The 57671-nt window shown below is 41.5% G+C and carries 50 protein-coding genes and 1 other annotated feature (1 of these 51 running past the window's edge); of the genes, 9 read left to right on the top strand and 41 right to left on the bottom strand.

Features of this window, described 5'->3' with window-relative positions; all coding sequences use genetic code 11:
- From DW650_RS11165 to DW650_RS11145, 5 genes are all read right to left on the bottom strand, one after another.
- Positions 1–418: the 5' portion of a sensor histidine kinase gene (locus DW650_RS11165; RefSeq protein WP_118209938.1), read on the bottom strand. It extends 626 nt beyond the left edge of the window; the window shows 418 of its 1044 coding nt (coding positions 1–418); its start codon is at positions 416–418; its stop codon lies off the left edge, out of view.
- The gene (locus DW650_RS11160; RefSeq protein ID WP_118209976.1) at positions 415–1086 is read right to left on the bottom strand and encodes a response regulator transcription factor; all 672 of its coding nucleotides are present in this window, start codon (positions 1084–1086) and stop codon (positions 415–417) included. Before DW650_RS11160 ends, DW650_RS11165 begins: the two co-directional genes overlap by 4 nt.
- Before the next feature lie 5 nt (positions 1087–1091).
- Positions 1092–2141: a 3-deoxy-7-phosphoheptulonate synthase gene (locus DW650_RS11155; protein ID WP_117921690.1), complete on the bottom strand. Its 1050-nt coding sequence runs from the start codon at positions 2139–2141 to the stop codon at positions 1092–1094.
- Positions 2142–2473: 332 nt separating this feature from the next.
- Positions 2474–3886 carry a cell wall hydrolase gene (locus tag DW650_RS11150; protein ID WP_118209937.1) on the bottom strand — a complete coding sequence of 471 codons (1413 nt, stop codon included), beginning with the start codon at positions 3884–3886 and terminating at the stop codon, positions 2474–2476.
- Positions 3887–4041: 155 nt separating this feature from the next.
- Positions 4042–4362, bottom strand: a complete 321-nt coding sequence (locus DW650_RS11145; RefSeq protein ID WP_117921686.1) for a hypothetical protein — start codon at positions 4360–4362, stop codon at positions 4042–4044.
- Positions 4363–4622: 260 nt separating this feature from the next.
- On the opposite strand from DW650_RS11145, the gene DW650_RS11140 reads away from it, so the two are divergent.
- Positions 4623–5693: an undecaprenyldiphospho-muramoylpentapeptide beta-N-acetylglucosaminyltransferase gene (locus tag DW650_RS11140; RefSeq protein WP_199654267.1), complete on the top strand. Its 1071-nt coding sequence runs from the start codon at positions 4623–4625 to the stop codon at positions 5691–5693.
- Positions 5694–5790: 97 nt separating this feature from the next.
- On the opposite strand, the gene DW650_RS11135 is transcribed toward DW650_RS11140, so the two are convergent.
- The 15 genes from DW650_RS11135 to DW650_RS11065 all read right to left on the bottom strand — a co-directional run bounded on the left by DW650_RS11135 (position 5791) and on the right by DW650_RS11065 (position 18037).
- The gene (locus DW650_RS11135; protein WP_117921721.1) at positions 5791–6207 is read right to left on the bottom strand and encodes an HIT family protein; all 417 of its coding nucleotides are present in this window, start codon (positions 6205–6207) and stop codon (positions 5791–5793) included.
- 85 nt (positions 6208–6292) lie between these two features.
- Positions 6293–7288, bottom strand: a complete 996-nt coding sequence (locus DW650_RS11130) for an SCP2 sterol-binding domain-containing protein (protein ID WP_117921683.1) — start codon at positions 7286–7288, stop codon at positions 6293–6295.
- Positions 7289–7352: 64 nt separating this feature from the next.
- Entirely contained in the window at positions 7353–8399 is a 1047-nt protein-coding gene (locus DW650_RS11125; RefSeq protein WP_118209935.1) for a rhomboid family intramembrane serine protease, read from the bottom strand.
- A gap of 126 nt (positions 8400–8525) precedes the next feature.
- Positions 8526–9629, bottom strand: a complete 1104-nt coding sequence (locus tag DW650_RS11120; protein WP_243102938.1) for a DUF6382 domain-containing protein — start codon at positions 9627–9629, stop codon at positions 8526–8528.
- Positions 9626–9829, bottom strand: coding sequence for a hypothetical protein (locus DW650_RS11115; RefSeq protein ID WP_117921677.1), 204 nt, complete (start codon positions 9827–9829; stop codon positions 9626–9628). Before DW650_RS11115 ends, DW650_RS11120 begins: the two co-directional genes overlap by 4 nt.
- A complete protein-coding gene (locus tag DW650_RS11110) occupies positions 9826–10245 on the bottom strand; it encodes a prepilin peptidase (protein ID WP_117921675.1) in 420 nt (139 codons plus the stop codon). The genes DW650_RS11115 and DW650_RS11110 overlap by 4 nt, the downstream gene beginning before the upstream one ends.
- 22 nt (positions 10246–10267) lie before the next feature.
- Positions 10268–11137 (bottom strand): TadE/TadG family type IV pilus assembly protein, encoded by an 870-nt coding sequence (locus tag DW650_RS11105; protein ID WP_243102937.1) that lies wholly within the window; start codon positions 11135–11137, stop codon positions 10268–10270.
- A gap of 15 nt (positions 11138–11152) precedes the next feature.
- On the bottom strand, positions 11153–12649 hold the full coding sequence (locus DW650_RS11100; protein WP_118209932.1) for a DUF5702 domain-containing protein: 1497 nt from the start codon (positions 12647–12649) through the stop codon (positions 11153–11155).
- Positions 12646–12816, bottom strand: a complete 171-nt coding sequence (locus DW650_RS11095) for a Flp1 family type IVb pilin (RefSeq protein ID WP_118209931.1) — start codon at positions 12814–12816, stop codon at positions 12646–12648. Before DW650_RS11095 ends, DW650_RS11100 begins: the two co-directional genes overlap by 4 nt.
- Before the next feature lie 104 nt (positions 12817–12920).
- Positions 12921–14195 carry a type II secretion system F family protein gene (locus tag DW650_RS11090; RefSeq protein WP_118209930.1) on the bottom strand — a complete coding sequence of 425 codons (1275 nt, stop codon included), beginning with the start codon at positions 14193–14195 and terminating at the stop codon, positions 12921–12923.
- A 10-nt stretch (positions 14196–14205) separates the two neighbouring features.
- Positions 14206–14943 carry a type II secretion system F family protein gene (locus DW650_RS11085; RefSeq protein ID WP_118209929.1) on the bottom strand — a complete coding sequence of 246 codons (738 nt, stop codon included), beginning with the start codon at positions 14941–14943 and terminating at the stop codon, positions 14206–14208.
- The gene (locus DW650_RS11080) at positions 14944–16194 is read right to left on the bottom strand and encodes a CpaF family protein (protein WP_118209928.1); all 1251 of its coding nucleotides are present in this window, start codon (positions 16192–16194) and stop codon (positions 14944–14946) included.
- Positions 16175–17224: a hypothetical protein gene (locus DW650_RS11075; protein ID WP_117921662.1), complete on the bottom strand. Its 1050-nt coding sequence runs from the start codon at positions 17222–17224 to the stop codon at positions 16175–16177. Before DW650_RS11075 ends, DW650_RS11080 begins: the two co-directional genes overlap by 20 nt.
- Positions 17217–17657, bottom strand: a complete 441-nt coding sequence (locus DW650_RS11070; RefSeq protein WP_117921660.1) for a prepilin peptidase — start codon at positions 17655–17657, stop codon at positions 17217–17219. The genes DW650_RS11075 and DW650_RS11070 overlap by 8 nt, the downstream gene beginning before the upstream one ends.
- Positions 17658–17764: 107 nt before the next feature.
- The gene (locus DW650_RS11065; protein WP_117921658.1) at positions 17765–18037 is read right to left on the bottom strand and encodes a pro-sigmaK processing inhibitor BofA family protein; all 273 of its coding nucleotides are present in this window, start codon (positions 18035–18037) and stop codon (positions 17765–17767) included.
- An 85-nt stretch (positions 18038–18122) separates the two neighbouring features.
- Between DW650_RS11065 and DW650_RS20635 the strand changes: the two genes are divergently transcribed.
- Positions 18123–18470, top strand: coding sequence for a DUF2508 family protein (locus DW650_RS20635; protein ID WP_334294391.1), 348 nt, complete (start codon positions 18123–18125; stop codon positions 18468–18470).
- Here DW650_RS20635 and DW650_RS11055 read toward each other — a convergent pair.
- On the bottom strand, positions 18434–18910 hold the full coding sequence (locus tag DW650_RS11055) for a flagellar export chaperone FliS (protein ID WP_241070840.1): 477 nt from the start codon (positions 18908–18910) through the stop codon (positions 18434–18436). The two genes, DW650_RS20635 and DW650_RS11055, sit on opposite strands and share 37 nt — an antisense overlap.
- A gap of 15 nt (positions 18911–18925) precedes the next feature.
- On the bottom strand, positions 18926–20371 hold the full coding sequence (locus DW650_RS11050; RefSeq protein ID WP_118209975.1) for a flagellin N-terminal helical domain-containing protein: 1446 nt from the start codon (positions 20369–20371) through the stop codon (positions 18926–18928).
- Between the two features lie 252 nt (positions 20372–20623).
- Here DW650_RS11050 and DW650_RS11045 point away from each other — a divergent pair, with 252 nt between their 5' ends.
- Positions 20624–20833 (top strand): DUF1858 domain-containing protein, encoded by a 210-nt coding sequence (locus DW650_RS11045; RefSeq protein WP_118209927.1) that lies wholly within the window; start codon positions 20624–20626, stop codon positions 20831–20833.
- A 113-nt stretch (positions 20834–20946) separates the two neighbouring features.
- Here DW650_RS11045 and DW650_RS11040 read toward each other — a convergent pair whose 3' ends face one another.
- Positions 20947–21825: an adaptor protein MecA gene (locus DW650_RS11040; RefSeq protein WP_117921656.1), complete on the bottom strand. Its 879-nt coding sequence runs from the start codon at positions 21823–21825 to the stop codon at positions 20947–20949.
- Positions 21826–21973: 148 nt separating this feature from the next.
- On the opposite strand from DW650_RS11040, the gene DW650_RS11035 reads away from it, so the two are divergent.
- From DW650_RS11035 to DW650_RS11015, 5 genes are all read left to right on the top strand, one after another.
- Positions 21974–23413: a serine/threonine protein kinase gene (locus DW650_RS11035; protein WP_118209926.1), complete on the top strand. Its 1440-nt coding sequence runs from the start codon at positions 21974–21976 to the stop codon at positions 23411–23413.
- A gap of 190 nt (positions 23414–23603) precedes the next feature.
- Complete coding sequence (locus DW650_RS11030) at positions 23604–24008, top strand: hypothetical protein (protein WP_118209925.1); 405 nt, start codon at positions 23604–23606, stop codon at positions 24006–24008.
- 137 nt (positions 24009–24145) lie between these two features.
- The gene (locus tag DW650_RS11025; RefSeq protein WP_117921716.1) at positions 24146–24346 is read left to right on the top strand and encodes a hypothetical protein; all 201 of its coding nucleotides are present in this window, start codon (positions 24146–24148) and stop codon (positions 24344–24346) included.
- A gap of 306 nt (positions 24347–24652) precedes the next feature.
- Positions 24653–26392 carry a glycosyl hydrolase family 18 protein gene (locus DW650_RS11020; RefSeq protein ID WP_118209924.1) on the top strand — a complete coding sequence of 580 codons (1740 nt, stop codon included), beginning with the start codon at positions 24653–24655 and terminating at the stop codon, positions 26390–26392.
- A 113-nt stretch (positions 26393–26505) separates the two neighbouring features.
- Complete coding sequence (locus tag DW650_RS11015; protein WP_118209923.1) at positions 26506–27276, top strand: N-acetylmuramoyl-L-alanine amidase; 771 nt, start codon at positions 26506–26508, stop codon at positions 27274–27276.
- A gap of 33 nt (positions 27277–27309) precedes the next feature.
- Here the strand turns inward: DW650_RS11015 and DW650_RS11010 are convergent, their stop codons facing one another.
- From DW650_RS11010 to DW650_RS10980, 7 genes are all read right to left on the bottom strand, one after another.
- On the bottom strand, positions 27310–30471 hold the full coding sequence (locus tag DW650_RS11010) for a DUF6240 domain-containing protein (RefSeq protein ID WP_118209922.1): 3162 nt from the start codon (positions 30469–30471) through the stop codon (positions 27310–27312).
- Positions 30472–30717: 246 nt separating this feature from the next.
- The gene (gene glgB, locus DW650_RS11005; RefSeq protein WP_117921645.1) at positions 30718–32616 is read right to left on the bottom strand and encodes a 1,4-alpha-glucan branching protein GlgB; all 1899 of its coding nucleotides are present in this window, start codon (positions 32614–32616) and stop codon (positions 30718–30720) included.
- A gap of 47 nt (positions 32617–32663) precedes the next feature.
- Entirely contained in the window at positions 32664–35285 is a 2622-nt protein-coding gene (locus DW650_RS11000) for an ATP-binding protein (protein ID WP_118209921.1), read from the bottom strand.
- Between the two features lie 152 nt (positions 35286–35437).
- Entirely contained in the window at positions 35438–36823 is a 1386-nt protein-coding gene (locus DW650_RS10995) for an AI-2E family transporter (RefSeq protein ID WP_118209920.1), read from the bottom strand.
- Positions 36824–36944: 121 nt separating this feature from the next.
- Positions 36945–39248 (bottom strand): hydratase, encoded by a 2304-nt coding sequence (locus DW650_RS10990; RefSeq protein WP_117921639.1) that lies wholly within the window; start codon positions 39246–39248, stop codon positions 36945–36947.
- A 132-nt stretch (positions 39249–39380) separates the two neighbouring features.
- Complete coding sequence (locus tag DW650_RS10985) at positions 39381–41411, bottom strand: sensor histidine kinase (protein ID WP_117921638.1); 2031 nt, start codon at positions 41409–41411, stop codon at positions 39381–39383.
- Positions 41412–41474: 63 nt separating this feature from the next.
- On the bottom strand, positions 41475–42167 hold the full coding sequence (locus DW650_RS10980) for a response regulator transcription factor (RefSeq protein WP_117921636.1): 693 nt from the start codon (positions 42165–42167) through the stop codon (positions 41475–41477).
- A gap of 423 nt (positions 42168–42590) precedes the next feature.
- Between DW650_RS10980 and DW650_RS10975 the strand changes: the two genes are divergently transcribed.
- The gene (locus DW650_RS10975) at positions 42591–43658 is read left to right on the top strand and encodes an LCP family protein (protein ID WP_118209919.1); all 1068 of its coding nucleotides are present in this window, start codon (positions 42591–42593) and stop codon (positions 43656–43658) included.
- 19 nt (positions 43659–43677) lie between these two features.
- Here the strand turns inward: DW650_RS10975 and DW650_RS10970 are convergent, their stop codons facing one another.
- From DW650_RS10970 to DW650_RS10920, 11 genes are all read right to left on the bottom strand, one after another.
- Positions 43678–43995: a hypothetical protein gene (locus tag DW650_RS10970; protein ID WP_117921633.1), complete on the bottom strand. Its 318-nt coding sequence runs from the start codon at positions 43993–43995 to the stop codon at positions 43678–43680.
- A 12-nt stretch (positions 43996–44007) separates the two neighbouring features.
- A complete protein-coding gene (locus DW650_RS10965; RefSeq protein ID WP_243006875.1) occupies positions 44008–44799 on the bottom strand; it encodes a hypothetical protein in 792 nt (263 codons plus the stop codon).
- Positions 44800–44812: 13 nt separating this feature from the next.
- The gene (locus tag DW650_RS10960; protein ID WP_118209918.1) at positions 44813–46786 is read right to left on the bottom strand and encodes a bifunctional metallophosphatase/5'-nucleotidase; all 1974 of its coding nucleotides are present in this window, start codon (positions 46784–46786) and stop codon (positions 44813–44815) included.
- Positions 46787–46923: 137 nt separating this feature from the next.
- Complete coding sequence (locus DW650_RS10955) at positions 46924–48324, bottom strand: methyl-accepting chemotaxis protein (protein WP_243006874.1); 1401 nt, start codon at positions 48322–48324, stop codon at positions 46924–46926.
- Positions 48325–48511: 187 nt separating this feature from the next.
- A complete protein-coding gene (gene thrS, locus DW650_RS10950; RefSeq protein ID WP_117921627.1) occupies positions 48512–50287 on the bottom strand; it encodes a threonine--tRNA ligase in 1776 nt (591 codons plus the stop codon).
- A gap of 54 nt (positions 50288–50341) precedes the next feature.
- Positions 50342–50550, bottom strand: a binding site (T-box leader).
- A 49-nt stretch (positions 50551–50599) separates the two neighbouring features.
- Entirely contained in the window at positions 50600–52087 is a 1488-nt protein-coding gene (locus DW650_RS10945) for a bifunctional metallophosphatase/5'-nucleotidase (RefSeq protein ID WP_118209917.1), read from the bottom strand.
- A gap of 88 nt (positions 52088–52175) precedes the next feature.
- Positions 52176–52985: a phosphonate ABC transporter, permease protein PhnE gene (phnE, locus tag DW650_RS10940; RefSeq protein WP_117921623.1), complete on the bottom strand. Its 810-nt coding sequence runs from the start codon at positions 52983–52985 to the stop codon at positions 52176–52178.
- A gap of 14 nt (positions 52986–52999) precedes the next feature.
- Positions 53000–53821, bottom strand: coding sequence for a phosphonate ABC transporter, permease protein PhnE (gene phnE, locus DW650_RS10935; RefSeq protein ID WP_118209916.1), 822 nt, complete (start codon positions 53819–53821; stop codon positions 53000–53002).
- On the bottom strand, positions 53821–54582 hold the full coding sequence (gene phnC, locus DW650_RS10930; protein ID WP_006855404.1) for a phosphonate ABC transporter ATP-binding protein: 762 nt from the start codon (positions 54580–54582) through the stop codon (positions 53821–53823). The genes phnE (DW650_RS10935) and phnC overlap by 1 nt, the downstream gene beginning before the upstream one ends.
- A 187-nt stretch (positions 54583–54769) precedes the next feature.
- Positions 54770–55882, bottom strand: coding sequence for a phosphate/phosphite/phosphonate ABC transporter substrate-binding protein (locus DW650_RS10925; RefSeq protein ID WP_118209915.1), 1113 nt, complete (start codon positions 55880–55882; stop codon positions 54770–54772).
- Positions 55883–55973: 91 nt separating this feature from the next.
- Positions 55974–56948, bottom strand: coding sequence for a substrate-binding domain-containing protein (locus tag DW650_RS10920; RefSeq protein ID WP_173885353.1), 975 nt, complete (start codon positions 56946–56948; stop codon positions 55974–55976).
- Between the last annotated feature and the right edge of the window lie 723 nt (positions 56949–57671).

Raw genomic sequence — 57671 nt, 5'->3', positions numbered from 1 at the left:
GCAGAAGACGCAGCGCAGCGATCGGCGTCTTGACCTGATGCACCCACATGGCATAATATTCCTGCATATCTTTCTGTCTGGCAGCCGCCTGACTCTGCAGTCCTGTATATTCATCTGCCAGTATCCGAAGCAGCTTCTGATACTCATTTTCCAGCAGATCTGCAGTTTCCGGCATTCCATCTGTGGAAAGCATGATGCTATGTTCCAATTCTTTTATTTTCTGATAATGCCTGTAATACCTTGCTGCATCAAAGACCAGAAGGATCAGCAATAAAAATAACGAGATAAATATCCCATAGAGGATCTCTGCAAATGCTATTTCATTGAGCATCATCGTTGCGATCATGATCACTTCACACACAATGACAATGCACAGCCAGCCAATACTTCTTTTTATATAAGCAATAATACCTCTCATCCGATCTGATACCCGATTCCTTTTCTCGTTACAATAAAATCATAAAGTCCAACAGATTCTAACTTTTTCCGTAACCGGTTGACATTAACAGAAAGTGTATTTTCATCCACAAAACTGTCACTCTCCCACAATTTTACCATCAGAGTATCTCTTGAAACGACTTTCTGCTTATTTTCCATAAGCACCTGTAAAATCTTAAATTCATTTTTGGTCAATTCTATTTTTTTCTGTTCATAAAACAATGCTGCCTCTGTCAGATTCAGCATAGCTCCCTTATGCTCTAAAACAGCACTCTGCCCGGTAAAATCATAAGTTCTCCGAAGCATCGCCTGCACCTTTGCCGTCAACACTTCAAGGTCAAATGGTTTTGCAATAAAATCATCTCCACCCATACTGACCGCCATCACAATATTCATATTATCCGATGCGGACGATACAAAAATAACAGGTACTTTTGAAACTTTACGGATCTCACTGCACCAGTGATAGCCATTAAAAAAGGGAAGTTTGATATCCATCAGAACAAGCTGTGGATCAAATGCCGCAAATGTGCCGGTCACATTTGAAAAATCTTCGGCACAGCATACTTCATAATTCCAGCTTTCCAGATGGGTCTTTACACTTCGTGCTATACTTTCATCATCTTCTACGATCAAAATCCGATACATATTTTTTACCACAGTTCTGCCAGTTCATAAATGAGTTTTTCTGTTTTCTCCCAGCCAAGGCAAGGATCTGTAATTGACTTTCCATAGCAGTGCCCGCCGACTTTCTGATTTCCATCCTCTATATAACTCTCAATCATAAGTCCCTTGACAAGTTTATGAATATCAGCAGACATCTTACAACTGTGCAGTACATCCTTACTGATTCTGATCTGCTCCTCAAATTTCTTGCCGGAATTAGAATGGTTGGCATCAACAATCACTGCCGGATTGGCAAGCGGATTGCTGGATGAGTTTGCATCCTCATAATGCTCTAACAGGTTCTGCAGATCTTCATAATGATAATTCGGGATATTTCTTCCAAATTTATCTACATAACCTCTTAAAATAGCATGTGTATATGGATTACCCTGCGTTTTTACCTCCCAGCCACGGTATAAGAATGTATGGCTGTTCTGTGCCGCAATGATGGAATTCATCATAACAGCAATATCACCGCCTGTCGGATTCTTCATACCTACCGGTATCCCCACACCACTTGCTGTCAGTCTGTGCTGCTGGTTTTCCACAGAACGTGCACCTACTGCTACATAAGAAAGCAGATCTGATAAATATCTGTGATTTTCCGGATATAACATCTCATCCGCACAGGTAAATCCTGTCTCCTCCACTGCACGTTTATGCATCTGGCGGATGGCTATGATTCCTTTTAACATATCAGTCTCTTTCTCCGGATCCGGCTGATGCAGCATACCTTTATAACCGATTCCAATTGTTCTTGGTTTATTGGTATAAATACGCGGAATCATAAAAATCTTATCAGCAACTTTGTCCTGCACTTTACGAAGTCTTGATATATAATCAATTACCGCATCCTCATTGTCTGCGGAGCACGGTCCGATCACCAGAATCAATTTATCTTCTTTTCCCTCAAATATTGCGCGGATCTCATCATCACGCTCTGCTTTCGTAGCAACGACCTGTGCACTTACCGGATACTCTTCCTTCAGCTCTGCCGGTGTCGGAAGTTTCCGTAAGAACTCCATTTCCATTTCCATATTATCCTCCGTTTCTGCGCCTTCTCTATCTTCTTTTATGTCACTGTTATCCTCACAGGACTTCTTTGTTATCTGCGCACTGCTTTTTTCACATTAGTTTTGCCCGTAAAACTTGCAATCTGTTTTTCATGCCGCTTTTTCTTTTTCGCTTTAAAGCATTGCAGTATGAAGTTCCTTTAAATAATACTGTGTTCTCTCTGATCTGTCAATCCCTTTTAGGGATTTTCATGAGCTGCCCGGAGGGCTTTTTAATTCATAGGACGTAATTTCCTATGAATTAAAAAGGGCAGGTATCTCATTAAAATACCTGCCTGAAAATAAATATCTATATCTTAGTAAAATACATGATTTCCGATCACAACACCAGCGCGTCCGGAACTTGCTCTTGAAAAACAGGTTGCACCGCCTGTATTATCGGAACCACCTAATGCCTGCTGTGCTGCCTGTACGCAGCTGCTCTTTGGTCCGTTTGCTGCAATGCTTGCAACCATTCCCTGCCCTGCTGGTGGGAACTGTCCGCTCTGGTAAATAACACCGGAAATACTTGATGGATATGCACCTGAACGAAGTCTGTTCATAACAACTGCTCCAACTGCAAGCTGTCCCTCGTAAAGTTCGTTACCTGCTTCACACTGGATCAGTGCTGCAAGAAGTGTTACATCATCATAAGATGCTGAAACTGAAGCATTCTGCACAGTAGTTGTCTCTTTCGTCTGTGCTGCTTTTGCTGCTGCCTCTTCCTCAGCTTTCTTTGCTAATGCCGCCTTTTCTTCTTCTATCGTAACTGCCTCACCAAGTGCAAGTTCTGTGGTAACATAATCCGCACTGACATATGCAGTCTGTCCTTTATATTTAACAGCAACCCATCCATCCTCTGTCTCAGCGTCTGTATCAACTGTCAATGTTGTTCCCTCTGAAACAGCAGTGATAACAGATGCATCCTCCGATGCAGCATTTCTGACACGAAGTCCATTCGTATTAACCTGTGCCTCTGTCTCAACGTTTTCCTGTGCATAGTCAAGTGCATCCTCGCCGGATACACAATAATCGTTGTTTACATATCCATCAACATCGCCGGATACGACATGGGTCCATGTATCTCCATTCTCAACGACATCTGCCACATCACCTTTATATAATTTACCGATAATCTCTGCATCCGCATCCCCAGATGCTCTGACATATAAAAATTCATCAACATCTGCCATCAGACGATTCTGCCACTCGGCATTTTCGGTATTCTGAATATTTTCTGTATCTTCTATATTTTCCGTCTCTTTTGTATTTTCTATATCTTTTGTATTTTCTACATCCACTGTATTCTCAGTGTCTGTTTCACTATCCACATCTGCATTCTGCACATCTTCTACGGCATCAGCTTCCTGCGTCGTTTCATCTTCCTTAGAATCAGCCTGCGCAGATTTCTCTACGGATACTGTTTCTTCCTGTACTGCTGATGCTTCTTCTGTATCTTCTGCTACCTGCGCTTCCTCATCTGCCGAAGCAACAAGTATCGTCTGGGAGTTCTCAACTCCTGCTGCTGCCATCTCTACTGCATCTGTACTTACCTGATTTAACTGTGCAACAACACCTGCTGTCCCATCTGTAGCTAAGTCCGTCCTTGTGTCTGCTACAACCGCTACTGCTTCTGCTGAAACTGTACTGGCTGCATCTGCAATCGCGCACATCACTACCATAGAACCGGCAAGCATGATTCCGCTGATTGCTCTTTTTCTTAAATTCATAGAAAACCTCCATCAGTGTTTACCATCTTATGTAAATAGTATTACACCTTTGTTTCGTTTTATTCATCTTTGTTACAATTATTACGGATTTATTACAATGGGGATTATAGCAAAGCAATACTAAAATGTCAAGTGTTTGACATTTTCTTCCTTTTTTAAGAAAAAACCTCCTCTATAACATCACGGATTACTGTCACGGACTCAGCATCCTGATCACTTTCCTGTTTTTCCTTTTCTAATGTATTTTGTGCCCTGCTTTCTATTTGCTTTTCTGCCTGTTTCTCTGTTTGTTTCACACATCTATCATTTTCTATCTGCTGCAGTTTTTTTTCGATTTCTTCGTTCATCAAAAAGCTTTTCCGCTCCACTTTTTTTATCCTGTGTAATACATAAATCAGCAGGATCAGCATCAGTATACCGCTTCCTATATAAAGCCATTCTGCATATTCTGCTATAAAGATTCCTATCTGTTCCATGTATACCACCTCTCTTTTCCGGACTTATCGATAGATCATACTGTCCTTTTTCTTATTAATTATAGAAAGAACAAGTCCGTTTGAAAAGGTCTTCTGACTGTTTTTTGACCGCAACTTTTGACATTTTCAGTCATTTACCCGCCTGCTTTTTATGCCCCTTTTGTCTGCTGTTTTCTATTTTATAAGTCTTTTCTTGACTTTTACGCATAAGGGTATTATAAATAGGGAAGTGCAAAATGTTACAGGAAAGGGATTATTCTATGAAAAAAATCGTAATGACCGGGGGCGGTACCGCAGGGCATGTCACACCAAACATCGCATTAATGCCAGCCTTGCGAAATGAAGGTTTTGAAATTTCTTATATAGGTTCATATGAAGGGATTGAAAAACGGCTGATTGAGGAACAGGGTGTTCCTTACTATGGCATTTCTTCTGGAAAATTAAGACGCTATTTTGATCCTAAGAATTTTTCAGATCCATTTAAAGTATTAAAAGGGTATACACAGTCGATCCGGCTTTTAAAGAGGATAAAACCAGATGTAGTTTTTTCCAAAGGCGGATTTGTCTCTGTTCCGGTAGTTTTAGCAGCAAAACACTGTAAAGTTCCTGCAATTATACATGAGTCAGATCTGACTCCGGGACTTGCAAATAAACTTGCCATTCCAAGCGCAACAAAAGTTTGCTGTAATTTTCCTGAAACACTTTCTTATCTTCCGAAAGAAAAAGCTGTACTGACCGGTTCCCCAATCCGTCAGGAGCTTTTAACAGGCGATGCTGAGCATGCTTTTTCACTCTGTCATTTTAAAGATCACAGTAAACAGACAATACTCATCGTTGGCGGAAGCTCAGGCTCCCGTGTAATAAATACAGCGATCCGTGGTCTGCTTCCTGAACTTCTGAAAAATTACAATGTTATTCATCTCTGTGGAAAAGACAATCTGGATGAGACATTAACCGAAACGACCGGATATGCACAGTTTGAATACGCAAACAAAGAGCTTTCCGATATGTTTGCTCTTGCCGATCTTGTTATTTCCCGTGCAGGTGCAAATGCAATCTGCGAACTTCTGGCACTGCGCAAACCAAATATTTTAATTCCTCTTTCTGCCGCTGCCAGCCGTGGAGATCAGATTCTGAATGCAAATTCATTTCGTTCCCAGGGATTTAGTTATGTGTTAGAGGAAAAAGATCTGTCAAATACGACACTTCTTGAAGCAATTGAACATGTTTTCCAGAAAAAGGAAGAATATATTAAGGCAATGGAAAACAGCAACAGCCGTAATTCCATTGATACGATCATCGGATTGATCTTAGACGCATCTAAAAAATAATTTCTGATATAAGAGGAACGGATATGTACTTTATAATATCTGTTCCTCTTTCATTTTGTGATTATAAGCTAGAAAGCTGCTTTTCCGGCAACATTCCCTACATCTTCAGAGAATCTCTGATCTCTGCCATTTCTTCTGGTGTAAACTCCTCATGATCCCAGATCAGAATATCATTATTTTTTGCATTTTTATAACGTGGGATCAGATGCATATGAAAATGAAATACCGTCTGTCCCGCAATTTCATGATTATTTTGTACAATATTAAATCCATCACACTTTAAAACGTCCGTCATATGTTTTGCAAGTTTCTTCGCAAGCTGCATTGCATGTCCTGCTGTCTTTTCATCGATCTCATAAATATCTGCATAATGTTCCTTTGGCAGGATCAATGCATGTCCTTTTGATGCCGGACTCGCATCCAGAATCACTTTGAATTCATCATCCTCATAAATCGTATTGGATGGAATTTCTCCTCCAATAATTTTACAGAAAATACAATTTTCGTCTCTCATATTATCCTCCATTTTCTGTGCATTTGCACTCCTTTTTATTTGCGCAATCGACATATTTACTACAACATCCTGCAGATTTTCTATATCAATGTGTAAACTTAAACATGGTATCTAACATACGCAGAATCTTAAAATTTCCTTTTGCCGTCATTTCTCCTGTCATGAATGCCCTCTGAAATGTCATCCTTCCATCTACGATACCATCCATAACTTCCGGTTTTAATTTCGCATAGACATCAATATTTTCTTCCTGTCCATAGTGAATTGTAAGTTCACCTTCATTTACTTCTAAAAACAATGGCTTTTTTCTGCCTTCTATGATAAACAGGTATCGTGCCTTAAATTCAGGCTGCGGAGCAAACTGTTCACGGAATGTCTCAATATAAGCCTCTTCATCTTCTTTTTCTGACTTTCCAAGCATCCCCTTAAACATTGTTGCAAGTTCTTCGATATCTTCCTTCTGCTTTTTCACATACGTATCATCTGACACATACTTTGACAACTGCTCGCTCTCCTGTGGTGTAAGTTCTAACTGCGGAGTTCTTAATATTGTCTGCTTTACCGCCTGATTGCTGGTCGGAAGACATTTTACTTTCTGTGAAATCGTCCGGTAAAGATTCTCCGCCTTCTTCTCTATTAAAACGGTATAATCTTTATTCATCTCAAAACTAACCAGATCCTCAACGTAACCACAAAGTCCCGGACATGGCTGACCACCTAAGATCTCCCAGGCACTCTCTAATGTCAGTTCACCTTCCCGTTCTCCATATGTCGTAGACATAACAATTGGCTGCATATAGGTTGTTTTTATCTTTTCCTTATCGCCATACAGCCAGCAGGCATCCAAAAACTGCTGCATATAGCCACCTATTCCAAGCCACTCAACAGTTGTTGCAAGAATGATACCATCGGCATCTTTCATCGTCTGCGGAAGCGTGGCAATCTCGTTTTTATGCTCATAGATATTAATACGCTCCACCGTCACGCGAAGTTCCTGCAATACTTCTTCCATTTTATTCAACACATATAATGTAGGATCATCTAACAATCCCCGTCCACCATAATAAATGTTTACTTTCATATTCTACCTCTTCCTGCATGTTCACCAAATACTGTTTTCAGTATATAAACTTTTATTCTTATAATCAACAATTTTCCACTTTTTTGTGGTATAAAATCATTGCCGCAAGAAATCCGGTAAGGATTCCACCTACATGACACCAGTTATCAATTCCAATTGTGGAAAAACCATAATACAAACTTAACGCTGCCATAAGCATCATCCCTTTTACTGTTAAACCTTCAAATCTGCCCCGGTGTCTTATCACTACCCAGATCAGACCGCCAATCATTCCAAACACTGCACCTGATGCGCCTGCAGATACAGCATAATCTCCACTATACAGCATCATAAAATAGGACAATATTCCTCCACCTATTCCTGACAGCATATATATTACAAGCATCTTTAAATGGCCGACTGCCCTCTCAAGTCTCGATCCAACACAGCAGAATATTACCATATTATTTACCAGGTGCGGCAATCCGAAATGGATAAACATCGCCGTAATGATCCGCCACCACTGATGATTGACCTGTAGGAATTCCGGATACATCCCACCATGTGATGCAATATAAAACGGATCCTGCGTATCTCCCAAAATTTCCAATATCAAATATACGATCACATTTATGGCGGCAATCGCTATTGTCGTATAAGAAAGTTTCTTCCATTCAAAACCGGTATTTATATTTCGGGTAACTTTAGAATCAACCCTGCAATTCTCCAATGCACTTTTGAGTCCCCAGAAATCTCCCGGCTGATTTTCATAAATTATCAGTCTCCCCTGCTTCGTCTCATACCCCCATACATTCTTTTGTACACTGCATAACTGATGCATCATATCCGTATTTCTTCCAGCCAGCAGTGTAAGCAGTTCCACATGATAAACCGGATAACCTTCCGGGAAATCTGCAAGCCTGCCCTGCGGATGATAAAAAAGATCCATAACTCGTTCCTGCATTACCTGATGCTGTTCTATGGTCAAAGTTTTTGTATCGTCTAATGATATCATCATCACAACATGAAATCCCTGCTGATAATATTTATAAAATACTCCGACATTCTCCGGCTGCACCGTACAAAATCGATAACCTTGTGCAAGTATCACCTGTTCTATCTCTCTGTTCATATATTTGCCCTCTGATTTGATTATAACGTGTTTGTTGTGCAGGATTTCTGCACATAATATGAACTCGTCAAAGTTCATTATAACGTAGCAAAATAAGATTGCAAATATGTATGCCTCTTTATTTTCTTAAATAAATCTAAACTTCTCATCCGCAAACATAACTGTTTCCTGCGTCTGAAGACTCATTTTTACCCTGCAATTCAACAACTCCCCACCTACCATGGTTCCATTGGAAGAATTCAGATCTTCTATAAAGTAAACCTCCCCTTTCCTGGTAATCCTCGCATGATGTCTGCTTACGGTTCCACTTGGTATCACACCGTCACAATCCGGTTCACTTCCTATAATATATGGAGTATGATCTATTGAAAGCTCACTGCACGCACCATTTCCCTCATATTTTAATATTCCATATTCCTTTTGGGGAAGATTAGAAAGTAAAACGGTTGGATTCTGCTGATGTACGGCAATCTCTGGTTCCGGTTCAAACACAAAAGGTTCCAATTTTTTTTCCTGTTTTTTCACCCCGCGTAATAAATCTCGCATTTTTTCAACCATATTCTGTTTTTTTCCGCTCCATAAATGCCTAAACCCTGTTTTTTTATTTTCTAAAGGTAATGTTCCTTCTTCCTGTTCCTCTTCCTGCCACATTGTATCCGGAATCTTTTCCAGTACATCCTCTAAATATTCGGACTTCCTTAATATCCTTTTTATTTCTGCAATACAGTACCCTTCCATTCTGGTATATTCAAATAGCTCATACGCCATTTGAACCCCATCTGCACTTTTATGATCTAATTTTGCCAGAAGATACTCTAACAGCTCATGAAACGATTTTCCTATATCTTTTTCATTCCCAAAGTAACAGCAAAAGCTGATATTTCCGGTCTGATTATCGAAAAAAATACATTCCGGTCGCAGTAACAATATATCAGGGGATATTAACAACCCATCGAGTATCTCCGACATTGTAACAACAGATTCACATATTTTCATAAAAATATCATGACCAATATCTGATAATTCTGCCAACATGTCTACCGCCTGTTTTCCAGTTATGTCATACCATAGCTGTAACTGCCCATTTTTACTATTACATTCTGGTAATATCAGACCTTTGGGTGTATTTCTCCAGAGCATTTCTTTTTCCCATTGTTCTCCTTCCAATGCCGGCATTAAAACCATATGGCTGGAATGAATATTTCTATAGTAGCTAATCTGAATACTCAAAATAATCCTTTCACCCTTTCTATCTCATAAAATAACTTTAGTGCATTTAAAGTTTCCTCCTTTATCACATCTTCCGCAAGTGTTCTTGTCTCACCATACAGTTGCAATCCCAGTTTCATGACGATCAAAAATAACAGCATCGCCATTGACATAATGATTGCAGCCTCAATAGTAATAGATGCTTCTTCCCATTCTTTCATCCCATTACCATCACGAACAGATAACCCACCAGCAAAAAAGGTGCAAAAGGAATCCTGTACGTTCGTCCTTTCTTTTTGAATACCGATAAAAATAATGACGTTATTCCTATTAAAAATAAGCCGGCAAAAAATACCTCCATATTTTTTTCAAATCCAAGGAATATACCACTAACGACCAGGATCATTCCATCTGCAAATCCAACACCCCCACCTAACAGAAAACCCCAAAATAAGATCATAACTCCAATTCCCATGCCAAACAAAATCTCTACTATATCTAACTTCATGCTATACAAATGAAGTAAAAGCCCTATAATGCCTCCTGTCAGTAAAAAATATGTATTTATTTTTCTTTTTTTATAATCCTGGTATGCAGATATTGAAAAAATACCCAGCATTAATGTATTTTGTAGCATTTTCCCCTACCTCTCCTGTTTTCTAATTTATGCATCTACTGCATTGTTTCCTGTTTCCCACTTCCGATAAACGTATCATATAAATCGTGCGCTTAATTCCACTGCAATTTAGATCATAATGAAATCTGTTTCCCCAATCGGTAATAAACACGGTGTCCTGTTTTTGTTTTTCCGCACATATTTCACATTCGCGGTACTTTTCTCCATATTTATTCCGTTTTTTCTCTAATTCTGTACAACTAACAGAAGATACTGACAATGCTAAATATGTACACTCTCTTGATGTATGATAAACACTCCCTCTTTCTGCCACATACACCCATACTTCCTGATCAGCACTGTTTCCCGTCCACCCGGTCCATTTACGGCATACTGCATGCTGGCTGATTTTAAGTTGTGATTTTCCAGACATCCACACTGGTATTTTTATACGATAAGATGCTACCAGATTTATCTGATCTCCTGTAAATTTTGACTTCGCCAGACTAATACCTGCCGCTTTATTAACTACATAGTGGTTAATATTATCATTTTCTTTTATATTTTTCTTAAAAAGAACATTCGCGGCAGCAATGCCAATCTTTGCCGCATCTTCTTCATTTTCCAGAACAGCCAGTACTGCCATCCTGCGCCCGGTATCATCTAATGCCTTCTGGACTTCCATCTGTACCTGCATAACCCGGAAAAGCATTAAAATCATCATAAAAAACAATGTCATAACCGGCAGTATCACAGCCGCCTCTAACGTAAATGAGCCTTCCAGCCAGGAACATGGCGGTGTCTCCTGACAGCGGCAGGCCTCCGCCTGATGAGAAAGAATATTATCATTTTCCGGGAGAGATCTTTTTTTGTATATTGTATTTTTTATATTCTCTTTCTCAGTAAGAAACACCGCCACATCCCCTCCTTATTCATTGCTATATGACATTTTCTGGTGCTTAACAAAAGTATATCTGCCTAATTTCTGCCCTCCATGCAAATTGCTTTTTGCAAACAAAGGCTCCGCTTCAAATCGCATCTCACAGGTCATGTTCCCTATCATATGATCCATTCTGGCGTTTTTACTATTCTCCTCCTTTTGTATGGCAAATTCCATGATATCCATCATACGGTATGCTATTTTCTTTTCTTTCACTGCAAATAACAATTGCTTTACATAGCCCTGATAATTCAGTCCATCTTTACATTCTTTGGCTTTTCCCCCATCAGTCACGAGTTCTCCAATCTTTTTTATATCAACATTCCATTCTGATGAACTTTTCATCAGTGCAATTTTCCCGCCAGAGAGAAGTGTGCGCAGATCAAGTATACTTTCTACATATGCCCACGCAGCCACGACACCGATCTGTACAATCTTAACGATCACCGGATTACCGGAAAAACCGGCAAGTGATGTTGCAATAATTAACGTCTGATTTAATTTTTCTCTGTCTGCTATAATGTGAGCAACGTTTGCGGCTTCCCTCATAAGCATCAGACGTTCCACTGACGACTCTAAGTTTTGTCTGTCTGTTTCTTTCCCACACAGAATATACTCCATTTCATATGTCAGATCTCCCTTCCCCGGCTCTGTATAACTTGAAAAATACTTTTCAATATACTCCAACACCATAACACGGTCAAAAACATTAAGTTTTTCTGTCTTTTTTGCGTGATACGTTCCGGTTTCACACTGCCTTTTCGAAACTGTATCTTTTAGTTCAACCGCATTTGATGACACTGATGACATATCCGGTATCGTCATGCCAAGAACAGCATTCTGCTTTAATTGCAAAACGACCTGAATAGGACTTTCTGCTTTCTCTTTTTCTGCATCCTGTACCTGGTCTTCATTCGCTTTATCCTGTGCAATGTTATCTTCTTCCTTCTCCTTTTTTGCATTTACGATTGCCTGATCCGCATCTTCCACACTGTAATCTGTTTTTCCATTCTCCTGTGCCTGTTGTCCATCCTGATACTGCTGATACATTTTCTTCGCAATGTCTTCAGGCAGATGTTCCTTCATGTATGCTGCCGCCTGACACAGCATCCCTGTTCCTTCATTATCTGTTGCCAACATATATTCCATCAACGCAGCCTCACATAACTTTGTCCGAAACATGCTGTTTTCTCCGGATTTTGACAAATTTCCAGCAACATATTCCATTACACGTGAACTCACTTTATGTTCCTCAAACTGCTCTGATCCATATGCACCATCCAGATACAGCAGATGATATTTATTCCACAACACAGGCTGATATTCTGCTGCAACACAATCCATCCCTGTTTCTGCCGCGAGGGTGTCCATCATCTTTAATCCTGATACCCTCGCCCCCTCTAATAGTGCAAGCAGAAACGATAAGATCAGCAGCAGACTTAAAGCAGAAAATATTGTCAGACTTCCTTCTGCCTCTGTTTTCATAATATCTTATTACTTTCCGTTGTGATCCTAGTAAGAATTTTGTTATTTAAAGTCGTAATCTTATTCTTGAACACAACTACAAGTCCGATCAGTATAACCAGTATCAACACGATCTCGATAATAGCTACTCCCTCTTCTTCCCTGAAAAAATCTTTAAGTCCCTTCATAAAAACCTCCATTTCTGCGCTGTACTTTGCGCGATCCAAGTTTATGTGCAAACACGAATCTATTTGCAGGAATCATAATTCCATAGAATGATAATTCTATAGAGTCATAATTCTATAGAATGCATAGCTGGAAATGCCAGTATCAACATAACTGCACCAAGCATCAGAATCATTGGAAACAACATTTTTGTCCCCGCTTCCTCTCCCAGCTTGCGTGCCATACTTTTTCGTTCTTCAAATGCCTCTTCTGCTTCCTGCTCTAAAAGGTTTGTCAATCCTCTGCTCCCTTTTCTTAAATTCTGTGCCAGAAGATTACCAAATTTGCGATAGCGGTATCCTCCACACCTCTCTCCAAAACGCTCATATGCACGTTCCTCCCCCATTCCATTTTTTATTTCATATACCGTTTTTTGCATTTCCTCATAGATTTCTTTTTTATAAATTGCTTTTTTATGCCGCTCATTAAAATAATTCGTTGTTAGTCTGTTCCATGCAGAAGAAACAGTCATTCCTGCCCCCAACAGAAGCGCCAGATTGCTTACCATATCCGCATACTGTAATTCCAGTACTGCTTTCCGTTTCTTTTCTTTTTCTCTTTCACGCGACTGATCTACAAATGGAAGAAGAATTACAATCACGATTCCAAGAAAAAGGATTTTTTCCGGCAAATACTCTTTTTTCGTGCTCCAGACCAGTTTTTTTCCATCAATCTGATTTGGGAGTTTCAGTATATTTTCTGTGCTCTCTGTCTGTCTTTGCAGATAGTGTCCAATTTCCAGAAGCATTTTCTGTTCTTCATTAAGAGCCTTTGGCATTACCCGGAAATACCGTTCACTAAAGCACTCCGAAGATTCACACTTTAACGTCACTTCAGCTTTTACCAAAATTCCCTCATCTGGTATATTTTCTGCAACCACCACGCCCTCATCATCAACTACATCATACGGTTCAAATATCCATTCTGCACTTACCTTTCCTTCCTGATAACTTCTTTGAATTTGTACTTTTTCCTGCACTTTGGCACTGTTTTTTGCAAATTCTTCATCAATCTCCTGCTGCGCAGCCTCTAACAGTCTCTGCTCATCCTGCTTTGAAAGTATCTGTTCCGGAACCACTACATGATAGGAATACTCTTCTAACACATCTTCTACATCCAGGGTCATTTCTTCCTCATAATCACCTTCTCCATATGCCGGACGCACAAATTCTGGTTTTACATCACTATTTTCATCCATCACCTCTGAAAGATGCACAAAAATCGCCAGGACAGATACCAAAATCATCACCCCTGCTGCACGGCTTGTCTTAGGCGATGCTCTTTTTCCCCCTATAATTGCCACAAAAACTGCTGTACACAAGACTCCAATATACAAAACCATTCTTTTCTCCTTATACTTTAATATCTGAAATTCGTCTGTTTATTGCCGTTGCCCCTGCAAAAATCAATAATGCTGCACTCATGACAAATACCCCTGACAGATTTCCATATAAAGGATCGATAAATTCTTTCGATGCAAGGTTCAGATATGTAAGAATGAGAAATGGCATTACGCTCATAATCTTTCCTTCCAGTTTTTTCCCGGCAATAACTGTGTCCACTTCCCTCTCCACTTCTATTTTAGCTGAGATCCGCATTGCAGTCGTCCTTATAATTCCTGCAAAATCTCCTCCACTTCTTTTCGCAAAACCAAAAATCTCTGCAAAACTTTCAATTTCTTCCACCCCGCTCCGCGTTGCCAGATCATGTAAAATTTCTTCCACATTCCGGTTCAATTTAATTTCTGTATTCATCCGGATCAATTCCTGTGTGATCATTGCCTCTTTTCCATACAGCCCCATAACTTCCCGCTCTGCTTCTTTCCATGCATTCTCAATGGAATATCCTGCAAGCAGTGCTGCTGCAACAGACTGAATTGCATCCCGAAATTCTATCATTAATTTTTTTGCGCGTTCATCTTTTTTCTTTTTTTTGTAATATGAAACGATCAGATAATTTACAGGTATGACTAACACCATGCCATACCATGAACGGTAAAACAGCCATGAAATTGCTGCTGTTAATATTATTCCCGCTACAACACACCCCAGTCGTTCCCACAGATTGCACTGGTATTTACGATAATCCATTTATTCCCCCGTATCTGTAAGCGTAATTCCTGCCCTTTTACATTTTTCCTGGTTAAATAGTGTTCCCATCTGCTGTAATTTTCCACAAGCCATTTCCACATCCGGTGATTTTTCCACATAACGATACAGGTCTTTCAACACAATCTCCCCATCCTGCATGCCGATCACTTCTGTAATTGCCAGCACTTTACGGCTTTTATCTCTCATTCTTCCAAGATGGACCAGAATATCTAACCCTGATGCAATCTGGCTTCGTATCGCAGCAAGTGGCAGCTCCATTCCCATCAGCACCATTGTTTCGAGCCGGCTCAACATATCCCTGCATGAATTTGCGTGCCCTGTTGATAAACTTCCATCATGCCCGGTATTCATTGCCTGCAGCATATCAAGTGCCTCTTCTCCCCGGCATTCACCAACCACAATTCTCTCGGGACGCATTCGAAGAGCCGTCCTTATCAGATCCCGTATAGTAATGGGCTTAACCCCGTCAAACATCTGATTTCTTGTCTCAAGTCTTACCAGATTGGGTTTATCAACAAGCCGGAGTTCTGCAGAATCTTCAATTGTGATGATTCTTTCTTCCCGCGGAATATACTGTGACAGTGCATTTAAAAATGTCGTTTTCCCAGAACCTGTCCCTCCTGATATAAATATGTTATATCCTGCTGCCACAAGCACCTTTAAAAATGCTGCCGCTTCCTCTGTAATCGACCCTATCCGTATCAGATCCTCCATCAGAATAGGCGTTTTGGGAAATTTCCGGATAGATACAGCGGCGCCATCTATGGAAATTGGTGAAAGAACAATATTTACACGTGATCCGTCCGCTAATCTTGTATCCACGATCGGAGATGCCTCATTTACCATACGATTACTGTTTCCCGCCATCTGTTGTATCACATCACTCAATTTCTGTTCAGATGAAAAATGTGTCTGTGCCTGAAACAATTTTCCTTTTTTTTCATAAAAAATATGTGATGCTCCATTGATCATAATCTCCGTTACATCTGCGTCCTCTAATAATTCCTGGATTGCATCATACTTTCTCAAAGAATTAAATAGTAAATGTTCTAATTGCTCCCTTTCTTTCAATGTCAGCAGGTTATTTTGGGAATATTCCTCCACTTCTGTTTCAATAAACCGGTAAATCTCTTCATCATTTTGCTCTCTGGACAAGTCCAGCGCAGCCATGATATCTGACCTCAGTTTTTCAAATATCTCTTCACTCCACCTATATTTCTCCATAAACATCCCCTGCCAGATATTCTCTTATATAGTCACCAAATTCACTCCATATAAGCTGTTCCAACATATTTCCACCACCACGGATTCCCTTCGCAGTAAAAGGAAGATTTACAAATTGCAATCTTTTGAACAGTTCTCCTTTCTTTGCCAGTTCCAGGTAATGAACAAATTCTTCTTTCTGACACTCATAGAAATACCCTTCTTTTACCGGACAATAAATGCTGCTGCAATGTTCCAGAAAAACTGCAATGGAATAAACCCCGGTTCCAAGATCAAACACAACCGTATCAAACTCCGTGTTCTCTTCCAAATATTCCAACAACTGCAGGTAATCGTTCATCTGAAACTCCCCAAGCTGTTCCGGATTACGAAATGGTGCAACATATGAAAAATCTCCCATTTCATATACATTCCGCAAAAACTGTCCAGATTCTATTATCCCTTTTCTCAGTCGAAGAACCAAATCCCCCATATCGTATTCTGCCTGACTGTCAAACAGCTTTAAAAATCCGGTACTCTGCATCAGATTGATATACAATACTCTCCTTTGTTTTGCGAGTATAGAAGACAGTACCATAGAAAACGGCATCTGCATTTCATGACGGATAGGAGAATATACTCCTATGATCTCCAATTTGCCAAACCTGTCTGTAAATATCTCCTTTCCTGTTTTTTTTCCTCCTGTCACTGCCATTATTTCATGAAGAATCATCTCCATCGGCTGATATTTAAAAATAACAGTCCGCTTTTTTCCCGGCTGCAGATAAGTATTATCCTCTGCCAACTGTTTCGGCATATTTTCTGACAGAATCAGTATCGCCATTTCCAAAAGCTCTGCCTGTTCTCCCAGTTCCAAAAAGCCACTTCCAAGTATGACCAGATCATATTTTTCACTCTTTATCTTCTGTAAAAACAGTTCCGGCTCCCGAAATAAATGAACCGTAAATTCTTTTGCCTTATGTTCCATCAGATATGCAGCAAATCTTTCCCCATACGTTTCATTCGTATCACAGAATGCCACATCAAGTTTATGCAATAGCCCACCCCCAGACCACGATAAAATATCCAATTAAAATTGCTGTTGAAAAATGCATGAATGTCTTTGTTCCAATTGCATAACCAACCGTTAATTTTTTATAAACGATCTTTCCTGCTCCTATGACAGCCCCTACCACAAACGCTGCAGGTATCAGATAACAAAGCTGTGTCAGTGTCAGAAAACCTCCTGCAATGGAAAATAACTTGATATCGCCTGCCCCCATTATGTGCAGACTAAATAAAAGAAATAATAAGATAACCGGAATAGAAATATTCATCAGAAAATGAACTGCACCTGCACTTCCTTCCCCCAGCAGTCGAAATGCAAGTCCCCAAATTAATCCGGAAACAATCAGCCGGTTACTGATCCTGCCGTTTCCGAAATCCATCACCACCGCCATCGTAAGATGCGTCAGCAATGTAAGATTCATTAGTCCCCCAATTCATCACCTCTTTCGTAGTTTGTAAGTCGAATTATAGCAACGCTTTTTTTATTTGTCTACACTTTTCTCAAAAATAGCCTATCTTTGTAGACTATTCACAAAAATTTACATGCCAGAATTCCGTAAAGCAGCGCAAACCCGCCTATACCAAGGATTCCAATTGTCAAAAGGCTGACCGGATTTAATCCAACACTAATTGCAATTTCCTGCGACGCCAGAAAATCATTTGCATAAATAATTCCAATTCCACCTAAAACAACACGAATCATAAAGTTTAGTAACATCTGCATTTTTTTCCCAATCACAACGATAAAAAGTACAATTCCAAGTGCCCCTATAATTGCCCATTCTCCCTGTATCTGTGACATATATATATATTTCTCCTTTTTAGCACGATCAGCTCTCAAAGGCTGTCTCTTCTTTTTATCAAATTTATTCATTCAGACACATTTTATGCAAATAGTTTTTTACAATTTTTCCGTTTTTTGTATAGAATGGAAATTTTGTGATTATACTAAGAATAAAGAATATTTCAGACGGAGGAATACTATGTTTCGTTTTTTTCAACCAGAAAAAACAAATGATGCGCATTATACGGTGCTAATGAATGACCTCCATCAGACTGCGCAGGATCTGCAGGATGCATACCGAAATTTAGAAAATGTAATTGATCCGGATATGATCGACTGCTGCATCTATGAACTATATTCTGTGCAAATGCGCTATAAATTTTTACTTGCAAGCATAAAAAAAATAGAGGATTCCTATACTAAGAATCCTCTGGAAGTATCTAAATCCTGATAAGTCTCAACCAAATCATTTTTTCCGTACGTATATCCGGCATAAACCTGCTGTGTATTACGCATAAGCGGCGCGGAGGTATCTTCTTTCATTACCTCCGCAAATGCCGTATAAAGTTTGTTCATCAGGCTCTCTGCAAGTTCGATCTCTTTCAAGTCCCTTTTATACATTGCTTTTGCAAGTGTTTCCCTGCAAAATACATAAATACGGTATAACTCTCCCGCAAGTTCATAAGAAAAATCAAGCGACGACATCAATTCGCTGACAGCCTTTGTGGCATTCCGTAATGCCGTCTTATAATTTTCCCATTCCTTGTTATCATATGCCTCTTTTGCATCTTCAATATACGCGAAAAAAATATCATAAATTACAATGACCAGGCCGCCTCTGTTACTCTGGCTGATCCTTCTTGTAAAATCCATTATCTGTTCTTTTTTCAAAACAGATCCCTCCTGTTACTGCAGAATCTGCAATACCTGCTGTGGCAGATCATTTGCCTGTGTCAAAACAGAAATTGCTGCCTGATTCAATACATTCTGATGTGTATAATCTGTCATCTCTGACGCCATATCCGCATCCGTCAGACGTGACTGGGCTCCTGTCATATTCTCTTCAAAAGTATCCAGACTTGATACTGTACTCTCAAGGCGGTTCTGGTATGCACCAAGTCTTGAGCGCACTTCGCTGACCTTTGAAATAGCATCATCAAACTGTGTAATACCTCTGCCGGCTCCATTTACAGTTGTTACATCCGCATCATCAATATAAAGACTCTTGCAGGATACTTCCGGAATACGCACTTTTGTTTCCTGATCTTCATTTGCACCAATATGAAGTGCCATTGTTCCAATATCTGTAACATCAAAATCCAGATTTCCCGTATAACCTGCATCAGCAAGAAATGACATTTCAAATCCAGCTCTGTCCGTAACTGTAATCTTATTTCCATCCGTTCTCCAGGTAGCAGTATCGCCAAAACCTGTTCCATCGCCCGGTTTTTTAAGTGTTACCTCAGCATCTGTACCGGAAGGCACGATTACTTTGCCATTCTGAACCTGTCCATATACATAACTTCCTTTGTTCTCCGGATCCTCCACCACGCCTGTAAATCCAAGTGCTGTAACGATCTGCTGATTGTCAAATGCTATCTCTAACGTAGCTGATGCTCCATAACGTTCTGAAGTAAAGGAAAGTGCTCCATTTGTTTCAACCTTTACCGCTGTCTCTCCAGTCTCTGCAGCATTCCGAATCTTCTCAAAAGCCTCCGCATAAGTGTCAGTTGCCTCTATCTCTACTTTAGAACCATTAATACTCATCGTTCCGGATGCGCCGATCGCTGCTGTGGAATTATAATTCTGATTTGCTGTCACCGGTCCGGCCTGTGTAGCTGCAGTATCAATGGAAAGCTGATACTGTCCTGCTTTCACATGATCAGAAATGTCCACTCTTGTTGCATTTTTGGTGTAAACCCTAGTATCTAATGAACCATCTAAAAGTGATTTGCTGTTATATTCTGTATCTGTAGAAATACGGTCAACTTCATCTTTTAATGAAGTGATTTCTTTCTGGATTGCTTCTTTATCCGCCGGTGTCATTGTTGCATCACTCGCTGCCTGCACGGAAAGTTCTCTCATACGCTGTAAAATACTGGTCGTTTCACTCAGAGCACCATCCGCAATCTGAATAACAGAAATACCATCCGATGCATTCTGGGAAGCCCGGTTTAAACCATCAATCTGTGCTTTCATCTTGTTGGAAATAGCCATTCCTGCCGGATTGTCCTTGGAATGGTTGATCTTAAGTCCTGAGGAAAGACGTTCCATCGATGCACTTAAATTATCCTCAATGCCAAGTAAATGTTTATTCGCAATCGCTGCCGACACATTGTAATTAATTCTCATTTCAAATTCTCCTTCTACCATCTCTGTCAGCATCCATGCTGTATTTCCGACACTCCATGTCCCAATTCTCTGCTGTATATATCGGTTTCAACACTCTTTCTCTAAAGAGCGAATTGTTTTTTTCCATGTTTATTTTTTCATACTTCCCCCCGAACTGATTGCAATCCCCGCCAATTCGTATTATAATGACCACATCCAGGCATAATAAGCTGTGATAAAACTAAAAAAACCTATTTTTATAAGGAGGACTATATGACACAGGTAACAAAATCTACTATGATCGGCGAACTGCTTCAGATTGACGAAAACATCGCGCCAATTCTTTTAAATATCGGTATGCATTGTCTCGGATGCCCATCTTCCCAGATGGAGACCATCGAAGAAGCTGCCCTGGTTCACGGAATTGAGCCGGATGCTCTCGTAAAAGAGATCAATGATTTCCTTGCAAAAGATCTTGCATAGTCATTCCCACTTCCGGGAAAAACACTCAAAAAGGATCGCGAAAATGTCATCATTTTCACGATCCTTTTTGATATCAACCCGAATCTGCAACCCGGGAAAGTACAATCTGCCATTTATAATGCTGCAAGCATCTGCAATGCTTTTCCTTTTATGACCAGTCTGTAATGTTCACCAAAAAATGCCTCTGTCGCAGGTGAATATGCCTGCTGTGCTCCATACTCAGATAAAATATTGCAGACTTTATTGAATTCCTCTGGTGACTGGCTGCTTTTACTTACCAGAAGATAGTATCTGTGTGTCGCAGCATCCTCGTACAGATCATTTTTTCCCTTATAAAAATCACCTAATACAGCAGCAAGTTTTGAGAGTTCCTTAAGATTCTGGAACATAAATAATTTCGTAATGTCTACAAGGACTTTGACCGGATCTTCTTTTTCTTTCTGACCGCCATCTGACGGTACGAAATTGTCATTCTGCTTTGCTTTTGCTGCATTTCTTAATTCCTGCTGTTTTTTAAATATTCCAAGTATATCATCTGCTCCTTCGGAAATCGGAGCATTCGCACCAACAATGGCATCGTCATATAAATCCTCTGGATCCGGATCAGAAAACTTGGAAAATCTCGTATCAAGCTCCTCCGGATACTCTACCTTCGTAATGACTAATATAATGGTATCTGCCGACAACGGAATCGCTTCTATCATCAGCGGAATATCATCTGCCTCAAACCCAAACTCGTATGCAGCCTGCTGCATCATATCACGGAACAGCATCTTTGCCTTCTCCGTACCGTATGCCAGCTCACTTAACTTAATCTGGCGCTCTGCTAAATCTTCTCTCGTCAGTGTGCAACGAATCTGATTATCATTTACTTTTTCAATTTTCATACAATCACTTCCTTTTATCCGGGAAACCCTGTAAACTGTACATCTATTATAAACAAATGCAATATCGATGTAAAGTATACCATTATTAAAACTTTCTAAAACCATAACGGCCTTTTACGCATGAATAACAACTCTTTTTTCTGTAACATATGCTGTATTATAAGCATTAATCTTTGTCTATATTACACAAACATTACAAAAGAAGTTGCAATGTAAAACAATTCATGATATAAACTATGCATGAGATGCGAATATGACACGCCCGGAAAGGAGCGGATATCGCATAGATACCAATTTATTGTTTGGCAAATACCGCATTATTTCGACTCTTGGTGCCGGCAGCAGCGGCACTGTCTATCTTGCCGAACATCTCAAACTGAAAGTTTATCGTGCCATTAAGTGTATCCCCAAAGACACTGCACGAAACACTTCCAACTTTTCAGAAGAACAGCTTTTAAAAGAGGCCTGCCTTCTGAAGAATCTTAATCATCCTGGCATCCCCCTCATATATGATATCGACGAAGATGATCATTTTTTTTATATGATAGAAGAATTTATTCAGGGTGATTCATTGGAGGATTTTATTCTCCATCAGGAAATAATTCCAGAGGAACAATTAATAAATTACGGACTGCAGATTTGTGCCGTTCTTGATTACCTGCATCATCTATCTCCATACCCTATCCTGTATCAGGATTTAAAACCGGAGCATATTATATTATGTGGAAATCAGATAAAATTAATCGACTTTGGAATCGCTTCATTTATTACCGTTTTTGGTAAAAATTTCCAGTTATACGGAACAGATGGATATGCTGCCCCGGAAGCTCTTAATGGAAATACTGTAACTACTGCTTCCGATATCTATTCTCTTGGGAAAGTGTTAGAAATACTTTCCAGAACATGCACACCAGACTGTTCCGAAGCACTCACGCATATTATAGAAAAAGCTGCTGATCCAGATCCAAACACCAGATATCAGACAGCCACTGATCTTATGTCTGCACTGTCAGAACCAACTGGTCAGGAAACTCCAGCCAGGAAAAATTTTATTTTCAGACAGGCATTCAAAAAAAGAGATTCTGCGTGTCATTCTTTTACACATCTCATAAAAAACATAGCCGTGATCGGCAGCCGTTCCGGTGCCGGTGCAACATTTTTTTCAGTATCACTGGTAAACACTCTGAATCACAAACATATTCCCTGCTGTTATATACCAATGGATCATTCTGACAACCTTATATCCATGACACAGGCAGGTTTTCTGCCCACAGAAAATCAGGGCATATTTCAGTCAAAAAATTTTTCTGCCACTCCCTGTTACGGTCCCGGAATAGAAGATCCTGTTTTACCATCTGTAATCCGGGTAAGGGATTTCGGTATCCATACCAGTGAATACCTTGACTTCGGTCACTTTGACCTGACATTTATCCTGTTAAGCGGCAGTCCATGGGATATTGCAGATACACTTGCTTTTACCAGCCAGCTGAAAAGTGCCGGCACTCACGTATATATCTGTAATCATGGCAATAAAAATGCTGCCAGAAAGTATGCCAGGTATCTGAAAAATCCGGTCTATTGTTTTCCTGAAGACACTGATCCTTTTCATGTGACTTTAGAGAAGGAACGTCTCATTATGCAAATCCTACAACGAAAGGAGCTGATACATCATCCGGAACATCGGAAAAACTGATTTAAATAAGAGACTTACCATAGGCATTTCAGGCAGTACAGCCGGTGCCGGTGTTACGCACCTTGCAATTGCGCTTTCAAACCTGAGTCATTCAAAGCTGCATAAAAAAACTGCACTGTTAGAGCTTCATAAAAGGAAAAATCTTTCAACGATTCCTTCTGAAACCACGCTCCCGTGCAGATGTGGATTTATGAACAGCCGTACCATTTTTAACATTCACGGAGTGGATTACTATCCGGATGTGACACCGGACGAATTGCCGGGTCTGTATAATCAGGGATATCAGATCCTGCTCTTTGATTTTGGCAATTTTGGTGAGTGCTGTATCCATGAATTTCTACGCTGTGACAGAAAGCTTGTCATCGGAAGTCTCGCACCATGGAATATCAGGCAATATCGGGATCTATTAGAATCGCTCAGTCACTATACAAACCTTGGGGAAGGTTTTTACTGTCTAACACGAACGGAAAGTCCAAAACAGATTCGTGATTTTTCCCGTTTTTACCAGATTTCTGTAAGCAGTATTCCGTCTATTCCGGATCCATTTTATATAAAAAAAGAACATTTTTCCATCCTGCAGAAATTTATCTGCTGAAAAGTTTCTGCAGAAATTATTTTATAATATATCACACAATTGCAACCAGCGAATTTCCTTTTGGGAATAAAGGATTTTAATCCGCTTTGTCATACAGAAATTGAAAACGGGGGATAACAATATTGGATTCTGAACATATGAAAAAGCTTTACTTAGAGCTCTCTTCCTTAGAACATATGGGAACAACCATCTGGTTTGAAGGTGTGCCGAGCAATTCAAAAGAGGTCACAAAGGAGCTCTCTGTCACAGAAGAAAATTCTTATATGAGAGATTATGTCTTCAACGAGGGGGTGCTTACAGAATTACATTTTGATAAAATCAAAAAAACAAATATATGATGATCTGAATAATTGACAGGGATGGAGTACCTCAATGCCCACCCAGTCAGAATATAAAACGACTATCTAAGGCAACATACAAATCCGAAAAAAAGAAACGGCAGGGTTTTACCGAACATAAACCCTGCCGTAAGGAAAGCCTTCCGTATGCGGGAGTTTTTCCTTACGGCAGTTTTTTAAAAATTCTAATTCTTTAAAATAAAATGAATGATTCCTTAAAATAAAGCAAATAACTTTGAATTTACATATCGTTATGCTACAATAGGGGCACATACGATAATTCTTAAGAAGAAGAGGGTTCTTTATATGAAAAAAAAATTTGTCCCTGTTTTAGCTGCCGGTGCTCTGATCGTCGTCATTATCTGTTTTATGCTTCTCGGAAGCATCATTGAAAAATATACACCTTCCAAGGAACATATGAACTTATCTGATTACTATAATCTGTCCAGTGAACAGGACGTAGCCCTGATCCTGAATAACCAGGTTCTTGATGCAAAAGGAAAACTCCTTAACGGAACTGTCTATCTTGATTATGAAACAGTACGTTCTAATCTTAATGACCGTTTTTACTGGGATCACAACGAAAATAAACTTCTTTATACAACTGCGACAGATCTCATTTCTGCAGATGCAGACAGCACCAGTTACTATGTAACAAAGGATTCCCATTCCTTAGATCATGCAGTTGTCAAGGCAGATGCACAGACTGCATATATTGCAATTGACTTTTTAAAACTGTACTCTGATTTCTCATATGAAGTACTTGAGTCTCCAAACCGTGTAATTCTTACAACCGCCTGGGGCGATTACACAACTGCACCGGCTAAACAAAAAACGCAGGTCCGGCAAAAAGGCGGCATTAAGAGTCCGATCCTTGCAGATATCGATAAAAATACGGAAGTTACTGTCTTAGAGACAGGTGATACCTGGACAAAAATATCCACCGCAGATGGCATCATTGGATACGTCAAATCAAAAGCACTTGGCACCACATCTGCCAAAACACTGACCAGCGATTACGTTTCAGAAGAATTTACACATATTAAAAAGGATTTTAAGATCAACATGGCTTGGCATCAGATCACAAATGCGGATGCCAATACAACCATTGCATCTGTGCTCCAGAATACCAAAGGGATCAATGTTATCTCCCCTACCTGGTTCTATCTGAATGACAATAACGGAAATATTGCTTCTCTTGCAAGCTCCGACTATGTAAATTACTGCCACCAGAATGGTATTGAAGTGTGGGCACTTGTAAGCAATCTGGAAAACAAAGATGTCGATACCACATCCGTTTTAACTTATACTTCCAAACGCGAAAATCTGATTAATAACCTGATCTCCGCAGCCATTCAGTATAACTTTGACGGTATCAACGTCGATTTCGAGGCATTAAGTTCCGAAGTCGGCGACTCTTACATTCAGTTTATCCGTGAACTCTCATTGAAATGTGCAAACAACGGAATCGTCCTTTCCGTGGATGATTATGTTCCTACCAGCTATACTGCGTTCTATAACCGTGCAGAGCAGGCGGTTTTTGCAGATTATGTTGTTGTCATGGCATACGATGAGCACTATTCCGGTTCTGAAGAAGCAGGATCTGTAGCTTCCATCAATTTTGTAAAAGAAGGGGTTGCCAATACCTTAAAAGAAGTTCCTGCAGATCAGTTGATCTTAGGTATGCCGTTTTATGCCCGTGTATGGTCTGAGACACCTGCTGACGACACTACAGATGCTGACGACACTACAGATGCTGACAGTTATCAGCTCTTTACATTAGACTCCTATGCAACCGGTATGTCAGAGATCCAAAAACTGATCAGTGCCAATGCAGCCGAGCCGGTATGGTCAGATGCAGATGGTCAATATTATGTTCAGTATGAAAACAATGGGGTCACTTACAAAATATGGGTGGAGGATGCTGCTTCCCTGGAAGAGAAGTTAAAAGTTCTTCAGGAAAACCAGCTTGCCGGTGGTTCTTTCTGGAAACTTGGTTTAGAGCTGCCTTCTATATGGGACACTGTTATAAAATATATTAACTAAATACATGCATGAACTATATGATCTAAATGCATAAACTAAATACATGCATGAGATCATGACATAAACCCTGGAGATCGTGAATATTTTATAAAAACGATACTCCGGGATTTTTTATGAAAAAAAAGATAGAACTTATAATGGCTGTCTGTCTGGTGATTGCTGCTTTTTTTCTTGGAAGCCAAAGTGCCATACTGGTACAAAACAGTCACGCGGACACAGGAGAACTACCCGATACGCCAGGCACAGATTCCGTTTCTGATACAGAACTTGCCGGAAACGGGCAAAATGAATCATTTTCCGATGGTTTATCGATCGTGATCGATGCCGGACACGGAGGTATCGATCCCGGCAAAGTCGGCATTAATGATGCATTGGAAAAAGATATCAACCTTGCACTGGCACTGAAACTGCGCGATAAATTCAGTCAGGATTCCATCCGGATCATTTTAACACGTGACTCTGACACCGGTCTTTATTCTGAGGGAAGTACAAACAAAAAAGCGGAAGATATGCAAACCCGCTGTAAGATCATTTCAGATGCCTCACCCATTTTTACCGTCAGCCTGCATCAGAACAGCTACCCCTCTCCGGAAGTCTGCGGTGCACAGGTATTTTATTTTGGTCAGTCACAGGACGGAAAAAAACTTGCCGATATGATTCAGGACAGTCTGATTTCAAATGTTGATCCCGATAATCACCGCGTTGCAAAGGCAAATGAAAGTTATTATCTGCTCAAAAAAACACCCACACCTACTGTTATCGTAGAGTGTGGGTTCCTAAGCAATCCGACAGAAGCGGATCTTCTTTTGACAGATGATTATCAAAATCTGCTTGTCGATGCCATATATAACGGTATACAGAATTATCTGTCGGAATCAACATAGTTCAAAATAATAGCATCGATCCTGCATCTATCTCTAAACTTCTTTTGTGAGTGTTCCTTTTACCGCTTTGATAAAATGTTCCGCAATTCCATACAAACGTGAAGTCTGCACACGATAAGTATCACGGTTCTCAGCTTTCTGAGAATCAGAAAGCTGCGTTTCCTCCTTTGCATCGACTCCAAATGCCCCCATGGAAAAATGATTCAGATCAAGATCCGGAATATGCGCACAATGTAACTCTGTGACATCATCATTTTCTCCCCCAAGCAAATCCGAAAGATCCTGTGTCTGTCCCTTAAAAAGTTCTGCTGTCTCCTCTGAATCTGTGGCGATCAGTCCATGTATGCCATCTTCTTTTGCCTGGAATGTCGCCGCAATTTTTCCGCGCAGTTCACTTTCCATCATGATATCGACAATACCTTTTTTGTCCACGCCGCGCACGATCTTAACAGAAACATTCATGAGTTCATCATTGACCATCACCGGAACAGCATACTGTTCTTCTTTTGCAAGGATACTGTTTACAGAAAGCTGTGCAGAAAGCATTTTCATATCCCGTACATCAAGGCTTGTCACATGATCGCTGTTTATCATTGTTTTCATCACATTTTCCGCAAGCTCTCCTAGCTTTTCCTGCGCAACCGCCATATCTGCCGGTTCCGAAACAGCCTCTCCAAATTCTTCCAACAACTCCTGTTTAATTGCCTCTAAGTCCTCTGCATCTACCTGATCATCCCCATTGTGGTCTGCCGTACTGCTTCCAAAAATCTTCCGGAACATCTGGTTTCGCTGGTTCAGCATAGATTCCATTGCCAGTACATTCGACACGGTATTTGGGATATCATATTTATCCAGAATACGATAAATGCTCTCATCTGCATTTGCTGCCTGTTCTAACTGTACAAGCTGCTCTTTTGCGTAATCCGCATTGATACTGCTCTCATCCGCCTGTTCACCTGCCTGTGTCAGTACTGCCTTCAATTCCTCCGGTGTCATATTCTCCCATTCCATATCCTGCTCAAATAGAACTTTTGCACGCTCCGGCGTCAGTAATTCGGATGCATCTTTTAAACAATTATTCTGATATGCAGCCTCAATCTGATCCGTAATAGAGCTGCCTTTCGATGTACCGGATACACCCTCGAAATTGTAATCTACGGAATAATCCATCTTACTGCTGCGTTTTTCGGAACGCACAGCTGTCAGGAGATTTTTCATGGTAAGCGGTGCTCCCTGCTGTATCAATGCACCGATTGCTGCACCGTCCGTATTTTCCACCTGTCTGATCAGACGATAGATTCCTATATAAGAACTGCGTTCTTCCTCGCTGATCTCATGATTCTGTTCCATTTTCCAGAGATATTCACTAAATTTACGGTTATCTTCCCCGCCAAGCTCCTCGCTTTTGATACTCTCTGCCTCCTGATTCAGCGATGTAAAATCCATTTCCAGTGGATTTATTCCACGTTTTATCATCTGTGTAACAACTGCCGGTGTCATGTTTTTAAAGACACGCTGCACTTCTTCATCTGCCGCTTTCATCGTAAGCACAGAATCCTGCGTAATATCGATACTATTATATCCAAGGATACGCACTGCGCGGCGGTTCTCATCCGTCAGTTCCATACCAAGATCATTTAAAATATCATCCACATTGCGAAATGCCTTCTGGATGGAATCCCCCAGATCAGCTCTCGGTGCTGTCATCAGTGTCTCATACTGCCGGCTTGCTTTTTCAAAGGAAGTCTTCAGTTCCGTTCCTGCCTCATGGACACCATTGATCGTCGACACGTCAGCATCTTTCATTCCGAGCACATATGCCGGGACATAACGCATGTCGGTAACTTTTTTATCAACCTCTCCAAAGAGTTCTACCTGCTCCTTAGTCGCATCCACACCCTCAGACATTAACAGATTTCTGTAATATTCATTTTCCTGATCCTTTAACTGCTCCACCAGTTTTACCAGCGGCTCTGTGTCAATGGAAATACCCTGTTTTAACAAACGGTAATTTGCTTCAGCAGTCATGGCAAGACGGATCTCCTCTAACTGCCTGCGTGCAGTCAGAAGCTGCTGCCCTTTTTGTGTATAATTTCCGTCCGCATCCTGTACTGTGCTTTCTGATACCCTGTTTGCCGCAGCTTCCCTTAAGCTGTCTAATGTGAGAGGAAGTCCTTTTTCCACAATATAAACAAGGTCTTCATCCGTTGCATTTTCTACAGTATCCACAGCATTTTGTGCCTGCTCCATCCATGTGTAACCGGAAAGTATCACCGCATCCTGTGCGCTTTTTCCTTCACTGACCGCCTCCGCTGCAAGTGCAGCAATATCTTCTGCGCCTGTAGTAAGTTCCGTCTGACGCAGTGCCTGCGCATAGGTAAGATTTTCTTTCGTCAACGGTATATCGTTTTCTAACATCCACTTACTGGTTGCGATTGTATCATCATTTACTTCCAGCCCTGCTGATGCGATCACATTCTTCACCTGTGGAAGGAAAGAAGAAATATCCTGCTGTTCTGCCGACATATAGCCTGCGCTGGCAGAATGTCTGGCAAAATAAATATTCTGCACAGTAGGTTCTAACTGGTTATCAATCAGATATTTTACGGCTCCATCATCCAAGGACGATAAAGAGTCTGCCATATCTACTGTCTCTGCGATCTGTTTAAAATTATCATCTGTAAGCGGCAGATCTGCCTCCCGCAGACTGTCTGCAATCTGCGCTGCAAGTTCCGGGCTTCCCGTGATCTGCGCAAGCTGTTCAAAATCAAGATCATCTCCGAATGCAGAAATATCCACCCCTGCTTTTGCAAGCTGTGCTTTGATCTTATCCGTCACGGTCACGATCTTATTACTTGTGGTATCATCCAGTGAAAAACCTTCCTCCTGCATTTTTTTATAGTCTTCCGGTGAAGTAGTCTCCGCAAGCACTGCCATCTGAGCTTTTCTCTCCCCTGCATCCATAGAGCCTGACTGCTCGATCTCATCTATGATCGTCTTTTTCTCTTCTTTTGCCGGATTCAGATAAGTAACCTCTTTTGCCTGAAAAGACGTGGTTCCTGTCGCTTTTTTACTGCTCTCCGTCTTTACCGCATCCGCAAACAACTGTATCCCGTTTTTTTCTTCCACCGCTCCTGTCTGCGGCATCAGATCCATTACTCCCTTATTCTGTTGCTGTTGGTTATCTATTCTCATGATCCGACTCTCCTTGTTATCTCTGTCATTTTGCACCGGCTGATGTAAATTCCTTCATTCATCTGTATCCGTTTTTTCAAAACATTTGTCCCATAGTCTCTGATATCAGGACAAAAGAATGGCGCATACTTTCATTTCCCTGAAATATCTGCGCCATCCATAGCTGATGTATATATCGGATACATCAGCGTATTTATTAAGTTTTTCGATATAATTCCAGCTTCTAGCCTGCTATTTTACAGAATCTCAATAACGGAATACCGCTACACCAAACCCCGGAAGCGGATATGCGAACGAATAAGGTCTTCCGTCACATTCCTGCCGAACAGCTTTATAACTTACCGGACATTCTTTACCATTTCCACCAAATTCCGCATCTTCACTGTTTAAGATCAGTTTATAAGTCTTTCGTTTTGGTACGCCGACACGGTAGTCCTTGCGTTCCACCGGTGTAAAATTACATACAAAGAGCAGATTATTCTTTCCATCTTTACTCTTTCTGATAAAACTGAAAATACTGCGGTCAGCGTCGTTGGCATTGATCCATTCAAATCCGCCCCAACTGCTGTCAAGCTCGTAAAGTGCCGGGTTTTTCTGATAAATATGTAATAATTTCTTTACCCAGTTCTGCATATGTTGATGATCCGGATTTTCCAGCAGATACCAGTCTAATTCTCTTGCCTCACTCCATTCCTGAAGCTGCGCAAATTCCTGTCCCATAAAAAGAAGTTTTTTGCCTGGATGTCCCATCATAAATGCATAACCGACCATCAGATTTTTAAATTTATCTTCCATCTCGCCAGGCATCTTATTGATCATGGAACATTTCAGATGTACCACCTCGTCATGGGAAAGAACAAGGATATACTTCTCGCTCTCATTATAGCTCATGGCAAAGGTCAGCTTGTGATGATTATCCTTACGGAAATATGGATCAAGTTTCATATAATCCAGAAAATCATGCATCCATCCCATATTCCATTTATAGCTGAAATTAAGTCCATCGTCTTCCACGCGGCCAGTCACCTTCGGCCATGCTGTAGATTCCTCTGCGATCATGACTGCCCCCGGATTTCTTCCAAGGATCAGCGTATTGACATGCTTAAAAAACTCCACTGCCTCAAGATTCTTATTATCGCCATACTTATTCGGAACCCACTGTCCCGGCTGCTTTCCATAATCCAGATATAACATGGATGCCACCGCATCCACACGCAGTCCGTCAATATGATAATGCTCGATCCACATTAATGCACTGCCGATCAGGAAATTCTTGACCTCATTCTTGCCATAATCAAATATCTTTGTACCCCAGTCCGGATGTTCTCCTTTTCTCGGATCTGCGTATTCATATAGACATGTCCCATCAAACTCAGTCAGTCCATGTGCATCTTTCGGAAAATGTGCCGGCACCCAGTCTAAGATCACGCTGATCTTATGTTTGTGACATTCATTGATAAAATACGCAAAATCCTGCGGTGTTCCATAACGGGAAGTCGGCGCATAATAACCCGTCACCTGATATCCCCAGGAACCATCAAATGGATATTCCGAAATACCCATCAGCTCAATATGTGTGTATCCCATTTCTTTTACATATGGGATCAGATACTTCACAAGATCCCTGTAACTGTAAAATCCGTCATCCTCTCTGCCCGGATGGCGTTTCCAGGAACCCGGATGCACCTCATAGATTGCCATAGGTTTTGCATAGACATCTTTGGTCTTAGCACGCTCTTCCATCCATTTTTCATCAGTCCATTTAAAATGATCTATATCTGCGACTGCAGATGCTGTTCCCGGACGAAGTTCCGCATAATTTGCATATGGATCTGCTTTATAAAGCCGCTTGCCATCTTTCGTCTCGATCAGATACTTATACAGAGCCCCTTCCTCTATACCAGGAATAAACAATTCAAATATTCCCATCGTATCCGGCTCAAGCCTTGTCATTTCATCTGCCGTTTCATCCCATCCGTTAAAAGAACCGATTACCCAGATTCTTGCGGCATTCGGAGCCCATACATCAAAACATACACCACGGATTCCATACTGATCCGTAAAATGTGCCCCCAGTTTGCGGTAAATCTCATAATGCGTCGCCTGTCCAAATAAATAGCGATCCAACTCTGAAAAATTAGCCATACCCTTACACCCCTTTATTTTTATGTCATGATTATAGCCTGTATATTTTAGATTCCAAAATCTTTTTCGCGAAGAATCACATAATCTTCATCATCATATCTTCTGGATGTGATGATACTAAATGCTTTTCGTAAACCGCCCTTTTCAGATTTACTGATCGCATCATCCACGATTTCCTTTACCTCTGTGAGTGTTGTTGCCCTGTCATATTTCTGAATATTGCTGATACTGTTATAAAGTGCCAGAATACCCATCTCGTCTATTGTATATCCAAGTTCATTTGCATATGCTTTTGCAAATGAGACAAGCTCATCACTGGTAAATATCGGAATATTGATTTTCTCAGAGAAACGGGAAGCAAATCCCTCGTCCCTGCCAAGTGCTTTCTCAATTCCACGATGTGTATCTTCCATAATGACAAATAATCCGCTTGTATCACTTTTAAGAAGAAGTGACAGCCTGACTGCTGTTTCTTTGGAAATATCGCCTGCTTTCTCAATGATCAGACACCCACCGGAAATCTTCTTTAGTAACGATGCAACATCCTTTTTATTTAATGCAGATGCTTCGATCTTTCCAACCTTGCCCTTCGGCCTTCCGGTTTCCTTCTGTAAGGCTTTTACCATAGCCGTTGCAAGAACTGTTTTTCCACTTCCGCTTCCACCCTGGATCACCATGTTTCCGGTGGAGGCATCCTTCCCTGTTTTCAGATGTCTTGCCGCACCTGTAAGTGCCTGACATATCTGCTCTTCCATTCCTTTTATCGAAACAAAATAAGTAAATATCCCTCGCAGTTCTTCACTCAAAGATGTAACCGCCTCAAAATCTTCCTCATCTTCAGGCTCACTGATCTGTGGAAGAACACTTTCCGCGTCAACAGTATGTTCTACTGTCTCTGCTAATGTCTGATCCGTTACCACTTTTCCAAGGTCGATCGTATCGGCAGTAATTACATCATAATCATCTGCCGACTGCTCTTGTGCCCTTACCTCCGGCATTTCATCTTCCTGATCTGCTTGAGAAAAATCTTCCTTTTCCTCTTCTGTCCAGGATTCCTGTAGCTGATCCTCCTCAGGAATTTCCATATTCTCCGGGGTCTGCATCATCTCTGATACTTCTTCTGCGATCTCATCCTCATTCACTTCCAGTTCTGATGGTTCTTCCTGCCCGGACGTTTCTTCCTCTGATGCAGCTGCCTGCGGTGCGGTTTCCGCCGCCACCGATCCGGCTATCTGCGGTGCAGTTTCCGTCGCCACCGATCCGGCTATCTGCGATGCGGTTTCAGTCGCTGCCGATCCGGCTGCCTTTGCAAGCTGTTTATCAATGTTTGCCGTCTCAGTCGAGATCCGTTCGATCTCTTCCTGCAAGATCTGATTCATGTTTGCAACCATAGCTGCTGCCCTGTCATTTTCCAGCGGCTTGCCTTCTATATACTGATCCTGCAGTATATCTTTCGGAGCAATGCCTGCATCAAGTTTTGGAATAATATCAGCAAGGCGTCCCATAATTTCTTCAGCTTCCTGCAGGGCGCGTGCCTTTGCCGATTCAAGTCTGCGCTGCTTTGCATCTTCTAATGCAACTTCGGCAGCATATTTTGTTTTTTCCCACTCGGCAAGAACTTCTTCAATACTCATCTGACCGGTAATCTGATGCTCTAATGCCGTTTTTTCCGGCATATACATTCCAAGCTGTCCGTCATGTTCTTCCGCAAGCAGCTCTTTAAAATTTATCTTTAATGAATCATCGATCTCGTGATCCGACTCTATATGTGCCAGATTATTTTCATCTTCCCCGGACTGATCATATTCTTCTTTCGGAAGCTGCAGATAAGGGATCTCCTCCACGAGTTTTTTGATATTATCCATACTGTCCGTGACGGTTTCTTTTTCCGTTGCCTGCATGATCTGCTGCATGCTTTTTTGTAATTCTTCCTGCAGATTCTGTGTATTAAACCGCTCCGGTGAAAGTTTCACATCCGGTATCTGCACGGTTTCATTAACGATCTCCCCCGAATCAAGTTCCTCCTCCGGTCTGACCTCAACAACGCCTTCACGTTTCTGACAGAATCTCCGGTACTTTTCTTCCTGCTGTTTATTTAATGGCTGATAGATCATCTTCAGCTCTAAGGCACGCTCCACATATGGACCTTCTCCAAACCACAGAACCAGCTCATCACATGCCTCCACACACTTATCTGCCATACCCGCTTTATGGTACAGACATGCAAGTTCAAATGCCCATTCTTCGGTATATTCCTGCTCTTTTAACTCCTCTAAGATTCCGATCAGAGTCTCTATATTTGCACCCTGCGCTTTGCAGATCTCATATTTCAGCACATATTTTAAATTATCATGCGGTGCGATCTCCACAAACTCCTGATAATAATCCTTCGCCTCATCAAAATTTTTCATTTTGATTGCAACCTTTGCCAGGCGGAAAATGATCATCCTTCCAATCGGTGATCTGTCATATGCCATGAGCAAAACTTCACGACTGTCCTCCAGACGACCGGTATTCTCATAAATTTCTCCAACTTTTACAAGTGCATTTACATTTTTTATTTTATTCCAGTTGATCGTATCAGCTATCTCTGCTGCCTTTTCATAATTATGTTCGGCAGTCAGTGATTTCATCTGATCCAGTTTTAATTTATATTCATATTTATCCAAAATTATGCCACCTTTGAACGCGCTATTCTTTTGCTGCTTCTTTTGTTCTTAGTTTATCATACGCACATATAGATGTCAAAAATTAATCTAAGAAAAAATGCTATGATACACGCAAAAAAAGGGGGTTTGCAGTCTGCTCCCCCTCTTTTCTGTCATTGATCTTTTTCTTCTTTTTTACTCTCTTCTATATGCTTTTCGCGATGCTTTTTCAGCTCTTTTTTGGTCGGATTCTTATCATAAACCGGCTGGTTGCTCTCCCTGTCAACTTTTGTCAGATATACATATGCCGATGTATCTGCTGTAAGTCCGCGTTTTTTCAATAAATAAGACACTGTTTTCTGTGCAATATAATAAATTACTGCCATAAGCGGCACTCCGAGCAACATTCCCGGGAATCCCCATAATCCGCCAAATACCAGAATTGCAAACACAACCCAGAATGCCGATAATCCGGTAGAACTTCCAAGGATCTTCGGTCCAATGATATTTCCGTCGATCTGCTGTAAAACAACGATAAAGATCAGGAAATATAATCCCTGTATCGGATTCTGCAGCACAATAATGATAAAGGACGGCACCGCACCGATAAACGGACCGAAAAACGGTATAACATTGGTAACACCAATGATCACGGCGACTAACACCGTATCCGGCATCTTCATGATTGCAAGCACGATATAGGCAAGCACACCAATGATCGCCGAATCTAAAATTTTACCACTGATAAAGCCGCTGAAAATCTCATTACTCTTACGGACAGTATCAACAATGACATTAGCACGCACCGGTTTAAACAGTGCATATACGATCTTTTTTGCCTGTCCGGCAAAATGTTCCTGGTCCGCCATCACATAAACTGAAATGATCAGACCGATGATCACATTTAAAACAAACTTGACTCCATAGATGACACCGCTTGTGATCGATGTAAGATAGGTCTGTACCTTTGAAAAAATATCATCTTCAAAAAAGGTCTCAACCGTATCCGTTATTTTGTCCACGCCCTGCTGTATCATGGACGCAAATTCCGTATCACCGTTTGTCACCTCGTCTACCCATTTCGTCAGATCCTTTGCTTCCTGTGGAAACGATGTGATCATGCTCTGGATACTCTCAGAAATAGATGGAACAATCGCCGCCACCAAAAGCACACAGATTCCCACTAAAAATACCAGCGATCCGGTAATTGCAATTCCCCGTGACGTCTTTTTCGCTTTACGTTTGCTTTTCATCCGCGGCTCTAAAAACTTAAACAGGTGTCCCTCTAAAAATTTCATGATTGGATTTAACAGATATGCGATCACTACACCGATAATGATCGGCTGTAAGATCAAAGACAGCTTCTTCCAGAAGTCTGTGAATCCATTGTAACGGTAGATCATAAAGAAAAACAGTATGCAACAGCAGAAAGTCACAAATACGACTAGTGCGATGATGACATACTGTGGTTTTAATTCCCATTCTGTTTCCTGAGATGTTTTTTTTATCTTTTCCTGTTCATCCAAATTGCCATCCTCCGTCTTATCTAATATTTTCATTATAACCTTCGCAGACAGGTAACGCAATCAGATTTTGCTGAAATTTTTATTAATTACCGGATTTTGCAAAAAGGGACACCGGTGCTCATGCGCCGATGCCCCAAAATATCAGTCTGCGGTTTTACCCTCTGTAATAATTGATCAGACAACCCTTTAAGATGATTTCTCTCTCATCATCGGTCATCGCACCAAGTCCAAGTTTAAATTCTTCTGCTTTTCCATCTTTGATCACATATGCCGTAATCTCAGACTGCTTGTCCTCAACCGCCTTACGGATATTTGGAATATATAAATAATCAAGATTCTTAAACGGCAGCCCGCCTTCCGGAATAATGAATGGAAGCATACCCCAGTTGATCAGGTTCGAGCGGTAACGTTTCGTTGCATACTCATTTGCAATGTTTGCCCAGCCGCCAAGTACTTTCTGGCAGGAAGCAGCCTGCTCACGTGCAGAACCATCGCCCGGTTTTACTGCAAAGATCGTACTTCCAAAACCGATCTCACCATTGGAATGGTTATCCTCAAATTTTGTTTCCGGGAACACTTTATCGATGACATCCATAACCGGTTTTAACTCTTCTACTGCCTCTAACGGACAGTTTCCGGCTTCTAACGCTTTCTGCGCTTTCTGGATCTCTTTTGCACGGCCAACATACTGTGGATCTTTTCTGGAAAGTGCAAACTCTGCAAGTCCAAGCGGGTTAGAACGGAAGGAAGATGTCTCTCCGGATGGGATCAGCTCATCGGTAGTCGTTACCGGATCGTGGATCTCGGATACAACCTTTAATACTATATTTTCCGGTAATGCACTCATTGCCGGCCAGTCTTTGATGTTTGGTCCAAACTGGATCTCAACGGAAGGATCGGCTACACCCTTGCTGTCAAAGACACGGTTTGCATAAATATTTTTATCAAAGAAATACTTCGGTTTGGTGAAGTTCACATCAACGTCTGTTGCAGCTGTCAAAAATCCTTTATTTGCGGCTGTTGCTGCAATAGAACGTGCATCCATCAGTGCGACGGAAGCAACCTGTCCTTTCTGTACCTTGGAACCTTCACGGTTCGGGAAGTTTCTGGTAGAGTGGCGGATGGAAAATGCATTGTTTGCCGGTGTATCACCAGCACCAAAACACGGTCCGCAGAATGCAGTCTTAACGATCGCACCTGTCTCCATCAGGGATGCAACTGCACCATTCTTTACTAATTCCATGTAGATCGGTGTACTTGCCGGGTATACACTTAAAGTAAACTCATCCGGTCCGATGCTTGCGCCTTTTAAGATGTCTGCGGCATCACAGATATTTTCAAATCCACCGCCTGCGCAGCCTGCTATGATACCCTGGTCTACATACAGTTTTCCATCTCTTACTTTGCTCTTTAAGTCAAGTTTGACCGCACCATCAAAACTTACCTCTGCACGTTTCTCACAGTCATCTAAGATATCCATCAGGTTGGCATTTAACTCTTCGATCGTGTAAGTGTTGCTTGGATGGAACGGCATTGCGATCATTGGTTTGATCTTTGAAAGATCGATCTCGATCATTCCGTCATAATATGCCACGCTGCCCGGATTTAACTCTTTGTAATCCTGTGGTCTGCCGTGGATCGCATAAAATTCTTTTACTTTGTCATCTGTCTGCCAGATGGAGGAAAGACAGGTTGTCTCTGTGGTCATAACATCCACACCGATTCTGAAATCGACGCTTAAGTTTGCAACACCAGGTCCGACGAACTCCATGACTTTATTCTTTACATACCCCTTGTCAAACACTTCTCCGATAATGGCAAGTGCAATATCCTGCGGTCCGACACCTTTTGCCGGTGTTCCTGTCAGATAAACACCGATCACACCCGGCATGTCGATATCATAAGTCTTATTTAAAAGCTGTTTTACAAGCTCCGGTCCACCTTCCCCGACTGCCATGGTACCGAGTGCACCATAACGTGTGTGGGAGTCAGAACCAAGGATCATAGCCCCCCCCGCAGCGAGCATCTCTCGTGCAAACTGATGGATAACTGCCTGATGAGGTGGTACATAAACTCCGCCGTATTTCTTTGCACAGGTTAAACCAAACATGTGGTCATCTTCGTTGATCGTTCCTCCGACTGCACAGAGACTGTTATGACAGTTAGTCAGTACATATGGGATTGGGAACTTCTCTAATCCTGATGCCCTTGCTGTCTGGATAATTCCGACAAATGTGATATCATGGGATGTCAGTTTGTCAAACTTGATCTGAAGTTTGTCCATATTGCCGGATGTATTATGATTTTTTAAGATGCCATAAGCAATCGTATTTTCTGCTGCCTGTTCTTTTGTCACTGCTGCACCGGTCTTTTTTCTGACCTCTTCAATGGCATTTGCACCATCCTGCACCAGTTCATTTCCATTTACGAGATATACACCTCTATCGTATAATTTCATGGTTTCCTCCATTCTTTTGCCCATTTTTCTATTATCTTGAATTATATAGACAGCATGAATAAAAATCAAGTACTTTTACACGTTAAACCGAAAGCATTTGAAAGTACAGATTGCTGTCTGGCGGCAGCTATCTTATTCATCTATATCATTTTCCTGTTGTGTTTCTCTGTAAAGCGGGAACGTGATCGATGCCTTGAACAGATCCCCGTCCACGCCGATAAAAAAAATTCCTCCCATAAGCTGTGTCAGGCTTTTTGCAATGGAAAGTCCAAGTCCGCTTCCTTCCGTTGTCCTTGAAGCATCCCCACGGATAAAACGCTCTGTCAGATCTCCCGCATTGCTGTTTTCCAGTGCAAGTGAACGCTCCGATACATTTTTAATGGAAAATGTCACTTTTTCCTCAAGCACATGCACATCCACATAAACTCTGGTTTTTTCCAATGCATATTTTGCAACATTATTATAAAGGTTTTCGATCACACGGTACAGCTGTCTGCCGTCCGCACGGATCATTACTTCCGTTTTCGGAAGTTTTGTAACGATCGTCAGCTCTTTTGCCTCAAATTTTTCGTTAAATTCACCTGCGGTCTGATAAATGAGTTCCACCAGATCTATCTTTTGCATATCCAGTTTGACATTTCCGGACGTAATACGTGATGTCTCGACCAGATCTTCGGTAAGCTGCTTTAATCGCTGTGACTTGGCATCTAAGATCCTGATATAGCCATTCACTCGCTCATTATCAATCTGTTCAAGTTTAATCAGGTTAACATAATTAATAATGGAGGTTAACGGTGTTTTAATATCATGTGAAACATTCGTGATCAGATCTGCTTTCATACGCTCGTTTTTCGTACTGTCATCCACCGCATGTAAAAGACCGCTGCCGATATTGTTGATCGCCTCTGCAAGTTTTTTATCTTCTCCATGCAGCCCTTCTGTGTCAATCTTATTGCTTAACACACCTTCTGTAATTTTCTCCACGCCCTCATACACCTGATAATGCTCAACCGCAGACCGAAGCAGCGCATATGCCTCCATTCCGCTGAAGATCAGAAGCAGCACCAGACAGATCACCTGGTGGTAATAAAATGCTCCCATGGCAAGCACAAAACAGACGATCATGTGAACTGCAAAGACAACAAGCACACGTACCGTTACCGTCCTCTTCTCAAAGAACTTATCCATTCCCCTTACAAGCCAGCATGCAAGACTGTTTTCCCACATCACTTCCGCCTTCATCCGGCGTACCATACTCAGGTAAAAAATAAGAAACAGAACATCAATTAACAGACTGACCGTTCCCGATGCAACAAGAAGTCCTGATACATTCCATGTTTTATTATTTACATGGGACAAAAGCATAATAAGTTCACTGGTTGCTGCAATAAAAACGGCGGTCACGATCTCCGTTTTTATCCGGTCGATAAAATTAAGATGAACTCCTTCTTCTCCATCCCTGTGTCCGGTCGCAAGTGTCAGATATACAAGACTTAACACCCATCCCATCAGACTGACCAATGCCGCAACGATACTGACTTTGATCCACGGATGCAGTCTTACATATTCCACCTCGGCATCATACAGATCATCTTTTGCCGTCAGATCCGTATCCACCCCGATCACAAGCACCACATTTTCAAGCGGCAGATACATCTGATTGTTGTAACTGCCAAAAAAATAATTTTCCATGCCGCGGATATCGGTGCCAAATTCCTTTTTCTCCATATCATAGAGCAGATAATCTCCCATGGTCTTTGCCTCCATGAGAACGGTCTGTGTATCAAACTCCTGACCTTCCACTGAATCCGGCTGGTTGGTATACCACACCCCATTCTGTTTATACCAGTAACAGAAATTGGTGTCTTCACGCTTAAACTCATTTGTATACTGCAGATAACGCTTATCGTCCTCCGCACTCCGCTTATCACCTTTTTGTAACAGATGAAGGTAATCGGTCAGTTCACTGCATTTCTGCTCCATACATTTTGTATAGTATCCGGAATTAAAAAAATCATCTGTTCCGATATCCGTTACCTGCAGAATATTTTTACTGATCAACGATGCCAGAAGATATACGGCGATCGTGAGGATTACCGTAAAAAACAGATGCAGGATCATGCCTGCTAACTTACTGCCATATGTGTATGATTTTTTTTCCATATGAAGTCTCCATCTCCGTGCAGGGTCTTATTCTATATACCAGCGCACGGAATCTCCCCAGAATCAGTTCTTTTCAATCTTATATCCAACACCCCACACAACCTTTAAATAACGCGGCTCCTTTGGGTTGATCTCGATTTTTTCACGAATATGCCGGATATGCACTGCAACCGTATTATCTGCCCCGATCGCATCCTCATTCCAGATGCTCTCATAAATCTGGTTAATAGAAAATACCTTTCCCTGATTTTTGACTAAAAGCAGAAGAATGTTATACTCGATCGGTGTGAGTTTTACAACTTCGCCATCCACCGTAACTTCTTTTAAGTCATCATTGATCGACAATCCTCCCACTGTATACACAGATGCGCTGTTTTCTGCCGCATTTCCAAGCTGGGTATAACGTCTTAACTGCGATTTGACCCTTGCTACCAGTTCGAGAGGATTAAACGGTTTCTCCACATAATCATCTGCACCTATATTAAGACCTAAAATCTTATCTGCATCCTCCGTTTTTGCGGATAAAATAATGATCGGGATACTGCTTTCCTCACGTATCTTTAAAGTTGCACGGATTCCGTCAAGACGCGGCATCATCACATCCATGATCAGAAGATGAACCTCATTCTCTTTTAAGATTTCCAATGCTTCCTCACCGTCATACGCCTTTAAAATATGGTATCCTTCCTGCTGTAAATATATCTCGATCGCCTCTACGATTTCCTTATCATCATCACACACTAAAATTGTCTGCATAAGAACCTCCGCTTCTTTTTGTGTCTTACTTTAAGTATTACACCAGATTTTACATTTATTTTAACAGGAAAGTTTAAATTGTTATAGAGCGGATTTCTTAATATTCCTTTAAATTGCTGCTGCATATGCAGTATTTCCCACATTTCTTAATTTAATTTAAGAAATTTACCTCAAATTTAAGAAATACTTTATTGCATCAAAAGTACAACCGCCTTATGATATCTTTCGTACCCACACTGGTATAGACAGGAAGTCCGTGACTTTTCCACATCCTTCCTGTAAATACAAAGAGTTTTACACAAAATGGAGGATAGTATAAAAAATACATTTTTCACACGCAAGATTTGTGCTTACGCACAAACTTGATATGCAAATAAAAACGTTGTTTTTATTAAAAAGACAGCGCAGGAATGGAGGATTCTTATGAAAAAAAATGTGCACACTGCAGACAAAAGCAGGAAGCAGAAAAAGATCATGCTCCTTATTCTGGAGTTTGTGATCATTCTGCTCCTCGCCATTGCCCTTTTTATCACAACCAAATTATCTAAAATTGAAAAAAATAAGTTAGACATGAACGATGTCTCCATCAATGATGACCTCTCCGATGAGACAAAAGAATCGATGGCTCATTACAAAACGATCGCTCTCTTCGGACTTGACAATCGTTCCAATGGCAGTCTCTCCAAGGGAAACAGCGATGTCATCATGTTAGCGAACATTGATACAAAACAGCATACGATCAATCTGGTATCCGTCTACCGCGATTCTTATTTAGATACTGGCAGCGGTACTTATCAGAAATGTAATGCAGCATACGCAAAAGGCGGCCCGGAACAGGCACTCTCCATGCTGAATACAAATCTTGACCTTGCAATCACAGATTATGTAACTGTCGATTTTAATGCGATCATCGAATGTGTCGACCTTTTAGGCGGTGTGGATATCACGATCACAGACGATGAGGCAAGCCTGATGACCGGTTATATGAGAGAGTTAAATGAGCTGACCGGCCACAATTCCACCCCACCGGCTTCCGGTGGAACTTACACCTTAGATGGTGTACAGGCATGTGCCTACGCAAGAATCCGTTATGGTGGCGGTGATGACTACCGCAGAACAGAACGTCAGCGTACCGTTTTAACTGCAATGATGCAAAAAGCCCAGAAATCCAATATTCTGACACTCAACAAACTGATCAACGCAGCTTTCGGAGATATTCAGACAAGTTTTTCTAACACGGATCTGCTTGCCCTTGCTGCAAAAATTTTCAGTTATAACATTGGCGATACAACCGGTTTTCCATATGAAAAAACAACACACAAATACGATAAGATCGGTGATGTTGTTATTCCATGTGATCTTGCCTCTAACGTCACACAATTACATCAGTTCTTATTTGATGATAACAATTACACACCATCTGCAACCGTGCTTTCTAACAGTCAGCAGATCATTTCCAATACAGGATATAAACAGGGAGACGGCCATTAAGGCTGTCTCCCTCTGTTTGTCAGTCATTATCCAGTTCATCTATTTTTTTCCTGATGGCATCCATTCGTTCTGCCTCTCCCTGTATTGGCATCTCCAGCTTTCTTTTGCGTCTTTTTACCAGCAGTCCCCATTGTAAAAACAATACTCCGTCAATAATAAGAAACAACGCTGACAGGCTGATCTTTTTACCTGCCACATACCCGATAAAAACATACAGGATCATCGGATTTATGACTGCAATGGAAATCATCGTTGTCAGGTCACTTTTCCGTCCCGTAAAAACATATAGATTTTCCCATTTTTTGTGAGATTCTTTTTTCTCCTGCTTTTCTAACATCACGTTCTCCTTTTAATCTTTATGATGTCTTGAAAAAAAAGAATGTTTTTCCGGCTTCTTTTCACCGGAATGTTCTTCGCCCTCTTTCCAGTGAAAATACTCAGCATCCAGATTGACATTTACATTTACTTCCGCTTTCGGAGTACTTTCCTCCCGGGTATCTTCCGGAATTTCTTCCACCTGTTCATTTTCCGGCACAATTCCCGCTTTTTCAAAATACTCCTGATTGATTCTGATCTCCGGTTTGACCGCAGTATAAGGGGATGGCTCCATCTCACCCTTTTCTTTCGCTCTTTCCTTCTCAATCTCACGGTTGCGATCCTCAATCAAATTTAAATATTTATCCGTATCGGCAAGATTCTGCAGATGCCCTTTCAGATCTGACTGATCACGCCTTACAATATCTTTTTCTTTCTGGAGCTTTTCATTGGCATCCTTATAAATCTCCTGCATGGCATCTGTCGCCCTCTGCATGATCTCCTGCACATGACGCAATGCCTCATTTGTATACATAACGGACGCAGCATACACATCCTCTGCTTTTCCACTGGCATCTTTTAAGATATCTTCCCCAATCTTCGCTGCCTCGCGTCTGGCACGGTCTTTCCCCTGTGTCGTCAGTTCGTACTCATCCATCATGGCATAGATAGCCTTATTTAACTCAGCAAGCAGTTCTAACATTCTTTTTTTATCAAGGATAATTTTACTGCCAATACCGTCATAAGACTCACTGCCTGCAAGCAGTATATGCATCTGTCTTAAAATTTCTTCTGTTCTGTCCTGCGCACTCATGTTAATAACCATGCCTTTCAATAACCTATAAACTTTTTCCTGTTCGATATTTTACTAATTTTAACACTAACCGTATCAGCAAAACAACCAGTAAAATAGCGATCAATACGATTCCTGCGATCATGACGGCATATTTATTCGGATTTTTTATTAATTTTATGAGATCAGACGAATCATCTACCACTTTTCTTTCATGCAATCCGGCATAATATTGTGGAATATCCGCAATTCCATCTCCATTTTCATCCGGAAACGACTCCATATAATGTGCGATCGCCGTCCATGCCTTTAATTCCCCGCCATTATCTGTCAAAATCACATCCTCAAAATTTTCAATCGGTGTTCCATCTGCCTTTTTCGGCACAACAGACAACAGTCCATACGATGTTTTCGTCACCGCAGACAGCATCTGCCCACTGTAAAGATCCGCCACCACGCGATACATTTTATCATCTTCTAACTCCCTGCGATTGCCATCTGCATCCAGCAGATACACATCGGTAACACGGTTTAAGATCATACGATGCGGGTTGTAAGTAAACTGCAAACCGTACATATACAAACGTGCAGATGTCATCAGATCCGACACGGATGCGTCGATTTCTGCCACAGTTTTTAACTCTTTTCCTGTCAGATATGCTTCGATCAGCGGATACCCCGGCACACCGTCCGCACCGATTCCAAGTGAAAACGAATTAAACACATCCTCCACCGTAATGTTTCCTTTTGTATAGGTATCACGGATCGTTCCACTCGGCGCGATCGCCACATCCACGGGAGTACCATTATAATCCGTACTGTTTGTGACCGCATAAGCATAGGCATCTGCGATGAGATCCCCCAGATTATGCTCGGTATGGATGTTGTAGAGATCCTCCAGGCTGTCAAATGCTACATCATTTTCCGCAAGTACCTGTTCTCTCGTAAACCCAAACTGTGCCAGATAATCGGTATCCACCGTCGCCATAAAAGAATTGATTTCTTCCTGTGTTGCAGCATCCTCCGCAATATCTGTCTCGATCGGAGTAAGTTGATATTCTTTCATGCTCCATCGCCCATCATCCTTTTGTTCCAGCGATAAGGAACCTAAGTACTTGCCATATTCCCCTGCGGAAACGATATAGGTATCCCCATGTACAATCGGCTCCTCCAGTTTTGTATGCGTATGTCCACTGATGATCACATCCAGATCCGGCACTTTTTTTGCAAGAATTTCATCCTCTGACTTTGACTCATCCTCTGAAGTTCCACTATGGGAAAGACAGACGATAATATCCGCATCTTCGTTTTTCTTAATTTCAGCTACGGTCTTTTTTACTGCTTCCACCGGATCCGTAAACTGCAGTTCACAGGTCGGTGCACATGCCAGAGCATCTTTTCCGAATACGCCAAGCAGCGCCACCCGGACATCGCCCTTTTGCACCATCACATAATCTTTCGTACCGTATTCCGTAAATGCATCACGGATCTGCTGCTGTCCTTCTGAGAGTCCCTGCTGTTCCATGGCATCCCAGTTGATATTACAGACAAGAAGTTCCGGCACGGTATCTCCGCTTTCCGCCGCGGTTTCAAGCATCTTAGCAAGTCCCTTTGAACGATAATCAAATTCATGGTTGCCAAGTGTTGTCGCCTCGCAGCCCAGTGCCCCTAACATCCGAATCTCTGCCGCCTGTGTCTCAAAAACGGTCTGCACCAGCGTTCCCATGGAAAAATCTCCACCATCCACTACTAATGTATCCGGATTTTTTTCCTTTTGTTCATCGATCAGCGTCTTGATCCTTGCAAACCCGCCGATCATTTCCTGTTTTTCGTCCACTACCGTTGAAAAGCTGTTCAGATGGGAATGTGTATCATGCACAAACATGATATCAATCATTTTAGAGTCCGTCTGGTCTGCCGCCTTCACACTGCCGGACATCCCCATCATTCCCAAAACCAGGACAAAAACAAGGACTGCAGCCAGTCCCATTTTCCAATTTTTGATCTTTTCCCGTAACATATAAGTCTCCCTGTCTTACAAAGCATAATTTTGCTTTTTTTACTTATATTTTACTTGAACTTTTAAAATTAGTAAATGGTGGTGCAGTCCTAATTTTTACTTTATCCAAAATATTTTTTACAACAGATTGATCCTGTCTATGCAACCGTAAATTTCTTTGTGTCCTTCCGCAGCATCAAAGATGCCTCCTGCGTCTGTTTCATCAGTTCACGCATATCTTCTGCCTGTCTGTCAACATTGGTAACACGCTCTGCAATGCTTCCGGTACTTGCCGCACCATCATTTGCAGCTTTCGTTACCTCCTGAATGTTTGCAACCACTCCGCTGACCGAAGCTAAAAGCTGTTCGGATGCCGCGCTGAAATCCGTTACAAGTTCTTCAACATAGTTTGCATCTTCATTATAATCATCTGCCATTTTTTCAAAATCATCAAAACTCTCCGTGACGTCTCCTCCCACAAACTCTAACAGACGTTTTGCATCTGTGGTCAGTCTTGCAACTGCTGTCTGGACACGCTCTGTCACTTCCTGGATATTCCCGACCGTGCTCGCCGACTGCTCCGCAAGATTACGGATCTCATCTGCAACAACTGCAAATCCTTTTCCCGCCTCTCCGGCTCTTGCGGCTTCAATTGATGCATTCAAAGCCAGCAGATTTGTCTGAGAAGTGATTCCCATGATGGACTCCGCAAGAACACCGATCTGCTCCACGACTTTTGCATTTTCAAGTGCTTCCGATAAGCTGTCATTGATTTCCCCATGCACTTTCCTGATATTTGCACGGCTTGCACTGATCTTTTGTTTCGTATCAGCCGCTCTGGTATGGATCTCGTCAACTTTTCCGTTTCCCTCCTGTGCATGCTCTGCAATTCCTTTTGCAGCTTCCTCAATCTCTCCGGACATCGTATTCACTTCCTGTGCAGCTGCTGCGGTCTCCTGATTTCCGGCTGCAAGTTCCTGCGTGATACCAGATACACTGTCAATCTCGTCCGCAAGTTTTGCCAGTGCCGCCTCTGCTGTTCCAACCGTTTCATCCAATGTATCCGCTTCGCGCTGTACATAGCCGATCAGATGTCTCATATTGTGATGAATGTCACGGATGCTGCGTGCAAGAATACCGATCTCATCTTCACGTTTCAGGTATTTTTCATCCACACGCTGCGTAAAATCGCCCTGTCCCATTTTTTCGGCAAACAGCGCAGATCTTTTGACGCCTGATGTAATGTCGAATGTAAGATACAGTACCCATATATCCGTGAGTATGCACATAATAACCATAAAATAGAAAAACTGATCCTGTTTTGCTTTCTTTTCCTGCTGCATTTTCTGCAATATCGGCTGCAGTTCCTGTTGTATTTCTTCCTGGGAATATTCCGGGTGTTCCTCACTTACATATTCTTCCATGCTGGTGATCGCATCATTACGGATAGTACCCATATTTTTTGCTCCGACAACTACTCCATATAATCCGATTATTAAAATCTCAATAATCAGAATCGTCATTTTTACCTTTAATGATACTTTTCCACTTAGGGTCACATCAATATCCTCCTTTGTTCTTTCTGATTTATTCTCATAAACGATTTTATATTAATACCATTCTACTATCATTTAATTTTGATTACAATATACATCTTTGACAATTTATTTATCAGGTTTTTGTTTCCTGTCTGACTGAAAAAATGCGGCACATCCTACCGGACACACCGCATTTTCATATTTCTGTTTATTTTAATGCTGCAGGATTGATCTTCTTTGTGCGGATATCCTCTTTTAACAGTGCAAGGAAATCTTCCTTGGAAACTGTGGTGGAATTCTGCTCTCCATGCAGTCTGTAGCTTACGGTTCCGTCAGCTGCTTCGTTCTTACCAAGTACTAACAGATACGGCACTTTCTCCATCTGTGCTTCACGGATACGGTAGCCGAGTTTCTCATTTCTCTCATCGATCTCAACACGGATTCCGTTGTCATCCAGATACTTATATAAGTCATGAGAATATGCGTTAAGTTCTTCATCCTCATTCTTGACCGGAAGGATCTTAGCCTGAACCGGAGCTAACCATAACGGCAGGTTGCCTTTTGTTTCCTCTAAAATGTATGCCATGAAACGATCGAGAGAACCTAAAATCGCTCTGTGTAAAACAACCGGTGTTTTCTTGGTTCCGTCGCTGTCAATATAAGACAGGTTGAATTTTGCCGGCAGACAGAAGTCTAACTGGCAGGTTGAAAGTGTATACTCATTACCGATCGCCGGTTTTACATTAACATCAAGTTTTGGTCCGTAGAAAGCAGCCTCGCCGATCTCTTCTGTATACTCGATACCGATATCGTCAAGTACTTTACGGAGTGCATTCTCTGCGTTGTTCCACATCTCATCGTCATCATGATATTTTACTTTATCTTCCGGATCTCTTAAGGAGAGTACACAGCGGTAATCTGTGATATTGAAATCTTTGTAAGTATCAAAGATCAGTTCTACTACTTTTGCAAACTCAGATTCGATCTGCTCCGGTGTTACAAACAGATGGGCATCATTCTGACAGAAATGTCTTCCTCTCTCGATACCTTTTAAGGTTCCACTTGCCTCAAAACGGAAGTCATGTGCGATCTCACCGATACGGATCGGCAGATCTTTATAGGAATGCATTCTATTCGCATAGATCATCATGTGATGCGGGCAGTTCATCGGACGGAGTACAAAAGATTCACCCTCCATTTCCATTGCCGGGAACATATTCTCTTTGTAGTGATCCCAGTGACCGGAAGTTTTATAAAGATTTACGGTACCAACACAAGGTGTCATAACGTGAAGATAACCAAGTTTGCGCTCTTTCGCTTTGATATAATTTTCAAGTTCCTGCCATACCGTGTATCCTTTTGGAAGAAACATCGGAAGTCCGCGTCCAACCAGATCGTCAGACATAAACAGGTGCATCTCTTTACCGATCTTTCTGTGATCACGGTCTTTTGCTTCCTCTAAGAGTTTTAAATGCTCCTCTAACTCTTCTGCAGTCGGGAAACATACACCGTAGATACGCTGCATTACATGGTTATTTGCATCACCTTTCCAGTAAACACCGGAATATTTGATCAGTTTAAAGTTTTTACATAATTTGGTATTGTCAACATGCGGTCCACGGCAGAGATCCGTGAAATCGCCCTGATCGTATACGGAAATATTTCCATCCTCTAAACCATCGATCAGGTCAAGTTTGTACTCATCATCTTTAAAAAGCTCTAACGCTTCTGCTTTTGAGATCTCACGTCTGTAAATCTTTTTACCTTCTTTGCAGACTTTTTTCATCTCTTTTTCGATCGCTGCGATCACATCATCATTGACAGCAGTATCGCCAAGATCGATATCATAATAAAATCCTTCTTTTACAACAGGTCCTACCCAGAACTTTGCGTTCGGATATAAGTGTTTTACTGCCTGTGCCATCACATGTGCACAGGAATGGTTGAGCGTATTCAGTCTCTCGTCTTCTTTAAAATCTACCATGATTAATCTCCTTTTCCTAAACTAAAAAGTCCCTTATACAGACAACTTATCTGTATAAGGGACGAATAAACATTTTTATCCGCGGTTCCACCCCGTTTATCTCCATGTGGAAAATCACTCATTTTGATGATAACGGAATCACCGGACCGGATTAGGGCCGCTCAGAGATGGTCTTCCTGAAGTTCCATTTTAAGATACTCACACCAAAATGTATCTCTCTCTTTAAAATTTCCGATCAGTACTCTTCTCTTCAATGCGTTTCTTTGATTTTATTTCATAGAATGCATTCTGTCAAGTTTATTCTTTCGTACATCACACCTCAATATATGGATATTCGTGGAAATAATCCATGATCAATTCCACCATCTCCACATTGATTTCTTTGACCAGCAGACATTCTGTGTAAACATCATATCCACCAGCACCGCTGTAACGGTAATTATTCAGGCATAATGTAAATTTATCTTCATCTAAAACCGGCTTTCCGTCTCTTGAAAGCCCCACGATCCTGCTTCCGACCGGGTTTTTTGGATTGATTTCAAAATCCACACCCATATAATAGTCATAATTATAATGTTCCACCTTTGGAACCAGGAAGCTGTCGGAAACACAGACATTTCCTTCGTTATCATATGCAAAGTATTCTGCACTGCGCTCCATTACTGTCTTTAGCTGTGCACCCGTGATCTCACAGACCACAAGTGTATTCGGATATGGATAAGTGGCTATGATATCGCGTGTGCTCACTTCACTGCGGAAACCTGCGATTTCATTTGCCAGACCGACGGACGATAACATTGCTCCCGAAAAATGAAGCTGGATACGGTTTAAAAAGTCGGCGATCGGTGAGCCATACAATGCCATTTTTACCTTTTCTTCCGGCATGATTGCACGGCTCAAATGACCAATTGGCTGATTAAGCCATGCCTGCACGGAATTTTCCGTAGAACGGTATTTATCTGCAAGCCCAGCCCCCTTTGTGGGATCTGACTGCCGCAATTCGGACCTGATGCTCTTTTTATCCTCTGTCACGGTGACCGCCAGATACTGATATTCTTTTGCATTATCACATGGCTGTACTGTATAAGTTCCAAACAGCTCTCTTCCAGGCACAGACATATGCTGATGTCCGGTCAGTAAGATATCAAAATCCAGTTCCTTACAGATCCTGTAACCCACATTTTCAGTCGTCTTAGAAAGCACCGCTCCGCTTTCTAAATCACACTCAAAACCTCCGTGATAGATGCAGATCGTAAGATCTGTCTGCTCTTTCATCTGGGCAAGTGCCCTCTTCGCTGCCTCAAAAGGATCTGTAATATGGATTCCTTTTATGTTTTCTTCTTTTTCCCAGATGTTTACATAATCCGTTACAATACCAGTGATACCGATGCGCAATCCGTTTTTCATCGTATGAAGTTTCCATGGAAACAGGGTGTTTCCTTCCTCATCCATGATATTCTGGCACACACATACACCGTTATTTCTATTGCGATATGCCGCCTGATAATCTAATCCGTAATTAAAGTCATGATTGCCAAGTGTATAATAATCGTATCCGCAGTCGTTCATAATATCTGCGATCACTTCCGGAGAGTTTGCAACCTGACGGCAGTAATAAGCAAAGGCGGAGCCTTGTAAAATATCTCCGCCATCTATGATGAGTGTCTCATCATCCTTGTTAAAATCTGCCGCACAGCCAAAAAGTCCTACCGGTTTTACATCCATATCCCCATAAGTCGTCGGATAAAAATATCCGTGCACATCTGAGGTAAAATAAATTTTTAACTTTTTCTGCTGCATGTTTTATCCCTTTCAATAACCTGCAAATTTGAGTATGCGACTCAAATTTGTGTGCGTAAAATCTTTCATATATGGATTTTTCGCACTACTAACCCCTTGCTAATTTTGTACGAATCTTTGATGAGATAACTTCAATAATTAAGATCAGTACGATCAGTCCGGCAAGAATTGCTCCTACCTGATTCCATTTGTATGCACTCATCGCAAAGATAAGTGGTGCACCGATACCACCGGCACCAACCAGACCAAGTACTGTTGCATCTCTCAAGTTCATGTCAAAACGATAGATCAAAGTAGACATAAAATCTGGGAACAACTGGGATAAGATACCGTAACGGATCTTCTGGAACATCGTACATCCTGCTGCATCTAAGGATTCCAGGATCTTAGTATCCAGATCCTCAATGCTCTCGATAAACATTTTACTGATCATACCGATCGAACAAAGTGACATGGTAAGCAGTCCGGCAAATGGTCCAGGTCCTGTCACACGGATAAACATAAGTCCGTATACAAATGCCGGAATCGTACGGATTGCCATAATAAATACACGGAAGATCAGTGCAACCGGCTTCGGCATCAGATTTGCTGCCGCAAGGAAAGAAAGCGGAATGGATAATACTGCACCGACGATCGTTCCTAAGAATGCGATACACATGGTTTCCAGTAACAGATAAGCAACACCGGATGTGGAGAGGTCAAACAGTAAATTCGTATCCGGGTGGAAAATTCCGCTGATGATCTTTCCTGCGACGGAAAGTCCGCTTCCGTTTGATCCGGTAGACTGAACCGTAGAAAGTGACCATGCAAGAAGCGCTGCAACAATCAAAGCCACAATAATCTTTGCGTACCAGGTCTTTGGCTCCTGCTCGTACATTTTTTTGATTGATTCATTCATTTTGCCGGTTCCTCCTACGTTAATTTCTTTCTGATATAATGGCTGATCGCTTCAATAATAAGAACGGTGCCAAAGAGAACGATCAGAATCATTCCTACACTGTCATATTCGCGCCATCCGATCTTTTCATTTAAGATCAGTCCAAGTCCGCCTGCTCCAACATATCCCAGGATTGCTGCGTAACGCACATTTCCCTCGAAACAGAATAAACATACAGACATGTATGCCGGCAGTACCTGCGGCATGATCGCAGAAATAAAGGAGTACGCCTTTCCTGCACCCATGGCTTCCATCGCCTCATATGCCCCCATATCGACCGTCTCGATCATCTCGTATAACTGTTTTCCAACATAAGCAAAGGTAAATACTGCGATTGCAAAGGTACCTGCCATCGTACCAAGTCCCCAGATATATGTTGCGATAAGAGCGGCAACCAGCGTCGGGATCGTACGCACGATACTTAAAAATACACGGACCACACCAATCACAACTTTATTTTTGATCAGGTTGCTGGACGCTAAAATCGCAAAAGGAATCGCAAGCACACCACCCACAAAAGAGCCGAGCAGTGACATTTTGATCGTATCAAAAAGTGGTCCCCAGATGCTTGAAATATAACCAACCTTCGGTGGAAACATCTGTCCTAAAATATCAAAGAAATACCGGATTCTCGTCACAAGCGTTGTCATGGAAAAACCAGTAACCTTTACGGAGATCCATGTTGCGATCAGAACCAGAAGAATGATAAGCGGTGCACGGGAGCATTTTTCTTCCACAACTTTGCCGTTTGCAAGCACAAGTTTCTTCGGTTTAAATATTTTATCGTATAATCCCATTACGCTTCCTCCGTTTTCTCCGGAATCTTTCCTTCGTAAATTGTGTTCAATACGTCCTGTGTCACATTTTCGGAAGGACCGTCATAGACGATCTTTCCGGCGCGGATTCCAATGATGCGGTCTGCATATTCAAGTGCTAATTCCACATGATGAATATTGATAAGGATAGAAATATTCATATCCTGATTAATTTTTCTGAAATCACTCATAACCTGTTTTGCCGTTACCGGGTCAAGTGCTGCAACCGGCTCATCTGCTAAGATGATCTCCGGATTCTGCGCAAGTGTACGCGCTAAAGCAACACGCTGCTGCTGCCCACCGGAAAGCTGGTCTGCACGGATATATGCTTTATCCAGAATACCGACTTTATCCAGACTCTCAAGTGCCTGCATTTTGTCTTCCTTTTTAAACACACCAAGCAGAACTCTCCAGAAAGGCATCTCCGGCACTTTTGCCATCAATACGTTACGGATTACTGTTGTTCGTGTGACAAGATTAAATGACTGGAAGATCATTCCAATCTTTCTGCGGAAAGTACGAAGCTCTTTTCCTTTTAAGTTCTTAACCTCTAATCCATCCACCGTCAGAGTTCCTGATGTGATGTCATGCATACGGTTGATCGTCCGCAGTAACGTGGACTTTCCTGCACCGGAAAGACCGATGATCGCTACAAATTCACCCTGTTCGATCTTTAAATTGACATTGTCCAGTCCCACTACCCCGTTCGGATATACCTTCGATACGTCCTTAAACTCGATCATAAATTTAAACCAAACCTTTCTTTCACCTGCTGTTTTTATGGTGTGTGTTTTTTATAGGTGTATACTCATTGAAAGGCTGCCGCAAAGCCGGTTTCCCGGCTCTGCAGCAGCCCTCCTGCTGCCCGTCATACTGCCTGTTATTATTTCGTTGTTACTGTCCACTCCCTGTCAAACGTTCCAGTAACGATTAGTTTGCTGCACTTAATTCCTGGATCAGTTTCTGTGCTTCTCTCTCTTTATCATAATCAGAAGACTGTGCCGGCTCATATCCGTTGTGGCTGTAGATAGAGATAACTGCCTTACCTTCCTCTGTGTTACCGATATTGATGAGTGCTGTCTGGATTGCTGATTTTAAGCCGTCATCCATGATCGGAGATGTCTTGCTGACACAAACTGTATCATTGTAGATCGGATCTGTTACACCGATAACATTTGTCTCTTCCCAGATAGATTTTGTACGACCAAATTCACTTGTCCAGCTTTCTTCATAGTCACGTCTTGCATCTGCATAAGTTACAAGTACGTCGATCTGTCCGGAAGCAAGTCTTGCAAATGCACTTGCGTAGGAATCAGACTGTACTGCAGAAGAAAGATCTGTAATACCTTTCTGGTATCTGTCCTGTACCCATAAAGCCGGGTAAATATAACCTGCCGGTGAGGAAGATGACATAACACTCCAGTTTGCACTGTTTAAATCATCCCATGTAAGTTCTTCGCCGGAGTTTACTTTATCAGCAAGTTCCTGTCCTTTATCAGAAGGACCTGCGATAAATAATGCACGGTAAGAAACTGCCTGTTTGTCAATGCCTTCTGTAGGCTGTCCATCATTCCAGTCTGCAGGATTGTCAGAGTCTTTATTTAAACCATCTCTGGTTGCTGTTAAGATCACATCTGCTCCATCATCATAAAGTACATAGGTACCGCCCGGGATAAATCCTACATCAGCGGTTCCTGCTGCAAGAGCCTCACCTACTGCCTCAAAAGTTGTACCAACAGTGATCTTAACCTCTCCGATATCATATCCTAAACCTGCTAACTCTGTCTGCATTAAATTTGCAAGCGGTTCTGTTGCAGTTACGATCTCGTCCGGATCTCTGGATGGAACAAAGTATACGTTTAACGTATCAATCTTTACGTTGTCAGCAGAAGCTGCCACGTCAGAACCCTCTGTTGCAGCTACTGTATTATCTGTCGTATTATTGTCTGCTGCGCTGCTATCATTTGATGCGCTGTTTCCACATCCTGCAAATGTACCCATGCATAATGCTGCTGCAAGTAACATAGCAATTTTTTTCTTCATAATGAAATGTTCTCCTCTCTCTCCTGCATCCATTTCCATGCAGGCGTGCACACTTTTGTTGTTGCTCTTTCAGGAATTGTCCGGCCAATGATCAGGCACTGTCTCCGAGTTCGAGCTTTGTTGGCAGATACACCTTCATCGTATCTTTTCTGCCATCTAAAATCCGCTCTAAAAGAAGCTTTATGGCAGTCGTCCATACAATATCAGGCAGCATGCGAAGACTTGTATACGTCGGATATTTCGTCGAAAGTGTCTCAATATCACGGTAAATCACCACCGCAATATCTTTTGGAATCCGGTATTTTAATTCTTTGACCGCTTCTAATGCTCCCTCTGCGACCTCATCATTTCCCAGAATAAGAACTTCCGGCACTTCATCTGTCAGAAGCATTTCCTTCGTGAGCAAATATCCACTCTCATGACTGATCTCTCCGACCTTAAAATAGCCTTCCTGATAACAGCCTTTTTTCTGAAGGATCTGCTTTAATCCATTCAGACGACGTGCTCCGATACGCACCATATCATCTTCATATATACCGCCAATATAACCAATGCTGCGATACTCCTTCTCGTCCATCAGATAATGCACCATATCGCTTAATCCCTGCTCGTAATCCATGAGGATCTGATCAAACTCATAATCCTTTTTATCTGAATTAACAAACAGGATCTCCGTGCTTAGTGATCGTAAAAAATCAACTTCCACTTCCGAGAATAAACCAAATGCAATGATACCGTCCACCTGCTTTACCTCTCCGTAAACCAGACGTAAAAATACAATATCTGCTTTCTGTGCAAAACTTCCGGATAAATTATCCGCCGAAGTAATACTCACATCCGGCCTGTCTCTTCTTACGATATGCCAGTCCGCAACTCCGATGACGATCTGTCTGTCTCGTTTGGCATGACGCATCTTAGGCGGGACATATTTCAACTCATGAGCGATCTTAATTATTTGGTTTTTTACCTCAGGTGTCACAGATAATGTCTCATCCTGATTCAACACTCTCGACACCGTCGCAGCTGACACATGTGCCAGCTTAGCAATCTCTTTGATTGTTGCCATATAATCACGCCTTTCTTCTGCATTATATTTCACGATTTTACAGATTTCAATAGCTTTAGTAAAGTTTTACTAAAATTTTACCCAGTTTATACAAAAGAGAGAATATTTATCAGGTACGTTAATAAAAATTATTAATTCTGCTGATAAATATTCTCCCTTTTACTGGAATCTGAACCTGTTTTTCCCTTTTGCTGATGCTGTGTTAAAATCCTGGCTGCAATTTTTCGAGCTGCCCTACAAATGATGGTTTGTTGGTGACATGAGTCGCCCATTCAAATGGTGTGTCATAGGCTTGTGAGTGGCATCTTGCGCAAAGCCGGAGTTAATTTTGGTTCCGTTGTACGAAAATAAGAAAAGTCTGAGTGTGTCTGAGTTAGATTTTTTCGGAGTGACGGGAACGGCAACAACGAGTCATCCATGACTCGATGCTGCCTTGTTCTGCCATCCGTGGCAGAACATCACTGTATACCTACAGACACACTAAGATTTTCTAATTTTCTCCCAAAGTCACAAAATTAGCTTCGACTTTGCGCAAGATGCCAGCCTCCAGGTTATGAACACCATTGGGGCGGGCGGTTCATCTCAAAATCGGGGGCGCGGGTGTGAATTTTTGACGTTTGCACGAATGGAAATATGCTTAAAATCCTAATGTGCTGTATCATTAATATTCAGCCTAATGACTTCCCAGAATTTCCATCTACTACATTGTATTACATGAATTAT

Origin of the sequence: Roseburia sp. AM23-20, assembly GCF_003470905.1 — a bacterium.
Lineage (GTDB): Bacteria > Bacillota > Clostridia > Lachnospirales > Lachnospiraceae > Roseburia > Roseburia rectibacter.
This window is presented reverse-complemented; position numbering and strand designations above follow the sequence as displayed.

Coding starts and splice junctions, on each gene's coding strand:
- DW650_RS11160 (WP_118209976.1), bottom strand. CDS start 1,086: ATGTATCGGATTTTGATCGTAGAAGATGATGAAAGTATAGCACGAAGT.
- DW650_RS11155 (WP_117921690.1), bottom strand. CDS start 2,141: ATGGAAATGGAAATGGAGTTCTTACGGAAACTTCCGACACCGGCAGAG.
- DW650_RS11150 (WP_118209937.1), bottom strand. CDS start 3,886: ATGAATTTAAGAAAAAGAGCAATCAGCGGAATCATGCTTGCCGGTTCT.
- DW650_RS11145 (WP_117921686.1), bottom strand. CDS start 4,362: ATGGAACAGATAGGAATCTTTATAGCAGAATATGCAGAATGGCTTTAT.
- DW650_RS11140 (WP_199654267.1), top strand. CDS start 4,623: ATGAAAAAAATCGTAATGACCGGGGGCGGTACCGCAGGGCATGTCACA.
- DW650_RS11135 (WP_117921721.1), bottom strand. CDS start 6,207: ATGAGAGACGAAAATTGTATTTTCTGTAAAATTATTGGAGGAGAAATT.
- DW650_RS11130 (WP_117921683.1), bottom strand. CDS start 7,288: ATGAAAGTAAACATTTATTATGGTGGACGGGGATTGTTAGATGATCCT.
- DW650_RS11125 (WP_118209935.1), bottom strand. CDS start 8,399: ATGAACAGAGAGATAGAACAGGTGATACTTGCACAAGGTTATCGATTT.
- DW650_RS11115 (WP_117921677.1), bottom strand. CDS start 9,829: ATGAAAGAATGGGAAGAAGCATCTATTACTATTGAGGCTGCAATCATT.
- DW650_RS11110 (WP_117921675.1), bottom strand. CDS start 10,245: ATGCTACAAAATACATTAATGCTGGGTATTTTTTCAATATCTGCATAC.
- DW650_RS11100 (WP_118209932.1), bottom strand. CDS start 12,649: ATGAAAACAGAGGCAGAAGGAAGTCTGACAATATTTTCTGCTTTAAGT.
- DW650_RS11095 (WP_118209931.1), bottom strand. CDS start 12,816: ATGAAGGGACTTAAAGATTTTTTCAGGGAAGAAGAGGGAGTAGCTATT.
- DW650_RS11090 (WP_118209930.1), bottom strand. CDS start 14,195: ATGGTTTTGTATATTGGAGTCTTGTGTACAGCAGTTTTTGTGGCAATT.
- DW650_RS11085 (WP_118209929.1), bottom strand. CDS start 14,943: ATGGATTATCGTAAATACCAGTGCAATCTGTGGGAACGACTGGGGTGT.
- DW650_RS11080 (WP_118209928.1), bottom strand. CDS start 16,194: ATGTTTATGGAGAAATATAGGTGGAGTGAAGAGATATTTGAAAAACTG.
- DW650_RS11070 (WP_117921660.1), bottom strand. CDS start 17,657: ATGAATCTTACATTGCTGACGCATCTTACGATGGCGGTGGTGATGGAT.
- DW650_RS11065 (WP_117921658.1), bottom strand. CDS start 18,037: ATGTCACAGATACAGGGAGAATGGGCAATTATAGGGGCACTTGGAATT.
- DW650_RS20635 (WP_334294391.1), top strand. CDS start 18,123: ATGCAAATAGTTTTTTACAATTTTTCCGTTTTTTGTATAGAATGGAAA.
- DW650_RS11050 (WP_118209975.1), bottom strand. CDS start 20,371: ATGAGAATTAATTACAATGTGTCGGCAGCGATTGCGAATAAACATTTA.
- DW650_RS11045 (WP_118209927.1), top strand. CDS start 20,624: ATGACACAGGTAACAAAATCTACTATGATCGGCGAACTGCTTCAGATT.
- DW650_RS11040 (WP_117921656.1), bottom strand. CDS start 21,825: ATGGTTTTAGAAAGTTTTAATAATGGTATACTTTACATCGATATTGCA.
- DW650_RS11035 (WP_118209926.1), top strand. CDS start 21,974: ATGACACGCCCGGAAAGGAGCGGATATCGCATAGATACCAATTTATTG.
- DW650_RS11030 (WP_118209925.1), top strand. CDS start 23,604: ATGAACAGCCGTACCATTTTTAACATTCACGGAGTGGATTACTATCCG.
- DW650_RS11025 (WP_117921716.1), top strand. CDS start 24,146: ATGAAAAAGCTTTACTTAGAGCTCTCTTCCTTAGAACATATGGGAACA.
- DW650_RS11020 (WP_118209924.1), top strand. CDS start 24,653: ATGAAAAAAAAATTTGTCCCTGTTTTAGCTGCCGGTGCTCTGATCGTC.
- DW650_RS11015 (WP_118209923.1), top strand. CDS start 26,506: ATGAAAAAAAAGATAGAACTTATAATGGCTGTCTGTCTGGTGATTGCT.
- DW650_RS11010 (WP_118209922.1), bottom strand. CDS start 30,471: ATGAGAATAGATAACCAACAGCAACAGAATAAGGGAGTAATGGATCTG.
- glgB (WP_117921645.1), bottom strand. CDS start 32,616: ATGGCTAATTTTTCAGAGTTGGATCGCTATTTATTTGGACAGGCGACG.
- DW650_RS10995 (WP_118209920.1), bottom strand. CDS start 36,823: ATGAAAATATTAGATAAGACGGAGGATGGCAATTTGGATGAACAGGAA.
- DW650_RS10990 (WP_117921639.1), bottom strand. CDS start 39,248: ATGAAATTATACGATAGAGGTGTATATCTCGTAAATGGAAATGAACTG.
- DW650_RS10985 (WP_117921638.1), bottom strand. CDS start 41,411: ATGGAAAAAAAATCATACACATATGGCAGTAAGTTAGCAGGCATGATC.
- DW650_RS10980 (WP_117921636.1), bottom strand. CDS start 42,167: ATGCAGACAATTTTAGTGTGTGATGATGATAAGGAAATCGTAGAGGCG.
- DW650_RS10975 (WP_118209919.1), top strand. CDS start 42,591: ATGAAAAAAAATGTGCACACTGCAGACAAAAGCAGGAAGCAGAAAAAG.
- DW650_RS10970 (WP_117921633.1), bottom strand. CDS start 43,995: ATGTTAGAAAAGCAGGAGAAAAAAGAATCTCACAAAAAATGGGAAAAT.
- DW650_RS10965 (WP_243006875.1), bottom strand. CDS start 44,799: ATGGTTATTAACATGAGTGCGCAGGACAGAACAGAAGAAATTTTAAGA.
- DW650_RS10960 (WP_118209918.1), bottom strand. CDS start 46,786: ATGTTACGGGAAAAGATCAAAAATTGGAAAATGGGACTGGCTGCAGTC.
- thrS (WP_117921627.1), bottom strand. CDS start 50,287: ATGGTAGATTTTAAAGAAGACGAGAGACTGAATACGCTCAACCATTCC.
- DW650_RS10945 (WP_118209917.1), bottom strand. CDS start 52,087: ATGCAGCAGAAAAAGTTAAAAATTTATTTTACCTCAGATGTGCACGGA.
- phnE (WP_117921623.1), bottom strand. CDS start 52,985: ATGAATGAATCAATCAAAAAAATGTACGAGCAGGAGCCAAAGACCTGG.
- phnE (WP_118209916.1), bottom strand. CDS start 53,821: ATGGGATTATACGATAAAATATTTAAACCGAAGAAACTTGTGCTTGCA.
- phnC (WP_006855404.1), bottom strand. CDS start 54,582: ATGATCGAGTTTAAGGACGTATCGAAGGTATATCCGAACGGGGTAGTG.
- DW650_RS10925 (WP_118209915.1), bottom strand. CDS start 55,882: ATGAAGAAAAAAATTGCTATGTTACTTGCAGCAGCATTATGCATGGGT.
- DW650_RS10920 (WP_173885353.1), bottom strand. CDS start 56,948: ATGGCAACAATCAAAGAGATTGCTAAGCTGGCACATGTGTCAGCTGCG.